63 protein-coding genes, 1 other RNA gene and 1 riboswitch (1 of these 65 only partly in view) are annotated in these 57114 nt (G+C 38.0%); of the genes, 48 read left to right on the top strand and 16 right to left on the bottom strand.

Going from position 1 to position 57114, the window contains the following annotated elements; genetic code table 11:
* The 14 genes from AC1UFB_RS07655 to AC1UFB_RS07590 form a co-directional block, all read left to right on the top strand.
* Positions 1-256, top strand: the 3' end of a protein-coding gene (locus AC1UFB_RS07655) for a CCA tRNA nucleotidyltransferase (RefSeq protein WP_100347456.1). 950 nt of this gene lie to the left of the window's left edge; 256 of the gene's 1206 nt are visible here — the last part of the coding sequence; its start codon lies off the left edge, out of view; the stop codon is at positions 254-256.
* Complete coding sequence (locus AC1UFB_RS07650) at positions 226-1212, top strand: biotin--[acetyl-CoA-carboxylase] ligase (protein ID WP_061785564.1); 987 nt, start codon at positions 226-228, stop codon at positions 1210-1212. The genes AC1UFB_RS07655 and AC1UFB_RS07650 overlap by 31 nt, the downstream gene beginning before the upstream one ends.
* 271 nt (positions 1213-1483) lie before the next feature.
* Positions 1484-2317: a 3-methyl-2-oxobutanoate hydroxymethyltransferase gene (gene panB, locus AC1UFB_RS07645; RefSeq protein WP_100348197.1), complete on the top strand. Its 834-nt coding sequence runs from the start codon at positions 1484-1486 to the stop codon at positions 2315-2317.
* 1 nt (position 2318) lies between these two features.
* Positions 2319-3164 carry a pantoate--beta-alanine ligase gene (gene panC / locus AC1UFB_RS07640; RefSeq protein ID WP_025907357.1) on the top strand — a complete coding sequence of 282 codons (846 nt, stop codon included), beginning with the start codon at positions 2319-2321 and terminating at the stop codon, positions 3162-3164.
* Positions 3165-3185: 21 nt separating this feature from the next.
* Complete coding sequence (gene panD, locus AC1UFB_RS07635) at positions 3186-3569, top strand: aspartate 1-decarboxylase (protein ID WP_076513283.1); 384 nt, start codon at positions 3186-3188, stop codon at positions 3567-3569.
* A 117-nt stretch (positions 3570-3686) separates the two neighbouring features.
* On the top strand, positions 3687-6488 hold the full coding sequence (gene dinG / locus AC1UFB_RS07630) for an ATP-dependent DNA helicase DinG (RefSeq protein ID WP_482588907.1): 2802 nt from the start codon (positions 3687-3689) through the stop codon (positions 6486-6488).
* Between the two features lie 89 nt (positions 6489-6577).
* Positions 6578-7387 carry a ComEC/Rec2 family competence protein gene (locus AC1UFB_RS07625; protein WP_025907363.1) on the top strand — a complete coding sequence of 270 codons (810 nt, stop codon included), beginning with the start codon at positions 6578-6580 and terminating at the stop codon, positions 7385-7387.
* Between the two features lie 187 nt (positions 7388-7574).
* Entirely contained in the window at positions 7575-7745 is a 171-nt protein-coding gene (locus AC1UFB_RS07620) for a YpmA family protein (RefSeq protein ID WP_064484047.1), read from the top strand.
* A gap of 11 nt (positions 7746-7756) precedes the next feature.
* On the top strand, positions 7757-8248 hold the full coding sequence (locus AC1UFB_RS07615; protein ID WP_025907365.1) for a cell wall elongation regulator TseB-like domain-containing protein: 492 nt from the start codon (positions 7757-7759) through the stop codon (positions 8246-8248).
* A gap of 128 nt (positions 8249-8376) precedes the next feature.
* Positions 8377-9561 (top strand): pyridoxal phosphate-dependent aminotransferase, encoded by a 1185-nt coding sequence (locus AC1UFB_RS07610; RefSeq protein ID WP_025907367.1) that lies wholly within the window; start codon positions 8377-8379, stop codon positions 9559-9561.
* A 151-nt stretch (positions 9562-9712) separates the two neighbouring features.
* Positions 9713-11005 (top strand): asparagine--tRNA ligase, encoded by a 1293-nt coding sequence (gene asnS / locus AC1UFB_RS07605; protein WP_061785561.1) that lies wholly within the window; start codon positions 9713-9715, stop codon positions 11003-11005.
* Between the two features lie 213 nt (positions 11006-11218).
* On the top strand, positions 11219-11923 hold the full coding sequence (locus tag AC1UFB_RS07600; protein WP_025907372.1) for a DnaD domain-containing protein: 705 nt from the start codon (positions 11219-11221) through the stop codon (positions 11921-11923).
* 157 nt (positions 11924-12080) lie between these two features.
* The gene (gene nth / locus AC1UFB_RS07595) at positions 12081-12749 is read left to right on the top strand and encodes an endonuclease III (RefSeq protein ID WP_078989970.1); all 669 of its coding nucleotides are present in this window, start codon (positions 12081-12083) and stop codon (positions 12747-12749) included.
* Positions 12733-13251, top strand: coding sequence for a YpoC family protein (locus AC1UFB_RS07590; protein ID WP_100347458.1), 519 nt, complete (start codon positions 12733-12735; stop codon positions 13249-13251). The genes nth and AC1UFB_RS07590 overlap by 17 nt, the downstream gene beginning before the upstream one ends.
* 24 nt (positions 13252-13275) lie before the next feature.
* On the opposite strand, the gene AC1UFB_RS07585 is transcribed toward AC1UFB_RS07590, so the two are convergent.
* Both AC1UFB_RS07585 and recU read right to left on the bottom strand, forming a co-directional pair.
* Complete coding sequence (locus AC1UFB_RS07585) at positions 13276-15987, bottom strand: transglycosylase domain-containing protein (protein WP_328101068.1); 2712 nt, start codon at positions 15985-15987, stop codon at positions 13276-13278.
* A gap of 63 nt (positions 15988-16050) precedes the next feature.
* The gene (gene recU, locus AC1UFB_RS07580) at positions 16051-16653 is read right to left on the bottom strand and encodes a Holliday junction resolvase RecU (protein WP_100347460.1); all 603 of its coding nucleotides are present in this window, start codon (positions 16651-16653) and stop codon (positions 16051-16053) included.
* A gap of 115 nt (positions 16654-16768) precedes the next feature.
* On the opposite strand from recU, the gene AC1UFB_RS07575 reads away from it, so the two are divergent.
* From AC1UFB_RS07575 to AC1UFB_RS07565, 3 genes are all read left to right on the top strand, one after another.
* Complete coding sequence (locus AC1UFB_RS07575) at positions 16769-17722, top strand: DUF2515 family protein (RefSeq protein WP_326046364.1); 954 nt, start codon at positions 16769-16771, stop codon at positions 17720-17722.
* A gap of 601 nt (positions 17723-18323) precedes the next feature.
* Positions 18324-18569: a hypothetical protein gene (locus AC1UFB_RS07570; RefSeq protein ID WP_100347462.1), complete on the top strand. Its 246-nt coding sequence runs from the start codon at positions 18324-18326 to the stop codon at positions 18567-18569.
* Between the two features lie 40 nt (positions 18570-18609).
* Positions 18610-18960 carry a YppE family protein gene (locus tag AC1UFB_RS07565; RefSeq protein ID WP_100347463.1) on the top strand — a complete coding sequence of 117 codons (351 nt, stop codon included), beginning with the start codon at positions 18610-18612 and terminating at the stop codon, positions 18958-18960.
* A 62-nt stretch (positions 18961-19022) separates the two neighbouring features.
* Here AC1UFB_RS07565 and AC1UFB_RS07560 read toward each other — a convergent pair whose 3' ends face one another.
* The 3 genes from AC1UFB_RS07560 to AC1UFB_RS07550 form a co-directional block, all read right to left on the bottom strand.
* Complete coding sequence (locus AC1UFB_RS07560) at positions 19023-19184, bottom strand: hypothetical protein (RefSeq protein ID WP_156413461.1); 162 nt, start codon at positions 19182-19184, stop codon at positions 19023-19025.
* Positions 19185-19316: 132 nt separating this feature from the next.
* Positions 19317-19490 (bottom strand): hypothetical protein, encoded by a 174-nt coding sequence (locus AC1UFB_RS07555; protein WP_167556155.1) that lies wholly within the window; start codon positions 19488-19490, stop codon positions 19317-19319.
* Positions 19491-19611: 121 nt separating this feature from the next.
* A complete protein-coding gene (locus AC1UFB_RS07550) occupies positions 19612-19803 on the bottom strand; it encodes a YppF family protein (RefSeq protein ID WP_025907386.1) in 192 nt (63 codons plus the stop codon).
* 248 nt (positions 19804-20051) lie between these two features.
* Here AC1UFB_RS07550 and AC1UFB_RS07545 point away from each other — a divergent pair, with 248 nt between their 5' ends.
* Complete coding sequence (locus AC1UFB_RS07545; RefSeq protein WP_100347464.1) at positions 20052-20462, top strand: YppG family protein; 411 nt, start codon at positions 20052-20054, stop codon at positions 20460-20462.
* A 74-nt stretch (positions 20463-20536) separates the two neighbouring features.
* Here the strand turns inward: AC1UFB_RS07545 and AC1UFB_RS07540 are convergent, their stop codons facing one another.
* Positions 20537-21442: a CotG/ExsB N-terminal domain-containing protein gene (locus tag AC1UFB_RS07540; RefSeq protein ID WP_482588902.1), complete on the bottom strand. Its 906-nt coding sequence runs from the start codon at positions 21440-21442 to the stop codon at positions 20537-20539.
* Positions 21443-21497: 55 nt separating this feature from the next.
* On the opposite strand from AC1UFB_RS07540, the gene AC1UFB_RS07535 reads away from it, so the two are divergent.
* From AC1UFB_RS07535 to AC1UFB_RS07525, 3 genes are all read left to right on the top strand, one after another.
* The gene (locus tag AC1UFB_RS07535) at positions 21498-22574 is read left to right on the top strand and encodes a CotH kinase family protein (protein WP_025907391.1); all 1077 of its coding nucleotides are present in this window, start codon (positions 21498-21500) and stop codon (positions 22572-22574) included.
* A gap of 94 nt (positions 22575-22668) precedes the next feature.
* Positions 22669-22807, top strand: a riboswitch (SAM riboswitch).
* A gap of 73 nt (positions 22808-22880) precedes the next feature.
* Complete coding sequence (locus tag AC1UFB_RS07530; RefSeq protein WP_100347466.1) at positions 22881-24026, top strand: trans-sulfuration enzyme family protein; 1146 nt, start codon at positions 22881-22883, stop codon at positions 24024-24026.
* A complete protein-coding gene (locus tag AC1UFB_RS07525; RefSeq protein WP_100347467.1) occupies positions 24010-25188 on the top strand; it encodes a trans-sulfuration enzyme family protein in 1179 nt (392 codons plus the stop codon). The genes AC1UFB_RS07530 and AC1UFB_RS07525 overlap by 17 nt, the downstream gene beginning before the upstream one ends.
* A 51-nt stretch (positions 25189-25239) precedes the next feature.
* On the opposite strand, the gene AC1UFB_RS07520 is transcribed toward AC1UFB_RS07525, so the two are convergent.
* From AC1UFB_RS07520 to AC1UFB_RS07505, 4 genes are all read right to left on the bottom strand, one after another.
* Positions 25240-25506: a hypothetical protein gene (locus AC1UFB_RS07520; protein ID WP_025907398.1), complete on the bottom strand. Its 267-nt coding sequence runs from the start codon at positions 25504-25506 to the stop codon at positions 25240-25242.
* A 50-nt stretch (positions 25507-25556) separates the two neighbouring features.
* A complete protein-coding gene (locus tag AC1UFB_RS07515) occupies positions 25557-26222 on the bottom strand; it encodes an SIMPL domain-containing protein (protein WP_100347468.1) in 666 nt (221 codons plus the stop codon).
* A 111-nt stretch (positions 26223-26333) separates the two neighbouring features.
* The gene (putP, locus tag AC1UFB_RS07510) at positions 26334-27815 is read right to left on the bottom strand and encodes a sodium/proline symporter PutP (RefSeq protein ID WP_100347469.1); all 1482 of its coding nucleotides are present in this window, start codon (positions 27813-27815) and stop codon (positions 26334-26336) included.
* A 344-nt stretch (positions 27816-28159) separates the two neighbouring features.
* Positions 28160-28687, bottom strand: coding sequence for a YhcN/YlaJ family sporulation lipoprotein (locus tag AC1UFB_RS07505; RefSeq protein WP_482588898.1), 528 nt, complete (start codon positions 28685-28687; stop codon positions 28160-28162).
* A 113-nt stretch (positions 28688-28800) separates the two neighbouring features.
* Here AC1UFB_RS07505 and AC1UFB_RS07500 point away from each other — a divergent pair, with 113 nt between their 5' ends.
* The 3 genes from AC1UFB_RS07500 (at position 28801) to AC1UFB_RS07490 (ending at position 30246) form a co-directional block, all read left to right on the top strand.
* Positions 28801-28971, top strand: a complete 171-nt coding sequence (locus AC1UFB_RS07500) for a hypothetical protein (protein ID WP_167556154.1) — start codon at positions 28801-28803, stop codon at positions 28969-28971.
* A gap of 338 nt (positions 28972-29309) precedes the next feature.
* Positions 29310-29513 (top strand): cold-shock protein, encoded by a 204-nt coding sequence (locus AC1UFB_RS07495; RefSeq protein ID WP_025907130.1) that lies wholly within the window; start codon positions 29310-29312, stop codon positions 29511-29513.
* Between the two features lie 118 nt (positions 29514-29631).
* Positions 29632-30246 (top strand): acetate uptake transporter, encoded by a 615-nt coding sequence (locus AC1UFB_RS07490; RefSeq protein ID WP_100347470.1) that lies wholly within the window; start codon positions 29632-29634, stop codon positions 30244-30246.
* On the opposite strand, the gene AC1UFB_RS07485 is transcribed toward AC1UFB_RS07490, so the two are convergent.
* From AC1UFB_RS07485 to AC1UFB_RS07470, 4 genes are all read right to left on the bottom strand, one after another.
* On the bottom strand, positions 30154-30459 hold the full coding sequence (locus AC1UFB_RS07485; RefSeq protein ID WP_482588896.1) for a hypothetical protein: 306 nt from the start codon (positions 30457-30459) through the stop codon (positions 30154-30156). The two genes, AC1UFB_RS07490 and AC1UFB_RS07485, sit on opposite strands and share 93 nt — an antisense overlap.
* Before the next feature lie 117 nt (positions 30460-30576).
* Positions 30577-31479, bottom strand: coding sequence for an AEC family transporter (locus AC1UFB_RS07480; RefSeq protein ID WP_076513268.1), 903 nt, complete (start codon positions 31477-31479; stop codon positions 30577-30579).
* A gap of 516 nt (positions 31480-31995) precedes the next feature.
* Complete coding sequence (locus AC1UFB_RS07475; RefSeq protein WP_100347473.1) at positions 31996-32298, bottom strand: DUF6509 family protein; 303 nt, start codon at positions 32296-32298, stop codon at positions 31996-31998.
* Positions 32299-32423: 125 nt separating this feature from the next.
* A complete protein-coding gene (locus AC1UFB_RS07470; RefSeq protein WP_100347474.1) occupies positions 32424-32717 on the bottom strand; it encodes a putative quinol monooxygenase in 294 nt (97 codons plus the stop codon).
* Positions 32718-32852: 135 nt separating this feature from the next.
* Here AC1UFB_RS07470 and AC1UFB_RS07465 point away from each other — a divergent pair, with 135 nt between their 5' ends.
* From AC1UFB_RS07465 to AC1UFB_RS07445, 5 genes are all read left to right on the top strand, one after another.
* A complete protein-coding gene (locus AC1UFB_RS07465) occupies positions 32853-33158 on the top strand; it encodes a MarR family winged helix-turn-helix transcriptional regulator (protein ID WP_482588893.1) in 306 nt (101 codons plus the stop codon).
* 395 nt (positions 33159-33553) lie between these two features.
* Entirely contained in the window at positions 33554-34504 is a 951-nt protein-coding gene (locus AC1UFB_RS07460; RefSeq protein ID WP_061785366.1) for an ABC transporter permease, read from the top strand.
* The gene (locus AC1UFB_RS07455) at positions 34497-35447 is read left to right on the top strand and encodes an iron chelate uptake ABC transporter family permease subunit (protein ID WP_061785365.1); all 951 of its coding nucleotides are present in this window, start codon (positions 34497-34499) and stop codon (positions 35445-35447) included. Before AC1UFB_RS07460 ends, AC1UFB_RS07455 begins: the two co-directional genes overlap by 8 nt.
* The gene (locus AC1UFB_RS07450) at positions 35444-36205 is read left to right on the top strand and encodes an iron ABC transporter ATP-binding protein (protein WP_061785364.1); all 762 of its coding nucleotides are present in this window, start codon (positions 35444-35446) and stop codon (positions 36203-36205) included. The genes AC1UFB_RS07455 and AC1UFB_RS07450 overlap by 4 nt, the downstream gene beginning before the upstream one ends.
* Before the next feature lie 134 nt (positions 36206-36339).
* Positions 36340-37293 carry a siderophore ABC transporter substrate-binding protein gene (locus AC1UFB_RS07445; protein WP_076513262.1) on the top strand — a complete coding sequence of 318 codons (954 nt, stop codon included), beginning with the start codon at positions 36340-36342 and terminating at the stop codon, positions 37291-37293.
* Positions 37294-37329: 36 nt separating this feature from the next.
* Here AC1UFB_RS07445 and AC1UFB_RS07440 read toward each other — a convergent pair whose 3' ends face one another.
* Positions 37330-37605 (bottom strand): DUF4282 domain-containing protein, encoded by a 276-nt coding sequence (locus tag AC1UFB_RS07440; protein WP_025907150.1) that lies wholly within the window; start codon positions 37603-37605, stop codon positions 37330-37332.
* A gap of 160 nt (positions 37606-37765) precedes the next feature.
* Between AC1UFB_RS07440 and AC1UFB_RS07435 the strand changes: the two genes are divergently transcribed.
* Together AC1UFB_RS07435 and AC1UFB_RS07430 are read left to right on the top strand one after the other, a co-directional pair.
* The gene (locus tag AC1UFB_RS07435; protein WP_025907736.1) at positions 37766-38236 is read left to right on the top strand and encodes a GNAT family N-acetyltransferase; all 471 of its coding nucleotides are present in this window, start codon (positions 37766-37768) and stop codon (positions 38234-38236) included.
* Between the two features lie 15 nt (positions 38237-38251).
* A complete protein-coding gene (locus tag AC1UFB_RS07430; protein WP_328101775.1) occupies positions 38252-40288 on the top strand; it encodes a thioredoxin domain-containing protein in 2037 nt (678 codons plus the stop codon).
* Positions 40289-40327: 39 nt separating this feature from the next.
* Here AC1UFB_RS07430 and AC1UFB_RS07425 read toward each other — a convergent pair whose 3' ends face one another.
* Entirely contained in the window at positions 40328-40579 is a 252-nt protein-coding gene (locus tag AC1UFB_RS07425) for a DNA alkylation repair protein (RefSeq protein WP_328101776.1), read from the bottom strand.
* Between the two features lie 107 nt (positions 40580-40686).
* Between AC1UFB_RS07425 and AC1UFB_RS07420 the strand changes: the two genes are divergently transcribed.
* From AC1UFB_RS07420 to AC1UFB_RS07340, 17 genes are all read left to right on the top strand, one after another.
* The gene (locus AC1UFB_RS07420; RefSeq protein WP_328101777.1) at positions 40687-42957 is read left to right on the top strand and encodes a DEAD/DEAH box helicase; all 2271 of its coding nucleotides are present in this window, start codon (positions 40687-40689) and stop codon (positions 42955-42957) included.
* A 36-nt stretch (positions 42958-42993) separates the two neighbouring features.
* Complete coding sequence (locus AC1UFB_RS07415; RefSeq protein ID WP_482588888.1) at positions 42994-44223, top strand: ribonuclease H-like domain-containing protein; 1230 nt, start codon at positions 42994-42996, stop codon at positions 44221-44223.
* A 351-nt stretch (positions 44224-44574) separates the two neighbouring features.
* Positions 44575-44961, top strand: coding sequence for a CotD family spore coat protein (locus AC1UFB_RS07410; protein ID WP_100347480.1), 387 nt, complete (start codon positions 44575-44577; stop codon positions 44959-44961).
* Between the two features lie 130 nt (positions 44962-45091).
* Positions 45092-45253, top strand: coding sequence for a hypothetical protein (locus AC1UFB_RS07405; protein WP_176031337.1), 162 nt, complete (start codon positions 45092-45094; stop codon positions 45251-45253).
* A 72-nt stretch (positions 45254-45325) separates the two neighbouring features.
* The gene (locus AC1UFB_RS07400) at positions 45326-45877 is read left to right on the top strand and encodes an SLOG family protein (protein ID WP_328100799.1); all 552 of its coding nucleotides are present in this window, start codon (positions 45326-45328) and stop codon (positions 45875-45877) included.
* A 103-nt stretch (positions 45878-45980) separates the two neighbouring features.
* Positions 45981-46316, top strand: coding sequence for a cell division regulator GpsB (gene gpsB, locus AC1UFB_RS07395; RefSeq protein WP_025909364.1), 336 nt, complete (start codon positions 45981-45983; stop codon positions 46314-46316).
* 68 nt (positions 46317-46384) lie between these two features.
* Positions 46385-46767, top strand: an RNA gene (rnpB, locus tag AC1UFB_RS07390) — RNase P RNA component class B.
* Between the two features lie 207 nt (positions 46768-46974).
* On the top strand, positions 46975-47325 hold the full coding sequence (locus AC1UFB_RS07385) for a lmo0954 family membrane protein (protein WP_328100800.1): 351 nt from the start codon (positions 46975-46977) through the stop codon (positions 47323-47325).
* A 13-nt stretch (positions 47326-47338) separates the two neighbouring features.
* Positions 47339-47962, top strand: coding sequence for a PspA/IM30 family protein (locus AC1UFB_RS07380; protein ID WP_328100802.1), 624 nt, complete (start codon positions 47339-47341; stop codon positions 47960-47962).
* A 123-nt stretch (positions 47963-48085) separates the two neighbouring features.
* Complete coding sequence (gene liaF / locus AC1UFB_RS07375) at positions 48086-48802, top strand: cell wall-active antibiotics response protein LiaF (RefSeq protein WP_061785356.1); 717 nt, start codon at positions 48086-48088, stop codon at positions 48800-48802.
* The gene (locus AC1UFB_RS07370) at positions 48799-49827 is read left to right on the top strand and encodes a sensor histidine kinase (RefSeq protein WP_328100803.1); all 1029 of its coding nucleotides are present in this window, start codon (positions 48799-48801) and stop codon (positions 49825-49827) included. Before liaF ends, AC1UFB_RS07370 begins: the two co-directional genes overlap by 4 nt.
* A gap of 22 nt (positions 49828-49849) precedes the next feature.
* Positions 49850-50476: a response regulator gene (locus AC1UFB_RS07365; protein WP_025909369.1), complete on the top strand. Its 627-nt coding sequence runs from the start codon at positions 49850-49852 to the stop codon at positions 50474-50476.
* Positions 50477-50613: 137 nt separating this feature from the next.
* Complete coding sequence (locus AC1UFB_RS07360; RefSeq protein ID WP_025909370.1) at positions 50614-52278, top strand: glycoside hydrolase family 13 protein; 1665 nt, start codon at positions 50614-50616, stop codon at positions 52276-52278.
* 165 nt (positions 52279-52443) lie between these two features.
* A complete protein-coding gene (locus tag AC1UFB_RS07355; protein ID WP_482588887.1) occupies positions 52444-53589 on the top strand; it encodes a THUMP domain-containing class I SAM-dependent RNA methyltransferase in 1146 nt (381 codons plus the stop codon).
* 99 nt (positions 53590-53688) lie between these two features.
* Entirely contained in the window at positions 53689-53874 is a 186-nt protein-coding gene (locus AC1UFB_RS07350) for a hypothetical protein (RefSeq protein WP_100347487.1), read from the top strand.
* 725 nt (positions 53875-54599) lie between these two features.
* Positions 54600-54785, top strand: coding sequence for a hypothetical protein (locus AC1UFB_RS07345; protein ID WP_025909372.1), 186 nt, complete (start codon positions 54600-54602; stop codon positions 54783-54785).
* Between the two features lie 206 nt (positions 54786-54991).
* On the top strand, positions 54992-56929 hold the full coding sequence (locus AC1UFB_RS07340; protein ID WP_328101739.1) for an ATP-dependent DNA helicase: 1938 nt from the start codon (positions 54992-54994) through the stop codon (positions 56927-56929).
* Positions 56930-57114 lie beyond the last annotated feature (185 nt).

The raw sequence follows: 57114 nt of genomic DNA, 5'->3' as shown, positions 1-57114 counted from the left end.
AGTGAGAAGTACTAATTATCTGCATACAACCTTGCTTGTTTCTCGTTATCGAGAGCTTCCTATTCACTCTATGAAAGAGCTTGCTATCACGGGGCAAGATGTTATGACGTGGCTAAATCGTAAGGGCGGTCCATGGCTTTCAGCCTTGTTACAAACCATAGAAATGAAAGTATTAAATGGTGAAATGAAAAATAGCAAAGCGTCGATAAAGGAGTGGATTCAGTCTTGCAAACAGATATTAGAAGAACGTTATTAGAGATGTTTACAAACGCAGAGGGTGAATATGTATCTGGCCAGCGCATTAGCGACTTGCTAGGCTGTTCAAGAACGGCGGTGTGGAAACATATTGAAGACTTACGAAAAGAAGGTTATGAACTGGAAGCTGTTCGAAAGAAAGGCTATCGTATTGTCACTAAGCCTAATAAAGTAAGTACAAACGAGCTGCTTCTTGGCCTGCATACGAAAAAAATTGGTCAAAACCTTCACTATGAGGAAACCGTGGAGTCAACACAAAAAATTGCGCATCGTCTTGCTCAAGAAGGAGCTGTAGAAGGAACGGTGATTGTAGCGGAAGAGCAAACAGCTGGTCGAGGTCGCCTTGCTCGCAAATGGTACTCTCCTAAATATACGGGAGTATGGATGAGCATTATTTTACGACCTGCCATTCCACCACAGCATGCACCACAGCTGACCCTATTAGCCGCTGTAGCGATTGTACAAGCGATACAAGAAGTAACGAATGTGCTACCTGATATCAAATGGCCAAATGATATTTTAGTGAACAATAAAAAGCTAGTAGGAATTTTAACTGAAATGCAAGCTGATGTTGAGCAAGTTCACTCTGTTATTATTGGGATAGGAATCAATGTCAATCAAAAGCTAGAACATTTTGATTCCGACATTCAACACTTGGCTACTTCTTTATCAATTGAAGAGCAAAAAGAAGTGAATCGCGCGGCCCTTATGCAAGCGATTTTCTTAAAGATGGAATCTTTGTATGAAGATTACTTGGAAAATGGTTTTGGATTAGTAAAGCATTTATGGGAATCTTATTCTATTAGCATTGGAAAGCGGATTATTGCACGCACTTTAAAAGCAACGATTGAAGGGCATGCAAAGGGGATTACAAACGATGGCGTCCTGCTGTTAGAGGACGATAACGGAACGGTTCATCACATTCATTCCGCTGATATTGAACTCTCTTCGAAATAAAACTAGAAAATGTAAGAATATTTCTTTATAATACGAGTATCAGGGTAGTATCGACAGAACTTCACCTGATACTCTTTTTTATAATTTATCGTTTACGAACTGCCTTGATCTAAAAAAGACTAGGACAGAGGGATGACAATATATAAGGACAAGCGTGTGCGTTTAAGCACGCTGTTTAGCTATAGACTACTTTTGTCAAAAACCTTCTTCCGCTTTAGTGTAAGAAGGTTTTTTGCGTTGTCATCTCCTCTAGTATAGGAGGAGATTTATGTTGAAAACGAAGCTGGATTTTTTAAAAATGAAACAGCAACAAGAACCAATTGTGATGCTTACTGCTTACGACTACCCGTCTGCGAAATATGCGGAAGCATCAGAAGTGGACATGATTTTAGTAGGAGACTCATTAGGAATGGTTGTGTTAGGATACGACTCAACGATTCCAGTGACGGTCGATGATATGATTCATCATACAAAAGCGGTGAAAAGAGGCGCGCCTAATACATTTATCGTAACAGATATGCCTTTTATGTCTTATCATATTTCAAGAGAAGAAACGATGAAACAAGCCGCTCGAATTATGCAAGAAAGTGGGGCGCATGCTCTAAAGGTAGAAGGCGCAGACGAAGTTATTTTTACAATTTCAGAATTAACCCAAGCAGGAATTCCGGTTATCGCTCATCTTGGCTTAACACCTCAGTCTGTTGGAGTTCTTGGGGGATATAAGGTACAAGGTAAAGAAGCGAGCGGAGCGAAAAAGTTGATTGAAGATGCCGTGAAATGTGAGCAAGCTGGTGCAATTGCAGTGGTTTTAGAGTGTGTACCTAAACAGGTGGCTAAAGATATTTCTACCAGACTAAGCGTTCCAACTATTGGAATTGGAGCAGGAAAGGAAACAGATGGTCAAGTGCTCGTCTATCACGATGTATTGACGTATGGGGTTGAGCGCTTTCCGAAATTTGTTAAGCCGTTTGGTAACATTGGGGACGTTGCAAAAAAAGGTCTGTCCCAGTATGTGCATGATGTTAAAGCTCGTGAATTTCCGGAAGAGAGTCATACATTTACCATGAATGATGAACAGCTAACGGCTTTATATGGGGGGAAGTAAGATGAAAGTAATCTCTACTGCCAAGGACATGCAGGAGCTTTCAATCAAGCTTCAGCATCAAGGAAAAACAATTGGATTTGTACCGACGATGGGGTTTCTACATGAAGGTCACCTCGCATTACTTAAGCAGGCACGTGCTGAGAATGATATTGTGGTTTTAAGTATCTTTGTTAATCCAACTCAGTTTGGACCAAACGAAGATTTTGATACGTATCCACGAGATTTTGAACGTGATGAACGCTTGGCAAAAGCGGAGGCAGCTGACTATTTGTTCTATCCAAGCGTAGCTGAAATGTATCCTGGTCAAGCTTCTGTTTCCATATCGGTTATTGATCGTGTGGATGTACTTTGTGGAGCAAAGCGTCCAGGACATTTTGACGGTGTTGCAACAGTGCTGACAAAACTATTCCATCTCGTGCAGCCAAACCGAGCATACTTTGGGAAAAAGGATGCTCAGCAAGTAGCCGTGGTGCATGGGTTGATTACTGATTTTAAGTTCCCAATTGAGCTCGTGGCAGTTGATACGGTGCGTGAAGAAGATGGCTTAGCAAAAAGTTCAAGAAACGTAAACTTGCTAGATTCTGAACGTAAAGAAGCGCCAGCCTTATATCAAAGCTTGCAAAAAGCCAAGCAGTTAATTGAAAGTGGCGAACGTGACGTTGAAATGGTTAAAACGGAAATTGAAAGAACGATTAAAAAGAATACAAGCGGTACAATAGATTACGTAGCAATTTATTCTTACCCAGAGCTAAAGCCTTTAGACAAGCTAGATGGGCAGTTTATTATTGCAATTGCTATACAATTCTCTAAAGCTCGATTAATTGATAATATTATTATGGAAATTTGACCATAGAAAGAGGGTTTCACGATGTTCCGAACAATGATGAATGCAAAAATTCATAGAGCACATGTAACAGAAGCAAATTTAAATTATGTAGGAAGTATTACGATTGACGAAGACTTAATTGAAGCTGTAGGTATCCAGCCAAATGAAAAGGTGCAAATCGTAAACAATAATAATGGTGCTCGCTTAGAGACGTATGTTATACCGGGAGAGAGAGGCAGCGGGGTTGTTTGTTTAAATGGTGCGGCAGCACGCCTTGTACAGCCTGGAGACGTTGTTATTATTATCTCTTATGTACTAGTAGCTGAAGAAAAAGTAGCTGATCACCATCCAACGGTAGCCATTATGGATGAACACAACAAAATTAAACAATTGCTTAAACAAGAGCCAGCTGGTACAATTTTATAATATTATCCCCCTTAATCGAGGGGGATTTTTTTGAGCGAATATAAGCTCTACATAAGTAGTTTCGTATAGAAGCATGTATTTTCTTTTATACTATAAGAACAGGCAGGTGAGGTCATGATGATGAATAAACGCTTTGTTGTTGTTGATTTAGAGACGACAGGACATTCTCCAAAACAAGGAGATCAAATTATTCAATTTGCAGCCGTGGTTGTTGCAAACGGTCGCATAGTTGAGCGTTTCTCAACGTTTTTGAACCCCAATATACCAATTCCTCCTTTTATTTCACAACTGACAAATATTCATCAAAAAATGGTCGAAGATGCCCCGACGTTTGAGGATATTTCCGAGAAAATTATTGAACTGTTAGAAGATGCTTATTTTGTAGCACATAACGTTGCTTTTGACCTTAATTTCTTACAGGAATCATTAGCTCAAAGCGGGTATGATAAGCTGTATCCATCCACGGTGGATACGGTCGAATTAGCGCGTATGCTTCTCCCTACAGTAGAGGGGTATAAGCTCAATCAGCTGGCTGAATATTTAAATTTAAATCATGATCAGCCTCATCAAGCTGACAGTGATGCTGAAGTGACGGCGAAGATCTTACTTCTATTAATGGAAAAATTAAATAGTCTTCCTCTTGCAACATTAAAGCAGCTATACACGCTGTCTTTGCATTTGAAAAGTGAGATTGGTGAGTTGATTCAAGGTATAATGAATGAAAAGCAAGATGATTATCATGAAGGTTATGATTTTGTTCATGGCTTAGCGCTTAGAAAGCAAAGGCCTGTTGTGAAGCCATCGGAAGTTCTTGTTACATACGAGGAGTTTCAAGAACAAAGGGAAACTTTAGCATCAGTGTTTAGCTCATTTGAAAAGAGAACGGGTCAAGAAAAAATGATGAATGCAGTCCATGAGAGCTTAATGGATAACGAACACGCACTTATTGAAGCGGGAACTGGTATTGGAAAAACGATTGCTTATCTAATTCCGTCTGCTTTTTATGCTCAACAGCATAAAAAGCCAGTAGTTGTTTCAACGCATACTGTAACGTTACAACAACAGCTAATGGAAAGAGATATACCAATGTTAAAAAAGCTTATGCCATTTGAGCTAAGCGCAGCAGTTTTAAAGGGGCGTGAACATTATCTTAGCATTCGGAAATTTAATCAGTTTTTAAAAGAGCGCAACCATAACTATGATGTTATTCTAACGAAAGCAAAGCTATTGATTTGGTTGACGGAGACGGACACAGGCGATGTTGATGAAATCAACTTACCGTCAGGTGGAAAACTATTTTGGGAACAGCTGAATGAAAGCAATCCTTCCCACTTAGACTTTAAGCATCCGTGGAACCAACATTCTTTTTATAATCGTGCACAGGAGCGTGCAGCACAAGCTCAGATTATCATTACAAATCACCGTCTTCTTTTGTTAGACGTTGTAAGTAAGCGGAACTTACTTCCAAGCTATGAACAGGTTGTAATTGATGAAGCGCATCATTTCGACACGATTGCAAGCGAAGAGCTTGGAGGGAGGTTAGATTACTTTTCCATTCATGCCTTGTTGAGCAGGATTGGCTTGTTAGACGATAAAGGTTTGTTAAACAAAGTACATAAGCTTTGTCAAAAACATGATATAAGGCTAAATACGAAAAAACTAGAAGAAATGCTAGAAAAGCTTCGCATTGAGTGTGATGACTTATTTCGTCTTGTCCATGCGTATGTAATGAAAAAAAATAAGCAAACGGATAGTGAAATTGGGCGAGTGAGCTATCGCTATAATGTTCAAGAAGAGAATACTCTTCATTGGCATACCATCCAGGAACAGGCATCTCGAGTGAGATTTTTAATGAACGATATTCTATCTCTTTTACATGCTGATTTTCAGGTGATGGATTCCTATCAGGAGCAGCTTACAAAAAGGGAACAGTCCCATATTCATGAGTTAACAAGCGCAATTGAACAATTTCATCATCTGTCGAGTGAGTTTGCGGACTTTTTCTTCCAGCCGCATCTTGAAGAGGTAACGTGGATTGAAATAGAGCCAAAAGGAGCGGCAAACGCTACTTTTTTATATCGTCAACCGCTCTCGGTAGCGGACACGTTAGCAGATACGTTTTTTGCGAAAAAGCAAAGCGTTATACTAACTTCTGCTACGCTAACGGTCAATCATTCTTTTTCATATATTATTGAACAGCTTGGTTTATATGATTTTCAACCACTTCAAATGACGATACCGTCTCCATTTGACTATCGAAGCCAGGCAAAAGTATATATCCCAAAAGATATGCCAGCTGTAAATGATGTAACGCTTGAAGAATATAGTGCGATTATGGCAGAAAGTATTTTAGATATCGCATCTATTACTAAAGGGCGCATGCTTGTACTATTTACCTCTTATGAAATGTTAAAAATGACGTATCAGTATATGAAAGAACTAAATGATTTAGAGGAATTTGTCATCCTTGGTCAAGGAGTCACAACCCGTAATCGAAATCGATTATTAAAAGACTTTGCGCAGTTTTCACAATCGATTTTATTAGGAACGAACAGCTTGTGGGAAGGCATTGATCTTCCTGGTGAATTAGTATCTAGTCTCATCATTGTTCGCTTACCTTTTGCGTCACCACGACATCCATTTCTAAAAGCAAAATTCGAGCAACTCCGAAAAGAAGGGAAAAATCCATTTATGGACTATTCACTACCTCAGGCTGTCATTCGTTTCAAGCAAGGATTCGGAAGACTAATTCGAACCAAGCAAGATAAAGGATCTATCTTTATTTTAGATAATCGTATGATTACAACGATGTACGGCTCTCATTTTCTTCATTCTTTGCCGGATGTAGATATCGTAAGTGAGTCATTTTCGGTAGCACTTCATGATTTTGAAGCATGGTGGACGTCAAAAAAGCTTTAGCATACTCAGTGCTAAAGCTTTTTTTGCATAGCTCTTCTTGTAGATGTACACGCTAAGAGTGGAAAACACAGGAAGTGAGGGTGTTTAATATGATTAAACGAAATATGTTAATATGGGCGGTATGCTTATGCTTTTTTAGCAACGGTTCTACCGTGCAAGGGGCTAGTCAAGTGGACTTTAGCCTTAAAGAAGATGAAGCAGCAATTTCTTTTTTTCCTTTATTCGATGGAGAAGCCACGCTTTTGCAAGACGGAACGGATCGAGTTATTCTCATTAATACAGGTAGTAAAAAATCGCGAAAAGAGTTGGCGTATTGGCTGGATTTTTATCATATTAAGCAAATTAACCAAGTGATTATTACAAAGCAAAGCGAGAAATACAACGGAAATGTAGACTGGGTTACAAAGAAATATCAGGTGGAAGAAGTAGTTTTGCCTAAAGGCTCAAATGATTTACAAAGTCAACATATTCGCATGTGGCAAGGTAGGGATGTGTATCAGCTATCAAAGCATATTCATGTATCTGTTCTTTATCATGAGGAAGTAAATTCACCCTCAATGGATTTGATAATAGCATTCGGCGAGCATCAAATGCTTTATATGAGTAACTCAGCATCTACTATTGAGAGGCATTTGCTTATGAAGCCATTAAAAAAAATAGACTTGATTAAACTCGCAAATTTTGGTGAAGGTGAGCCGCTGTCTGAGTCGTTTTTAAAGCAGTTAAACCCTCAGATTGGTGTTTTATTCTCAAAAGAAGACCGTACTATTCATCCTGAGCTTGTATCAAGATTAACGGATGGATGGGTTGAGTTATACGATACAAATAAAAGAGAATCGCTTTCTATTAAAATGTCACCTACCATCTATGACGTCATGAAATTTAAGAAGACTACCTAAATTTCTTTTGCAAAAGAAAGAGAGATAATTATAATGAAAATAGAGAGGCTTTAGAGGGAGCGGAACGAATTCTCTCAGTTTGATTTTATGTTTAGGTGGGGAATACAATAGCCCAAAAGCCAAGCCGTGTGTTATGATAAACAGATAATCATTTTATTTAGAGGTGTTTGGTAAGAGGAGGAATAGCATGGAAAGCAAAATTGAAGTTTTATCAACCGTTCGTATTGAGCATTCTTCTGATTTATATAAAATTGTGGACAGCTTAAATCGAACGTTAAAAAAGAAAGATTTGATGTTTGGCCTAGCGTTAGACCAAGAAGATCAAAGTAAAGCAATTTTTACGATTTATCGTACATAAGTAGGGATAAAATGAAAAAGTGGTTTATTGGAATTGTTGTTGTTGTATGTTTAGTAGCAGGGTGGCAAACCCATTCAATTTATAAAGCGGCTGTAAACGATGTACAGGCTGACGAAAAAAAAGCATCAGCCAAGGCAAAAGAAGATTTTAATCTGAAATCTGTGACGAGTACACAAGCATATTTTGGAGATCATACATTTTATGTAGTGGAAGGTACTAACAATAAAAACGAAGATGTTATCGCTTGGGTTCCAAAAAGTCAAAAGCAAAAAGCGGTGCTAAAAAAAGTAGCAGATGGAATTACAAAAGAACAAGCCATAGAGATTGTTCAGCGAGACCGAGATCCAAAAGAAATTAAATCAGTTCGACTAGGAATTGAAAATGAAAAGCCGCTATGGGAAGTTACGTATATTGATCAAGAAGAAAAACATTTAACTTACTACTATCTTGATTTTACAAGCGGGGAGTTTATGAAGCGCTATAGCTTAACAAAACCTGAATGAGTTTATTTATAACGTATGTTTACACATACGTGTTATAAAACGCTTTGCACCTTAGAGTGAAGCAAAATTGTTGCTATAATCAGCTTTACATAGCTGATTATAGCCGTAGTTCATAGGGGGAGATTTTAGTGAAATTAGCAAAACGTGTATCAGCTTTAACACCATCATCGACATTGGCTATTACAGCCAAAGCAAAAGAGCTCAAAGCCGCAGGACATGACGTCATTGGCTTAGGTGCAGGTGAACCAGATTTTAATACGCCGCAGCATATATTAGAAGCATCTGTAAAAGCAATGAATGAAGGCCAAACAAAGTATACGCCTGCAGGTGGACTTATGCCTTTAAAAGACGCAATTATTGAAAAGTTTAACCGTGATCAGAGCTTAACATACAAGCCATCTGAAGTTATTGTATGTTCAGGTGCAAAGCATGCTTTGTATACATTGTTTCAAGTAATTTTAGATGAGGGAGATGAAGTGATCATCCCAACTCCTTACTGGGTAAGTTATCCTGAACAAGTAAAGCTAGCAGAAGGTACACCGGTTTATGTTGAAGGTTCTGAAAATAATGAATTTAAAATTACGCCAGCACAGCTAGAGTCAGTGATTACTAATAAAACAAAAGCTGTGATTTTAAACTCACCAAGTAACCCAACAGGTATGATTTATACGCGTGAAGAGCTAGAAGCAATCGGTGAAGTTTGCTTAAAGCATAATGTGCTAATCGTATCAGATGAAATCTATGAAAAGTTAGTATACGATGGTGCAGAGCATGTTTCGATTGCAGAATTATCACCAGCGCTTAAAGAGCAAACGATTATTATTAACGGTGTATCTAAATCTCACTCAATGACAGGATGGCGCATTGGTTACGCAGCTGGTAATGAGACCATTATAAAAGCAATGACGAATCTAGCGAGTCACAGCACGTCTAATCCAACGTCGATTGCTCAATATGCAACAATTGCAGCTTATAACGGAACGCAAGAGCCTGTGGAAATGATGCGCAAAGCTTTTGAAGAACGTTTAAACGTAATGCATAAACAACTTAATGACATTCCTGGTTTTTCTTGTTTAAAGCCTCAAGGTGCATTCTATTTGTTCCCTAATGCAATCGAAGCTGCTAGACTAACAGGATTTGAAACAGTTGATGCTTGGGTAGAAGCGATTTTAGAAGAGGAAAAAGTAGCGCTTGTTCCAGGTTCAGGATTCGGTTCTCCTGAAAATGTTCGTTTATCTTATGCTACTTCGCTTGAGCTATTGGAAAAAGCAGTGGCGCGAATTGCGTCATTTATGGCAAGACACATGAAATAAAGTGATGGAGAGCGGCTTCTATAGAAGCCGCTCTTTTATTGGTGATGTCATAAGTTTCCCATGATTGTTACTTGTTATTGTGAGTGTCGAAATGTATAATAGGGTGGCATACATAATTAAAGGATGTAAGTTTTTTGGAGGGATTTTAATCGTGAAAATTACGATTTCTGAAGCAAGTAAGCACGTTGGAAAAGAAGTGACAATCGGTGCTTGGTTAGCAAATAAACGTTCAAGTGGTAAAATTGCATTCCTACAGCTTCGAGACGGCTCTGGATTTATTCAAGGGGTTGTTGTGAAAGCAGAAGTAGGGGAAGATATTTTCAAAAAAGCAAAAGCCTTAACGCAAGAATCTTCTTTATACGTAACAGGAACTGTTCAAGAAGACGAACGTTCACCTTTTGGATATGAATTAACAGTAACGGATGTAGAAGTTATTCATGAAGCAGTTGACTATCCAATTACGCCAAAAGAGCACGGGACAGAGTTCTTAATGGACAACCGTCACTTATGGTTACGTTCAAAGCGTCAACACGCTGTAATGAAAGTGCGTAACGAAATTATTCGTGCAACATATGAATTCTTTAATCATAATGGATTTACAAAAGTAGATCCTCCAATCTTAACGGGAAGCGCGCCAGAAGGTACAACAGAACTTTTCCATACGAAGTACTTTGATGAAGATGCATTCCTTTCACAAAGTGGCCAACTTTATATGGAAGCAGCTGCAATGGCACTTGGAAAAGTATTTTCATTTGGTCCAACTTTCCGTGCAGAAAAATCAAAAACGCGTCGTCATTTAATTGAGTTCTGGATGATTGAACCTGAAATGGCGTTCTATCAATTTGAAGATAGCTTAAAAGTACAGGAAGAATACGTATCACACGTGGTTCAGTCAGTACTAGAGAACTGTAAGCTAGAGTTAAATGTACTAGGTCGAGATACGTCTAAATTAGAGCAAATTAAAGCTCCGTTCCCACGTATTACGTATGATGATGCACTAAAATTCTTACATGAAAAAGGATTTGATGATATTCAGTGGGGAGATGACTTCGGTTCACCACACGAAACGGCTATCGCAGAAAGCTATGATAAACCTGTGTTTATCACGCACTATCCAACGTCATTAAAACCATTCTACATGCAGCCGGATCCAACAAATGCAGATGTAGTGTTATGTGCAGATTTAATTGCGCCAGAAGGTTATGGTGAAATCATTGGTGGATCAGAGCGTATTCACGACCAAGAACTACTAGCTCAGCGCGTAGCAGAACATGAGCTAGATACAGAAACATATAAATGGTACTTAGAGCTTCGTAAGTATGGATCAGTTCCACATTCTGGATTCGGATTAGGGCTTGAGCGTACGGTAGCATGGATTAGTGGTGTTGAACACGTTCGTGAAACAATTCCATTCCCACGCTTATTAAACCGTTTGTATCCTTAATAGAAGCGAAGTGACTTCGGATGTAAAATTATTTCATTAGAAAAAGGTGGCATTACGCCATCTTTTTCTAATGAATGTTGTTTCATATTAAATAAACGTCCACCCTTTTTAGAAAACGGTGGATTTTTATTTGTTTTTTGATGAAAGTTTTCGTAAACAGTTTTTCGTTTTCATCTGTCCTTCGTGATATACTAACTTTAGAGGTGTTCCAAAATGAAAAAAGATGACATGATCGCATGGTTTGAGCAAGGCTCAGTTTCTATTCCAAAGCTATTGTTTAATCACTATAGCGATTTAGGCTTAGACGAAACAGAATTTATGATGCTGATGCATCTTAATGTATTTATTGATAGTGGTGAATCCTTTCCCACTCCACATGATCTCTCTGCAAAAATGAGCGTCTCCACGACAAAGTGTATGGAAGTACTTCGAAATCTTATTCAAAAAGGTGTTCTAACGATCGAACAGCTTGATGATTCCTCTTCGGTTATTTCTGAGCAATATTCTCTTAAACCGCTTTGGAGAAAGCTAATCAATTTATTAATGCAAGAAAATCAAAATGAAGTGCAGCAAGAGCAGGAGCAAGAAGAGATAAATTTATATTCTATTTTTGAAAAGGAGTTTGGTCGTCCGCTTTCGCCGTTTGAATGTGAAACGTTGGCTATGTGGGTAGACCAAGATCATCACGACCCACTCATTATTAAAACGGCTCTTCGTGAATCCGTTATGTCCGGAAAATTAAACTTTCGATACATCGACCGCATCTTGTTTGAGTGGAAGAAAAACGGCATTAAGACTATTGATCAAGCACGAGCGCATAGTCAAAAATTTAGACAACATCAACAACCAAAAAATCAGAAGCCTTCTCAATCTCAAAATTCCTCAGCCGTTCCATTTTTCAACTGGCTTGAACAGTAAAGTAACATGCTCTATTACTTAGAGTGGTTAACGGAAGAGGAAAGCTGATTCAACATCAGGCGTGCCTGATGTTGAATCAGCTTTTTTAGCATGATAATACATACCAAAATAAAAAGGGGTGAAAAGCTAAAACAAATTAAGTTTGTTTTAGTAAGCTATGTTAAATCTAACACAAATTCGTCACTGCTTAGACGTAATGGCTGAAATGTTTCCTGATGCACACTGCGAATTAAATCATAAAAATCCATTTGAGCTTGTGATTGCAGTTGCTCTATCCGCTCAGTGTACGGATGCACTTGTCAACAGAGTAACAAAAGAATTATTTCAAAAATATCAAACACCTGAGGATTATTTAGCTGTTTCATTAGAAGAGCTTCAGCAAGATATTCGTTCAATAGGTCTTTATCGTAATAAAGCAAAAAATATTCGAAAGCTGTGTGAGCTTTTAATTCATGAGTACAACGGTGAAGTACCGCAAGATCGAGATGAGCTTACTAAGCTTCCTGGAGTGGGCCGAAAGACAGCTAATGTCGTCGTTTCCGTGGCTTTTGGTATTCCCGCTATTGCGGTTGATACGCACGTGGAACGGGTTAGTAAAAGGCTTGGTATTTGTCGGTGGAAAGATTCAGTATTAGAAGTAGAAAAAACGCTGATGCGAAAGGTTCCAAAAGAAGAGTGGGGAGTTACTCATCACCGCTTAATTTTCTTTGGTCGCTATCACTGTAAAGCTCAGTCTCCGCAATGCCCAACCTGTCCATTATTAGAGCTGTGTCGAGAAGGAAAAAAGCGAATGAAAGCGAGAGGTGAGCATGTTAGCAAAAGTTAAAGTGCCGCCTGAATTTAAGTGTGATCCATTTTTTTTCGCACAAGATGTTATTTCGTTTCAGCCGCCTCTGCTAAGGCACAAAACGCATCATCAACCAGTTTTTATCTATGATATAGTAGCGAAAGAAGAAGGGCTTTTAGAAGCACCGTGGAATTCACTAGAAGACTGTATCCCCTCGTTGTTTATAGAATGGAAAACCCAAGAGAAAATTCTCCATGAACAATTTTCTCTGCGTAAAGTGACAAACGCAAAAGAGATAGTCACTGAATGGAGTGGACGGTTTTTAAGCGCGCTGTTTTGGATAAATGGGGGACCTCTTCAAGGTCTTACAGCACTGGAAGCTAATATTCAAAAGCTAACATACAAGCCAGTTAACACGTCTGAGCGCGTATTATTTTTGTTGAAAAAGCCTGGAATGTATCACTCATTCGTTCAACTTAGTGAACTATATACAGAATTGCAAAAGCAGTATGCCATTAAGCGTATACGTTTAAAAAAATAAACCGCTCATCGTGAGCGGTTTATTTTATTCATTTTCAGTTTGTTGATCTGGAGTGGCAGGAGGCTGTTGGTTGTTTCCTTGTCCATTGCCGTTAGTGCCATTATTTCCGTTTCCATTATTGCCATTGTTTCCAGGCTGACTAGGTGGTTCACTAGAGTTCTCCGTTTCACCTTGATCAGGCTGTTGACCTTGATCAGGGTTCTGTGGACCTTCGCTATCAGGCTGATCGGTTTCTTCACCATCGTTTTCGTTTTCATCTTCAGGGCGCGTTCCTTCATCAGGATTTTGCTCTTCATCACCCGGTTCGGATTCCGAATCATCTTCTGGTTCCTCTTCAGCTGTTTGAGGTACCTTTACAGAAGCACTTGCGCTGCCGGCGTTATTTGTACTTAAGATGAAGCTATACGTCGCACCTGGAGTAGGTGATGGGATAGAGGTGCTGCCAGCACTTCCTTTATCCGCTAACGTTTGGCTCACGCCATCAGAAGAGGTCATATTGACGGTAAATTCTGTTTCGTCATCGCCACCTGACCAGTTAACATTAATGGCGTTAGAACCTTCGCTGAAGGAAGCTGTAAGTTTTGCTTTTTCTTCTTTCTCTTCTTTCTCTTCTTTTTCTTTCTCTTTTTCTACAAAGACTTGAGAAACTTTTGTTGGCTCTGTGCCGCGTACGAAGTACTCATACGTGATTGAATCTTTTGGTGTTGCACCACTTGGTTTCTTCACATCTTTACTTGAGACTTTTTCAACGGCACGTTTTACCACGCTATCAGGTTGTTTAAAGCTGCCTTTTTCTTCACCTTGAGATACGTGTGTAATGACTTGCTTGAAAATATTCTTTGCCATGGCTTTTTCGTTTTCACTATAAATATAGCCGTCGGAATTTTTCTCATATCCTGTCCAAACTGATACCGTGTATTTTGGTGTGAAGCCTGAGAACCACACATCTTTTACGCCGCCTTCTGGAATATTAAAGCTTGCTTTTTCCTTGGCACTAAAGTTAGATGTTCCGGTTTTACCTGCGATGTCTAAGCCAGGTACACGTACAGCACGTGCTGTTCCGTACGGTGCTTCAACAACGGATTTCATCATGTCCGTTACCATAAACGCCGTGTAGTCTTGCATCGCACGCTTCGGTTTTGGCGATAGGTCTAACTCTGTACCATCTGAGAATTTTACTTTTGTTACTGTATAAGGTTTTGTAAACATTCCTTCGTTAGCAAATGCGCTATAAGCGCCGGCTAGTTCCATAGGCGTAACACCTTTAGTAAATCCACCGATAGAAAACGCTTCGGCAAACTTTTCGCCGCTAGATTCTCCAAGCTCAAGACCTAAGCCTTCACCGAACTCTTGTGCTTTATCAGCTCCTACAGCTTGGAAGGCTTTTAAAGCAGGGATATTTAACGAACGTCCTAGAGCTTCACGAGCTGATACCCAGCCTTTATAGTTTCGGCTATAGTTTCGAATTTGCGTACCGTTTGAGTATTGATGTGGTTCATCCTTAATTGGTTCTGCGGTAGACCATTTTAAATACTCAACGGCTGGTCCATAGTCAAGAACAGGTTTGATTGTTGAGCCTGGTTGACGCTCGATGTCGGTAGCAAAGTTTAGGCCTCCAGCTACGCGGTTACGACCTCCACCAATTGCTTCAACTGCACCTGTCTCATTATTTAACACGACAAGACCAGCCTGGAACTTATCGTTAGGGAAGGTGACAATTTCGTTATTCATTAATTGGTCAACATAATCCTGTGCATCCACGTCAAGCGTTGTGTAGATTTCTAATCCAGAAGAAGAGACGTTAGCATCCGTTTTTTCTTGAACTTCTTCAATTACTTGGTCAATGAATACATCATACTTTGACGTTTTCTCATTTTGTTCAACCAAATTTGCCTGCACGTCAACTTGCTTTGCTTTATCTGCTTCTGCTTGTGTAATAAATCCGTTTTTAGCCATTAAATTTAATACTGTGTTACGGCGTTTTGTAGCATTCTCTGGGTTTTTATACGGATTATACGTTGATGGTGCTTTTGGTAAGCCAGCGAGCATAGCGGCTTGATCAATTGTTAAATCGTTTAGATCAGTCACGCCATAAAATGTTTCTGCTGCTTTGGCGATACCGTATACTTCTCCAGTCGAGAAGTAGATTTTGTTTAGGTACATTTCAAGAATTTGCTGTTTTGAATATTTACGTTCTAGCTGATAAGAGAGCCACATCTCTTGTACTTTACGCTTTACGGTTTTTTCAGGTGATAAAAATGAATTTTTCACAACCTGCTGCGTAATGGTACTTGCGCCTTCTGATCCAAAGCCCTCTTTGAAGTTGGCCACTACAGCGCCACCAATTCGATAAAAGTCAATTCCATGGTGTTTATAAAAGCGAACATCTTCGGTTGCAATGAACGCATTTTTAACAGTCTGAGGAATTTCATCATATTGTACGTATGTACGCTTTTCGCCTCCGACTTCTTTAAGGACCGTTTTTCCATCGTTTGCGTAAATCTTAGATGAAAACGAGTCTTTTAAAACAGAGTCGTCAACTTTAGGTGCATCGCTTATTAATGCGAAAAAGGTTCCAACACCAGCTATCAGTCCAATAATACCTAAAATGAAAACTGCAGCAACAATCTTGCGGAAAATGCCGCCTTTTTTCTTGTTTCCTTGTGGTTTGTTCGTTTGTTTGTTGTCATTCATTGCTCGTCTTCGTTCTTCACGCGAGCGATAATTATCTGACATAAAAGCTCCTACCTTTCAAACAATTGTAAGAGAATGATTTCCGTAAACATATATATCATACTCTTAAAAATACAATTTATCTATAGTTTTTATGTAATCGATTCTAGGATGGTAACCAAGTTCGATTAAATGTCCTTTTTTTTCAATATCGGCTTTTGGGATGGATTTTTGTCCATCTTTTTTCATATCTTGCCAATAGGGAAAAAGGGACGGTGCTTCAAAAAGGTATATTTCTTCCAAAGAAGTAAACATTAATATAACGAATGAGATTCCATTTTGTTTCACGATCTGGTTCATATGTTGAATTTGATGTTCGTGAAAATTACGCAAGGGAAAAGACGTTTTATTTTTTGTTTCTTTTGCTTCAAAATCAATATACTTTCCTTTGTATACGCCGTTGTAATCGGTTGTAGAAGCTTGTTTAAAATAAGCTTCTTTAATAACTGCAGCACTTCGCTTAGGATAGTCAACGTTCACAATTTGAATCGGCGTAGGTTTTTTATGAACCACTGCTATTCCTTGTGCTAAATAATACTCATTGGTTTCATTTAAATCTTCTTCCAAAGTCATACCTCGATTACTGTATACGGACTCAACTTTCGCCCGGGAAGGACTGTTGGGAGGCTTAGCAGGGTTATATGCTTTTCCGTTAGGATAACGAATCATGCACATCACTCCTTTACTTAATTTCACACACGCACACTCTATTATACCAAATTTCAGTTGAGGTAGAATGAAAACATACTTAGTGTTCATACCAAATGTAAAGGAAGAAAGCAGCATGTTGACAAGCTTTGAACAGCAAGTAGTGGAAACAATTAGGCTCAAAACAAAACAGTTGAACATTGATAATATATCAAGAACAGAAGCTTACGCAACTTTTTACAATAATCATCCTGAAGTAAAGTGGTCGTTTCTTGCTAGCATGGTTTCACGAAACGCAGGCTGGAATATGTGTGACTTGCAGGGAAAGTGGTTTCCTGAGCTACTATCTATAGAAACGCGAGATTTATTGTTTTTAACGTACGAGCGAGCGAATTGGCTGATCTTTCAAGACGCTTTTCCACAGCTGCTGCTATATGAAATATCAAAAAAACACGAGAAGTCTTATTTTCACCTTCTTGAATATTTTGATGTATCTCCGTTCATGCACGAAAAATGGACTGTCTTTTGGGAAAGGAAGAAAGAAATTGAGCTTATGCATGCTCTCATTATTAATGAACAGCATATTATTGAGCCAGCGGTGATAGCACATCCTTTCTACCAGAAGAAAGTGTTTCATCGCTTAGTATTTCACTTTCAGGACTCTTTGCATTTTAGTTCCGTTTTGTTCCCTACAATGGAAGGTGAAATTTATGGGTGCTCCGTACATAGCTTCACCAAGGTAGATGAGCGAATTAAGCTTGGTAAAAAGCTCGGTGAACTGTTGTTTTTACAAGCGTTGTATCCAAAGTTCCTTCAGTTTTCAATGTCGACTGTTCATACAGGATCACGCGTTGATTATGAACAGTATGTATTTCGGTCTAAAAGAAGAGACACACCCTATTTGCGAATGACCTTTCCAATTGTTCCACATCATGAGAAAAAAAGGGGACAGTGGAGAATTTCAAAGCGTAGAGAGAAGAAATTAATGAAGAGTCTTGATTTATCCGCACCTATGCCGATTACGGAGTGGTACCAAAATAAACAGAAGCAGCTGCATGTCTTGGTAGGAATAAAGAAGTTTTTTAGATGAGTTTGGGACATAACAAAATGATTGCTTCTAAGAGACGAACACTAGCTGTTCCAATCTCTTTAGTTTGTCTGAACACGTTCGTTCCATTGCGCTACGGCCACTCGCTTTCCGCGGGGAGGAACCTGAGCTTCCTCGCTGCGCTGCGGGATCTCCATTGTTTTCACAATCAACAAAAAACCTGAACGATTAAAAGTGAGAAACTCTCAATCGTTCAGGTTTATCATTGGCTGAATTACTTATGTCCAGCCTCATCTAGGTGGACATATTACGTAGACGGACGGTTTGGTCCGTTTAATTTTTTAGGGTCACCAAATGTTTTTGTTTCAGGCTTGTTTTTTGGCTGTTTTTGTTCATGCTTATTTGCCACTTCTTACACCTCCAAATGAATGTTGTAACAAAGTTGACTGCACATACAATACGTGTTTCTTGCACAATCTAATCATAGTGTTTTCACTCATCCTCATTTCAATTCGTGCAAATTAAAACATTTTCTGCGTAAAACATCTTTCTTTGCCGAATGGAAACTAGTTTTGTCATGTGTGAAGGTAGATTAAAAATAAAAAGAGAATAGGTAGTTAAACGAAAAGTTGGAGGGATGGCTATGAAGCTGAAAATGGTAAATACGAACGAAGTGTTAAGTTTATTCGATAATGTATTAGAGCAAATAGATGTTGTAGAAGATACATTATCTTCACAAGTTAATCAAGCGTTTACTACTTATGAAGAAGTATATAGCAATCACGTTCAGCGTATTGACGAGTCGTTACGAGAAATTGAAGCTGCAGCCTATGAAATCCCACCTCAATCAGAATGGCGGAGAAGAGAAGTACTACTACGTACAGTGTAACGATGATTTATGGTACAATGTCATCGTTGAGGTGACAAATATGAATTTAATGATAGAAGCAACAAAGGTACTACATCACTATAATGAGTTAGCTCTTACTCGTTTATCCACTATTAAAAGTAATTCAGAGTATGAGATGAATTTCTTTGGGGAGGTCAAACCATATGTTGATCAGTTTTTTTATGAGTTAGATATGTGGACGGATCTTGTTACCAAGTGGCTCAAAGAAACAAAGCCTAAATATATTCACATCAATCAAGTAGATACCCTTCGTGAAAACTTGCAAAACGTAGTGCTCCAGTCTTTTTATCAAGAGACGCGAGACAAGCGCTTTAAGCAAATGTATCAATCAAATAAGTACGTATTAGAGTCCATTTTAATGAACGGTTAAGTTTGATTAAACAGTAAAAGAGTTTGGGACATAACAAAATGATTGCTTCTAAAAGACGAACACTAGCTGTTCCCATCTCTTTGGTTTGTCTCAACACGTTCGTTCCATTGCGCTACGGTCACTCGCTTTCCGCGGGGAGGAACCTGAGCTTCCTCGCTGCGCTGCGGGATCTCCGTTTTTCCTCTCTTTCCCGCAGGAGTCGAGTGTCCTACGCTCCATTCCACCCTGTTTCCAACATTGTTTTCACAATCAACCAAAAAACCTGAACGATTAAAAGTTATGAACTCTCAATCGTTCAGGTATAGTAGAGGCTGAACTACTTATGTCTCAGTCTCTTTTGCTGTGTTGTAATTGAATTAATCGTTATCTTTTTGCACGTGGATGCTAACAGCAGGATCGTCTTCCGTACCGACTGTATTGATTACATAATCCACTTTTTGAGTGTGTTTTGGTGTAACGGGCTGCCCCGCTTGCGAAACGGTTGGTTCATGCCCTTGCTTTTTATGGTTAAAGTGTTTTCCTCGACTCATCGAAACTCCTCCTTGAAATGAAATGGACGATCTTTTTTAATATGCGTCACAGTAGCGGTGAGTATAAGTAGTTAAATATAGAAAAGCCCTCAGTCAATTAGCTGAGGGCAATGTAGTACAATTAATTCTCGTGTGCAAATTCGGGTTTTGAAGCTCCGATTTGTTCTAACTCACGAACGGCGATTTTATAATCGGATAATGTTAAACAACCTTTTAAATACTGCTGCTGCGCGAAGTCTAGCAGCTCATTACTTGAAGTTGGCTCATACTGTTTTTTAGCCATAAAAGCTTGTTGAAGCTCGTTCACATACATGTAAATTCACTCCTTATCCCCATTTTGTCCATTTTGTGTGCTTGTCTTGTTAGCATCACTTATAGTTATCGTAACATAGATTAAAATTATCTCGTTTTTTTGAAAAATTTAAACTTTCGACAGAAACTAACATTTTTCACAACGTTCTTCTAAATATAAAGTGAAAAATAAAAGGTGTAGTGCGTCACCTGAGATTGAGTACCTACATACCATATAATAAAATTTTTAAAGGGAGGTAGCGAGCCAGTATGTATAATCAACAGAATCCTTATCCATACTACATGCAGAATCAATGGGAAGAAGAACGGTTTGATTTAAGTCAGGTGTACCCATTTCCAGAATATCATCAGCACCCATGGCATCATACAGAGTTGCCGCAACAGCCTTATGCTCAAGTTCCACCCCAAATGCAATATGTAAACAACCAACAGCAATACCCTTTTTATCAAAATGGAATGCCTTTTCCAAATCCTTATCCAAAAGGTAATCAGCAAATGAAGCAACAGCCTAACCAGTTTCATTCTTTAATGTCTCAATTTAAATCTTCAGACGGAAATTATGACGTTAATAAAATGATGAATACAGCGGGACAGATGATGGGAGCAATGAATCAATTAACAAACTTAGTAAAAGGGTTTACAGGTATCTTTAAAATATAAAGAATTGTATAGCATGTAAATGGAATAAAAAGGCTCTACAAGAAGCTATAACATCTTGTAGAGCATGTAATGTTTTATCTAAAGAAGCGGTTGAATGGGTGATTACAGAAGCAAGGAGAATGGTCACATTTTTTAACTGGCTTTTTGCCTGTAATTGGATGGCTTGTTAAGTTAGGTAAGTGTGAATGCCCAATTTTTTTCTTGTGACCATATTTTTTTGAAGAGTGTTTCTCTTTTTTATGGGAATGTTTAAACGTTTGAGAAGGTTGATGCTTATTGTAAGAGTGTTTTTCTTTACAGAAACATGTTTTTTTCTTTTCAGAGCGGTGTTTTTTATGAGAGTGTTTTGTGGAATGAGAATGTTTTTTATAAGAACGGTGCTTTTTATGAGAATGCTTTGTAGAGTGAGAGTATTTTTTGCAAGAACGGTGCTTTTTATGAGAGTGCTTTGTGGAGTGAGAGTGTTTTTTGCAAGAGCGGTGCTTTTTATGAGAATGCTTTGTGGAGTGAGAGTGTTTTTTGCAAGAGCGGTGCTTTTTATAAGAGTGCTTTGTAGAGTGAGAGTGTTTTTTGCAAGAACGGTGCTTTTTATGAGAATGCTTTTCTTTACAGAAGCACGTTACTTTTTTGTGAGAACGATGCTTTTTGTGAGAACGTGAGCTTTTCGTACAGTACTTGTTTTCCGTTCTTTTCTCTGTTTTCTTTTCTGTCTTTTTCTCCGTCTTTTTGTGAGAAAGAGCTGTTTTTTTAGATGAACATTTTGAGCTATGACCTTTTGGTTCTTGATACATAAATCTGCCTAGCTCTGATTTTTGTAAAGATTCAGCAGCTTTACGAATACGCTTAGATTGAATATACAATCTAAAAACCTCCTTATGAGAATCATTTTTTTGCCTTTCACCATAAGATACGCTTAATACGCCGTACTTGCTATGAGATAAACGTGGAATTTTAAGAAATAACCAAGGAGTTTCTAGCATCTCGGTGGGAGAGGAGCTCATATAATTTAAAATGTATCCAAAAGGAGGGAAAGAGATGGGAATTGCCACCTATTCTGTTTTTGCTAATGTTCGGGACTTTAAAGAACTAAAGGCCGACATCTGGTCTGAAGATTCCATACCCGCAGTGATGAAAGTTCATAAAAAGAGGTATGAAATAGGCTTAACTCTAAGGGGATCACACATCCGAGAAATGAGAAAGAAATCGTACTATATAGAGTTTTATTCACCAAATAAATTCGGGAAGACCAACGAAATTCATCTCAATGCAGAATATAAAGATCCATCGCTAGTTCGCAATAAACTATCGCTCGATTTCTTTTCAGACCTTGGCGTACTATCACCGAAATCACAGTTTGTTCATCTCACCATTAACGGGAAAAATGAAGGTGTTTATTTACAGTTAGAATCGGTAAACGAGTACTTCTTAACAAAGCGTAGCTTGCCAAAAGGCTCTATCTTTTACGCTGTAGACGGAGATGCCAACTTCTCGTTAATGAGTGATTTGGATGAGAAGCCAAAAGAATCGCTTCAATCAGGATACGAAACAAAAGTAGCGTACGGAAAAGATGAAGAAGCGTTAGAATATTTTATTTATAACTTGAATACATGGACGAATCAAGAGTTTGAAGATAACATTGAAGAGCACTTGGAGGTAGATCGCTATTTAGCCTGGTTGGTGGGAGTAATTTGTCTTCAAAACTTTGATGGTTTTGTTCATAACTATGCTTTGTACCGGAACAGTGATACGAAGTGCTTTGAACTCCTTCCTTGGGACTATGATGCTACGTGGGGGCGCGATGTCAACGGAGATGAAATGGAAAGTAACTATGTGAGAATGGAAGGGTTTAATACGTTAACAGCACGACTTTTGGCCATATCAAAATTTAAGAAACAATATATTGAAAAAATGAATTCTGCGCTAAATCATCAGTTCACTGTTAACTATATGAAACCAAAGATTGAAGCACTCCACCAGCTGATTTTGCCTTATGTAGAGAAAGATCCGTATATACAGCACAAGTTAGCTACTTTTTATCAAGAACCTGCGTTTATTTGTGACTTTATTAAAGACAGAGCAGCCTATATAAGAAAATCAATGAAGTCTTTTTGAATAAATGAGATAATTGAAATTGTTTAGAAAATTCTATTGACATTCTTTGTTATTTTTATTAAAGTATACACAATGAATAATTAACTTAATAAAACTCTTATCCAGAGTGGCGGAGGGACTGGCCCTGCGAAGCCCGGCAACCATCAAACCATATGTTAGTCAGTGAGTTTGAACGGTGCTAATTCCTGTGAAATACGATTGTATTTTAACAATTGTATTTTAACAGATGAGAGAAGTCGTGATTAAGCGAACGCTCTTCCATCTGTGAAGAGTTTTTTTTATTTACTGCAAAGAGGAGAGGACATTATGCATATTGAAACACTACTTGTTCGTTCGGGCGTCAATCGAGACCCTGCTACAGGTTCCATTACAACACCTATTTACCAAGCATCTACGTTTGCACACCCCCGTTTAGGAGAAAGCACAGGATATGACTATGCTAGAACAGCTAATCCAACAAGAACAGCGTTAGAAGATGCAATCACTGCGTTAGAAGAAGGCGAAGTTGGAGCGGCATTTGCTTCGGGAATGGCAGGAGTTATGGCTGTACTTGCTTTGTTTAAAAACGGTGATCATTTAATCGTCTCTGAAGATTTATACGGTGGTACATACAGAGTTTTAAATGATATTTTTGCAGAACAAGGTGTAGAAGTAACGTATGTAAATACAGCTCATTTAGACCAAGTTAAAGCAGTATTAAAGCAGAATACGAAAGCGTTATTTATTGAAACACCGACAAATCCAATGATGCACGTAACGGATTTAAAAGGAATAATTGAACTTGCTAAAGAAAGTAACTTGTTAACAATTGTGGATAATACGTTTATGTCACCTTATTATCAAAGACCTCTTTCTCTTGGAGCGGATATCGTTATTCATAGCGCTAGTAAATACATTGGTGGTCACAATGACGTAGTAGCCGGGTTAGTCGTTGCACGATGTCGTGAGCTAGGTGAAAAAATTCGCTTTTATCAAAATGCAGCAGGTGCAATTTTAAGTCCGCAAGATAGCTGGTTGTTGCTGCGAGGTATTAAAACGCTTGCTTTGCGCATGGAGAAACACAATGAAAATGCGCTGAAAATTGCGAATTGGCTGACTTCACATGAGCTGGTTGAGAAAGTGTACTATCCAGGTCTTGAATCTCATCCAGGCTATCACGTAATGAAGCAACAAGCAGGAGGCTTTGGCGGAATGATTTCCTTCGCTGTAACGGACCCGCAAATTGTGCCAGTCTTACTTGAGAATATAAAGGTGATTACCTTTGCTGAAAGTCTAGGTGGTGTGGAGAGCTTAATGACGTTCCCAGCTCGTCAGACTCACGCAGATATTCCAGAAGAAATACGAAATCGAGTTGGCGTAACGAATTGCTTATTACGCTTATCTGTTGGGATTGAACATGCAGAGGATTTAATTCAAGACTTAAAGGAGGCATTTGATGCATACAACAAATAAACACTCATTTGGTACAAATTTAATTCATGCAAAAACAGGTATTGATGGACATTTTGGAGCGGTAAATGTTCCCATTTATCAAGTGTCTACTTTCAATCTAGAAGACGAAACAAACGGTGGGCGCTATGACTATTCGCGTTCAGGTAATCCAACACGAGAAGCTTTAGAAAATACGATTGCACAGCTTGAAAATGGAGCTGCTGGGTTTGCTTTTTCATCAGGAATGGCCGCTGTATCATCTGTTCTTTGTTTATTTGAAGCAGGCGATGAAATTATCGTTTCAAACGATATCTATGGTGGCACATATCGCGTATTAACAAGATTATTTTCAAAGTTTGGTATTAAAACTACATTTGTCAACATGACAAATGTAGAGGAAGTAGAGGAAGTCATTTCGAGCCAAACAAAAGCGATTTACATTGAAAGCCCATCAAATCCATTCTTACAGGTAACGGATATTAAAAGCGTTGCAGCGTTAGCTAAACGCTATGACCTGTTAACAATCGTTGATAATACGTTTATGACACCTTACTTGCAGCAACCAATTAATTTAGGGGCAAATATCGTCATTCATAGTGCGACAAAGTATATTAGTGGACATAGCGATGTAATTGGTGGATTGGTTGTTGTAAGTGATGAAAAGCTTGCTGATGAAGTAAAGTTTGTTCAAAACGCATTTGGAGCTATTTTAGGGCCACAGGATTGCTTCTTATTTCTACGAGGCATTAAAACATTAAAAGTAAGGTTAGATCAGCAACAACAAACGGCTTTAGAGCTAGCGAAATGGTTTGAAGAGCAACGTGACGTCGAAGCGGTTTATTACCCAGGGCTGAAGACACATCCTGATTATGAATTGATTACTGAGCAGGCAAACGGATACGGAGCAATTATTTCGTTTAAATTAAACAATGATGAACTCGCACAGCATATATTAAAAAACGTGCGCTTATCTTCGATTGGTGTAAGTTTAGGCGCAGTTGAATCCATCTTAACACACCCAGCAACAATGTCTCACGCTAGTATTCCAAAAGAAGTGAGAGATGAAAAAGGTATTACAGAATCGCTGTTACGCTTATCAGTTGGACTGGAAGAGTATGAGGATTTAAAAGAAGATTTTAATAATGCTCTAATTTCTTTTCAAGAAAAAGCCGTAACTAAATAATAATAGAAGAAAAGAGGTTGTTTCTAGATTTAAATAGAAACAACCTCTTTTTTAGCAATTTCTGAGTAGTTTTGTATACAGGTCGATTAAAGCCAGCTGTTCACTATGAGCAAGACTGCTATTGTTAATCCGCTGAACGGCCAGTTCATATTTTACCTCAGGAGATTTACGAACGCGAGGATGCGTCATTTCATCACGTAAATCCTTTTGAATAGCATAGGATAACTTTTCTTTAACGGAAAGATTATCTTGGTTGGAAAAAGAGCGATTTACCCAAAGTTTTTGATAGGCGCTAAACAATTGTTCATCTGATATCACGATGCATAAACTCCTTTTATTAATATACGTATTAGTTTAGCACACATACTCTAGTACCTGTATGTCACTTCTACAGCTGATACAACTGTCAGAGACTGCGTTTGAATCGGTGGAGCAGACCCAAGTGTCTTAGCTGCCACTACATAGCCACCAGGGGGCTGCTGAGTCCGTTCAGTGACTTCCAGCGGAATAGGGTTTAAGGCAACGCCTAGGGTGTCTGCAATAGCCGTTGCTTTCTCTCCAGCGTGCTGAACGGCTTGAGAAAGTGCTTGCTTTTCATAGGGTATCGGATCTTTCACAAAAAAACGAATATCTTCTGCTACGTTTCCACCGCTTGCAACAGAGATAGCGTACACTTCACCAGCTTGTTTAATATCTGCAACATGAACTTCAAATAAATGCTGTACTTCGTATCCAACTAATGTCGTTTTGCCATCAGTGTAGTCATATTTTGGGTTAATAGTAAACGATGCGGTCTCAATATCACTTTGTTCAATTCCAGCATTTTGAAAGCCATCAATCATTGTATTGGAAACGGTAGTGTTTTCTTTTAATGCTTGCTGTACGCTTAGGTTTTCTGTACGAACACCGATAATAATGGAAATGCCATCTGGAACAGCCGTAATACGGCCTTCTCCTATCACTTTTAGCTCACGCTCATTTCCTTCACGTGATGGTGGGGGCTGGTGATTATATGGAAACATGGATGGATGCATGCTATAAACCTCCTTATAAGCTCTTATCTATATACGTATGAAGAAAAAGCTTGGGCTACGTATAGAAAATAAAAAGCTCGCAAAAAGATGTTTGCGAGCTTTCGTTTGGATTTATTTAGTTTCTTCTTCTAATGTTTCTTCCATTTCAACGAAAGTACCTTGAACTTTCGTTGAAGGATCTTTCGTTAACAAGCTGACAACGACGACAGCTAAGAAGCTTAGTACGAAACCAGGAATCATTTCATAAAGTGCTTCGCTTAATCCAGGTACGTTTACCCAAATTAATACCGTAGCAGCCCCAACAATCATACCGGCAAGAGCACCCCAACGAGTCATCTTCTTCCAGTATAGACTTAGTAAAACTGCAGGGCCAAATGCTGAACCGAACCCGGCCCATGCATAACCTACAAGACCCAAAATCGTATCATTTGGATCTAATGATAAGAGAATACCAATGATTGCGACACCTAGTACAGATAGACGTCCTACTAAGACAAGTTCTTTATCTGTTGCTTTGCGACGGAAAAACGCTTTATAAAAGTCTTCCGTAATAGCACTTGATGTTACAAGTAGCTGAGACGAAATTGTACTCATGATTGCAGCAAGAATCGCTGCTAGTAAGAACCCTGTAATAAATGGATGGAACAATACTTGTGCGAATTTAATAAAGATTGTTTCTGGATCTGCTAATGTGGTTGCAGTTTGGTCAACATAAGCAATACCAATTAATCCAGTAAACATTGCACCGATAATGGAAATAATCATCCATCCCATACCGATTCGGCGAGCTGGTTTTAACTCTTTAATAGACGAAATAGCCATGAATCGAACAATAATGTGAGGTTGCCCAAAGTAGCCAAGACCCCAAGCTAAGAATGAGATAATTCCAACAACCGTTGTACCTCTAAAGAAATCTAAGTACGCTGGGTCAATGTCACGAACTACATCAAACGTTGTTCCAACACCGCCTAATTCAGTAAACGCTACAATCGGTACAAGAACAAGAGCGATAAACATAATAATACCTTGTACAAAGTCGGTTAAACTTACCGCTAAAAATCCACCGAATAGTGTATAAGCAATAACAACACCTGCTGTTACAAATAAACCAATTCGATAGTCTAAACCAAACGCAGACTCGAATAATGTACCACCGGATACCATTCCAGCAGAAGTATAAAGAGTGAAGAAGACAAAAATAACGATGGCTGATACTGTTCGAAGAACTTTGGATGTATCATTGAAGCGGTTTTCAAAATAATCTGGGATTGTAATGGAGTCATTTGCTACTTCTGTGTACGTTCGAAGACGCGGAGCAACAATTAGGTAATTTAGGTAAGCTCCGATTGTTAAACCAACGGCAATCCATAAACTAGATACTCCTGTAGCATACATAGCACCTGGTAAACCCATTAACATCCAACCACTCATGTCAGATGCACCAGCTGATAGGGCTGTTACAGCAGGACCAAGTCCACGACCACCTAGCATATAGCCTGAAATGTCATCAGTAGATTTTTTATAAGCATACCAACCGATAGCCAGCATCCCTATAAAATAAATTGCTAGTGAAATAAATAAACTAATATCCACAATATCTCTCCTTTTTCTGTTTTTATATATGACTTGTGGAAAATCGTGTCATATAAACAGCTTACGGTTTTTTAAGCTAACAAACTTTTCCCAGAGTATCAAGTTATTAAACACGAATTTTTTGAAATGAAACCCGCTTGATTACATAAATAAAGCCAATGAAACCGCTTACTAAATAAAAATAAAGTAAAAATATTATGAATATTAAAACATGTATTTATTCTTTAAAAATTAGAATAAATTACCAATAAAATTGTTGCTTTCTACTATTTAATATGGTGCCTTTTGATTAAAAATATGTACACGTTCTAAAACAAAAAAAGGCCGCATTTGGCCTTTTTTAATTAACGATTGTTCGGAAATACTCGGCGTACTACTTCATTAAATTCGTTGATAATGCCGGTAATTGGCTGTCCATCTTCCAACTTGTTAACATAACTATTCATGCGATTAACAAAATATGGGTTTGTTGAAACATATACTTCTTGAATGTTGCTGTTAGATTTTTTAACCTCATCAGCAATTTTTGTTTCCATTTCTTTTGTTAACTTGCCTTCTTTTTTATCTTCTAAAACTGCTGCAACATACGCATCACGATTCATTATAACAACGTTTGCATTTTTCACTTCACTTAATGCATTTACTCGATCGGCTGCACCGTTTGCTACTTCCATGCGTGATTCAGCATATTGATCACGCTTTTTTTCTTGCGTTACGTCATTCATATTGTTATCCATTTCATTTTCATATGAAACGTTGCGGACCGTATCGTCATTAATGAGGCCATCTTTTCCTTGGTCTGTAGTGTTACAACCAAATAATGATAAAATTGTTGCGAAACTAACTGCTACAAAAAGTGATTTTTTTATCATGTCTCATTCCTCCTTGTGAAATAATTTTCGTTCGTTAGCTTTCATTAAACGAGGTGAAAACATACATAGAAATTTGAAATAAGCTTATACTAAGCCAAAAAGGAGTGGTAAAAATGAACCGTGGAATTGAAGAAAGCTTATTGATTATACGAAGCGAAACAGGGAATGAACATGAGAAAACAACCTTTGCTTTAACAGAAGTAGAAGCACGATTGTTATTTGAAACGCTACAAAATAAGCGTAAAGAAGTCATCGATGAAGATTTAGACAATATGCTTACATAATAGAGAGGTGAGAGCCGAACCTGTTGATTCGGCTTTGTATTCTTTTTTAAATCAAGAAAAGAAGAATGTAAAAAACTACCGTTCTCTCTTGCATTTTAGAAAAAGTTATTGTAGAATGAAAACGTAAACATTTTTAATTTTTAAATAAAAAATTAAGTGCTCTCACTTATTTCAGAATGAGAGGATTTATTGCGAACTAGATGGTTGATACACAATTCACGTGTTATAAAGGAGATCTACTTCGTAGTAGAAAGTCTTTATAATATGTGAATTTTTTATTTACGGTGTAAATATAGAGTAACATATTAAATTTTTTACATTTTTTTGGAGGTTTTTTTATGGCTACTAAAGGTACAGTAAAATGGTTTAATAGTGAAAAAGGATTTGGGTTCATCGAAGTTCCAGGAGAAAATGACGTATTCGTTCATTTCTCAGCTATTCAAACAGACGGATTCAAAACATTAGAAGAAGGCCAAAGCGTAGAGTTTGAAATCGTTGAAGGTCAACGTGGTCCTCAAGCTGAAAACGTTGTAAAACTTTAATTTAAATCGTTAAAAGCTACCTTATTTAAGGTAGCTTTTTCTATTTTACAAAAATGTATTGACAGCTTCTCAATAAACAAGTACCTTATTTAAGCATGTGTATTTTAGGAGGTAAAGAATGAGTCAAGTTAAAGCACAAGAAGTAAAGATTACCACTGCTGATCCATCAGCTATTGGGTTATTCGGTTTGGCAATGGTGACGCTAGTAGCATCATCACAAAAGCTGGGCTTAACAGATGGATTAGCTTTTATTTTGCCGTGGGCTATTTTCTTAGGTGGTCTTGCGCAATTGTTCGCAGCTATTCAAGATGGCAAGCATAATAATACGTTTGGTATGACTGCATTTGGAGCATTCGGATTGTTCTGGTTCGGTGTAGCTGCTTCATGGTTAATGCAGCTAGGGGCTTTTGGAGAAGAACTCGCAGTAGTTGATGGGCGACAATTAGGTATGGCTTTTATCGGCTATTTAATTTTCAGCTTATTTATGACAGTTGGAGCAATGGAAACGAATAAAGTTCTTTTCATTATTTTTGTTCTTATCGATTTCTTATTTATTGGTTTATCATTGAGTTCGTTTAATGTTATGTACCATGTCACACATTTATTAGCTGCTTTTTCAGAGCTTTTAATTGCAATTATGTCATTCTATGGATCGGCAGCCGCAGTATTGAATACGCATTTTGGAAGAGAAGTGCTTCCGATTGGAAAACCGTTCGGGATTTTTAAAAAATGATAAAAAAAGAGTTTGGGACATAACAAAATGATGGCTTCTAAAAGACGAACACTCGCTGTTCCCATCTCTTTGATTTGTCTCAACACGTTCGTTCCATTGCGCTACGGTCACTCGCTTTCCGCGGGGAGGAACCTGAGCTTCCTCGCTGCGCTGCGGGATCTCCGTTTTCACTCCCTTTCCCGCAGGAGTCGAGTGACCTACGCTCCATTCCACCCTGTTTCCAACATTTTTTCACAATCAACCAAAAAATCTGAACGATTAAAAGTTATGAACTCTCAATCGTTCAGGTATAGTAGAGGCTGAACTACTTATGTCTCAGTCTCTTTTTATTTAGACTACAACGCTCAATACAATCGGAAGAGTAATAAGGCTCAAACAAGTGCTGATAAGCGTGGATGATGAGACAAACTCGGTGTCAGTGTTATACTCGAGCGCATACATTGTGGTATTAGCTGCTGTTGGCATGGCAGCCATAATAATGAGTATTTGCTTTGTCATTTGATCAATCGGTAAAAATTGAACAATGATAAATGCAAGAATTGGTGAAACTAATAATTTTAATGATAACGAAAAAGACAGTTTGCGAAACGCAATGTTTTTTAACTTGATATTAGCAAGCTGCATCCCTAGAACAATCATAACTGTTGGAATTGTCGCACTTGCTACTAAGCTAACTGCTTCTTCAACGGGTGGACTTAGCGTAATATGTAGAAGTTGAAAAGTCAGCCCTAAGATGGCTCCGTATACAATTGGCATTGTTGCAACAGCACGCAAAGCAGATTTGATTCCGTTCGCCTCGGGACTGCCTTTTGCAGCATAGTAAACCCCAACGGTACACATGATGAGCTGTTGAAGAACCATTAGTACAATTGCAATATCTAATCCCATCGCTCCGAATACTAATAAGACTACAGGAGTTCCGTAGTTACCGTTATTCATAAATGCAGAAGCGAGAATCATTCCACATGTTTCCGTTGTTGAATAACTCCGGATAAACCCAATTAGCCTGACAACCGCAATGATTGATAAGCAAAGAATGAGTAAAAAAGCGCCTAGGTACAAATATGTAACAGATATTAGATTCGTATAAAACGTTTGAAAGACAAGTACAGGAGACATTAGATACAATGACATTTTTGAAATGTTTTTTGCATCAAAACCAATGGTCTTTTGGCCGATAAATCCAAGAGCAAAAATGCCGAAAATAGGAAGTAGTACTTGTAGAAACTCCATCGAATCCTCCTTTCTATAAAAAAGGTAATCTACGTATAAGGTGAGAGCTGTTTTGCACTCGCGTTCTTAGAAGCATATGTTAAGTACACGCAAAGTGATAATATAATATACTTATTATACAAGAAAAGATAAGAAGAAGGGGGAAGAACCGTGCGGGATTTTCACTGTTGTGCAACCTGTCAGCATTTTAGAAGTATAAAGCTTGAAAATGGAATGAAGTATTTTTGTTCCAGGTTGGGATATGATACGAAACCATCCTACCAGTTTAACTGCTGGAAGCCTACAGAAATAGTAAAAAAACTAATGGAACATGAAGAAAAAAAGAAATAAAAAGAGGATGGAACATAACAAAACCTTTTCTCACCTCTTTACGTTGTCAGAATAAGTTCGTTCCATTCCATCTTGTCTCCAAAATTGTTTTCACAATCAAAATAACCTGAACGATTAAAAGTGAGGAACTCTCGATCGTTCAGATTTATCATTGGCTGAATTACCTATGTCCCAGCCTCTTTTTGTTTATTCTCCTGTTTTTTCAGCTTCTAGATGCTTGCTACAAAATGCTTGAACTTCAACAGCTTCGTCATCTTCTAGTTCAAAATCTAACACCTTATTAGTAGAGATTTCATAGAAATAAGGTTGAGAAATAGAAGATTTGCCATCATTAATAATATAAAGTGTTCGGAGACCTAAGTCACTGCCTGTATATAGTTCATCTTCTTCATCTACGTCGATATAAAGGTGAAACTCATAGCGTTCACCTGGTAACATTCCAAATGGATCTTGCAATTTTTCTACGGTGTATTCACGAATTGAAAACATATGTTTATCCTTTCTGTTTGAAACAAAAATTGCTCTTAGCTTAATAATATATAAGAGAAAAGCAACTAAAGAGCTTCTTCATTATAGCGTAAATAGTAAAAGAGAACAAAGGGTGATTTTTTATTTTAAGGATTTACAGGCTTTAATAAATGAACCGTACGATTTAAAGTGAGAGCTTCTGTTTGTTTCTGATAATTTTTGTAGTGAGCACTCGATAAATGTTCATCTAAAGCATGCTTGTCTCGCCATTGTTCGTAGAAAACAAAGGTGGAGGGATTGTCAATAGATCGATGCAGGTCATATCGAATACAGCCATTTTCGCTTTTTGAGGGTGCCAATACGTTTAGCAAGACATCATATAGTTTTTCCTCAGAACCTGGCTTTACTTCGAGGATTGCTGTTACTATTACAACTGACATAACAAATCTCCTTTGGCCACTGAAATTGTATTAGTAGTATTCCGAATATAAAGAGTTAATATGCATTTACGTAGATTGTACATAGACATTTATACGAAGGTACGATAAACTAAACCAAAAGGGGTGCACGGAAGCATGAACAAGGAAAGCTATAAATTAGATGATTCACTAGGATATCGATTGTTTCACGCCTCACGCTTAATGATGAACCGTTTAAATCATCATTTTAAAAATAACAATTATCCACTTACATATGAGCAGTGGCAGATTATGAGTCGACTATATGAAAAAGATGGCCAAACTCAAAATCAGCTAGCTATTCAAAATGAACGCGATCAAGCAAGCGTATCACGTCTAATTGATAACATGATTAAGCGTGAGTTAGTAAAGCGAGTTCCACATATAACGGATCGTCGAATTAACTTAATTTATCTAACATAATATGGGAAAGACATCCAGTTGGAATTAGAAAAACTAGCACAGCAAACAATTAATGATGCGTCAGAGGGGTTAACAGAAGAAGAGTTAGCTACCTGCTTGTCAACGTTAAATAAAATTCGATGTAATTTACGGTAATAAGTATTCTCCGTTTGTCATGTAAGTACAAATGGAGGTTATTTCCACTTAAAAACTTGTTTAAACAAGTTTTTAAGTGGAAATAAAGAAAAAAAATAGGGGAATCCTATTGACATATGATAATGATTTTCACTATCATATAATAAGTGAGAGGATAACAAGACCAGTGATGGAGACATCATTTTATTTTTTACCATGAACTGATAATGATTATCGTTATTGATATTTTTAAATTATACATAGTAAGGAAGAGTAGCAGCGTGAAAATTAGGTATCTTATTATTTTACTATTTTTATTATCGCTTATTTCGTTATTTATCGGCGTATCACCAGTAAATATTTATGGGGTCTTATCCTTTGATCAAGAGCAAATTCAAGTGCTACTAATTAGTCGTTTTCCACGATTGATTAGCATCATTATTGCTGGAGTAAGCTTAAGTATATGTGGATTGATTATGCAGCAGCTGACGAGAAATAAATTTGTTTCTCCGACGACCGCTGGAACCATGGATTCTGCACGCTTAGGTGTTTTGGTAGCATTGATGTTATTCACATCAGCTAGTCCAATTCAAAAAATGTTGGTTGCATTTGTTTTCGCTTTAATTGGAACCTTCATCTTTATGAAGATTTTAGATTCTATCAAAGTAAAAGATCGAATTTTTATTCCTCTTGTTGGTTTGATGTTTGGTAATGTCATTGGTTCCATAACGACATTTTTTGCTTATAAAAATGATTTGATTCAAAGCATTGGCTCTTGGTTGCAAGGTGATTTCTCTACCATTATTTCAGGACAATATGAGTTAATCTATTTAAGTGTTCCACTGATGATTATTGCCTACTTGTATGCTAATAAATTTACGATTGCAGGAATGGGAGAGGACTTTGCTACCAATCTAGGGTTACCATTTAAGCAGGTTGTGAACATTGGGTTAGTCATCGTAGCACTTGTGTCATCTATCGTACTATTAACGGTTGGAATGATTCCTTTTTTAGGATTAATCATTCCAAATATTGTGTCAATATATGCTGGAGATCATTTGAAAAACAGTCTTCCGCAAACAGCTTTGCTTGGAGCGGTTTTTGTACTGACTTGTGATATTTTAGGACGAGTTATCATTTATCCATACGAGATTTCCATTGGTATGATGGTTGGCGTCATTGGTAGTGGGATATTCTTGTACATGTTGATTAGGAGAAAGGCTTATGAGTAATCGATTAAAATTAATAGTTTTAGCAACCGTGGCAGTTGGCGTAACTTTATTATTTTTATTTTATCAATCAAATGGTAATTGGGACTATATTCTGCCAAGGCGTCTAGAGAAATTAGCAGCAATTATCCTAACAGGATTTTCCATTGCAGTTTCCACCGTGGTGTTTCAAACAATCACTAACAATCGGATTTTAACGCCAAGTATTATTGGATTAGACTCTTTGTATATGCTTATTCAGACCATTCTTATTTTTCTATTCGGTTCAATGAATATTGTGACGGTGAATAAAAATATAAACTTTGCAATTTCCATTGTAGGGATGGTTTTGTTTGCCATGCTTCTCTATCAAATGTTGTTTAAAAAAGAAGGAAAAAGTAACATTTATTTTTTACTGTTAGTTGGGTTGATTTTTGGAACGTTTTTCCAAAGTGTCTCTTCCTTCATGCAAGTATTAATTGATCCGAATGAATTTCTAATGGTACAAGATCGAATGTTTGCAAGCTTTAATAATGTTCAGACAGAACTGCTTTTTCTATCTTTCTTATTAATTATCATACTAAGCGTATATGGGTCTCGGTATGTTAAATATTTAGACGTTTTATCACTTGGGAGAGAAGAAGCCATTAACCTTGGAATTGACTATGATGCAGTGACAAAAAAGCTTCTTGTGTTAATTGCTATCTTTATTTCTATTGCAACAGCATTGGTTGGACCTATTACTTTCTTAGGCTTGCTGGTTGTTAACGTAGCGCACGAAGTATTTAAAACGTATCGCCACACGTATCTTCTAAGTGGCTCTATTATCATTAGTATTTTCTCTTTAGTAGGTGGTTTACTAGTTGTTGAACGCGTCTTCACGTTTTCAACAACGCTCAGCGTCATTATTAACTTTATTGGTGGCGTGTATTTTCTTTATCTTTTATTGAAGGGGAGTAGAACATGATTACTGTTAACGGTGTGACAAAAAAGTACGGAAACAAAAAAGTAATAGATGATGTATCTGTTCAAATTCAAAAGGGAAAGATTACGTCATTCATCGGACCGAATGGAGCAGGGAAAAGTACGCTGCTATCTATGATTAGTCGCATCTTAAAGAGAGATGAAGGTGAGATTCTATTAGAAGGTCACGATGTGATGAACTCAAAAAGCAACGAATTAGCAAAGAAAATTTCAATCTTAAAACAAACAAACCATTTAACGATGCGACTTACAATTCGAGAACTCGTATCATTTGGTAGGTTTCCTTATTCACAAGGAAAGTTAAAGAAAGAAGATATAGCTTATATAGATGAAGCGATTGCATATATGGAGCTTGAAGATATGCAGCATAAGTATATTGATGAGCTAAGCGGTGGGCAGAGGCAACGAGCATATATTGCAATGGTCTTAGCTCAAAATACGGATTATATCTTACTTGATGAACCTTTAAATAATTTAGATATGAAGCATTCTGTTCAAATCATGAAGGTTTTAAGAAGGCTTGTGGATGAGCTAGGGAAAACGATTATTATTGTCATTCACGACATTAATTTTGCCTCATGCTATTCAGATTATATTGTTGCTTTAAAGAATGGACAACTCATTAAGCATGGAGCAACTTCTGAAATTATTAAAGAAGATGTTCTTTTAGACGTCTATGATATGCATATTCCTATTCAAACAATTGATGGAAACAAGATAGGCGTTTATTTTTCAGCTTAGATCAAGGTGATTGTTATTTTAATCCATTAAGAGGTTGTTTAGCGCGGGGCCCTTTACATGAAGTGCGAAAATAGCGGCTTATGATTAGAGTAATTCACATATATTTTAAATACAGCGAAAAGGATGGAAGTTAGATGAAGAAGTTATATATGGTATTTCTAGCAGCGTTGCTTGCAGTTATAGTTGCAGCTTGCGGATCAAATGAAGGTAGCACGACTGCAGACAATGAAAAGAAAGAAACGAAAAAGGAAGAAACAATCACGGTTCAGCATGAATTAGGAGAAACAAAAGTAGATAAAAATCCAGATAAGGTAGTAGTCTTTGATTTTGGTACATTAGATTCTATGGACAAATTAGGAATCAACGTAACCGGTGTTCCGCAGGATAGCATGCCTTCTTATCTATCAAAATATGAAGATAAGAAGTATGAAAATGTAGGAGGATTAAAAGAACCTGACTTTGAAAAAATCAGCGAAATCAATCCAGATTTAATCATTATTTCAGGGCGTCAAGCTGATCAATACGACGAGTTTACAAAGATTGCACCGACAATTCATATGGGTTTAGACACAGAGAACTATATGACTTCATTTAAGAAAAATGCACAAACGTTAGGCGAAATCTTTGGCAAAGAAGCAGAGGTAGAAAAAGAGGTAGCGGCTGTTGAAAAAACAATGGCAACTGTGAAAGAAGAAGCTCAAGCTTCAAAGAAAAATGGTTTAATTGTTCTTGTTAACGAAGGAAAAGTAAGCGCATATGGACCAGGCTCACGCTTTGGTATCATTCATGATGAACTAGGAATTACGCCAGTTGATGCTGGTATCGAAGCTTCCACGCATGGTCAAGGCGTGTCGTTTGAATACATTGTAGAGAAGAATCCTGATTACTTGTTTGTAGTGGATCGTAGCGCAGTTGTAGGTGGGGAATCATCTGCTAAGCAAGCGCTAGAAAACGAGCTAATCAAAAAAACAAAAGCTTATAAAGAAGGAAACATTGTTTATTTAGATCCGAACTACTGGTACTTATCAGGTGGGGGACTACTTTCAGTAGCTGAGATGGCGAAAGAAATTGAAAAAGCAGTACAATGATGAAAAAGCGATGCGGTTTAAACCGCATCGCTTTTTTTATTCTTGATTCTTTATTTCTGCCATTTTATGAAGAGCTTCATGCATTTTAAATACAACAATTAGGGTTTCACAGTAAATGCGCGTAAATAGTGGCCCCACCACAATTAATGCTAGGCCTAAAAAGACAAGGGAACCACCACCATACATGCTATTAATTCCACTTACAATAAATCCAAAACCTAATAGAATGGTTAAGACAGAGACAATAATGAAGACAATTTTAATGATAGAAGGTGTTAACATCTTGTCGAAGTTGAAAAAGCTACTATTCATTTAATTTCTCTCCTTTGGTGTGTAGACTAGTTGTTTTGTCCTTTTATACATATCAACAAGCACGGCTATTTAGAACAGAATCACTTTATTTTTTTAACGTTAAGAACCAGATAAGTTATAATGATAGAAAAGTAAAGAAGACAAACAGATGGAGGAATAAATGATTAAAGAAAATAGTGTGCTAAATAATCAGCAAGCAAAAGCCATTTTAGCTTTACAAAAACGATCATACGAAGTTGAAGCATCAATTATTCGTAGTCGTCAGATTCCACCTTTGCAAGAAACGCTCCTCCACCTACAACAATCTAAAGAGATATTTTTGGGATACTACATAGAAGACACGTTAGCCGGCGTTATTTCGTTTAAAGTGCTGGGGAAAGAGTTAGATATTTACCGGTTGTTTATTGATCCTGCGCATTTTAAACAAGGAATTGCTCAAAAATTACTAGCCTTTGTAGAAAAAAACTATTCAGCTACTAAGATATCTGTTTCAACGGCTTCAAAGAATATGCCAGCTATTTGTCTTTATCAAAAGAAAGGCTTTTTCGTGATAAGAACTACAAAAATAAATGATGAGCTAACCCTAGTTCATTTGGAGAAAGTAATAGAAGGCGGTAAACTATCATTATAGAAAGAAGGTGTAAAGATGCAAAAATATACTAACGCACTGATTCATGAGAAATCTCCTTATCTGCTACAGCACGCACATAACCCAGTTAATTGGTATCCGTGGGGAGAAGAAGCTTTTGAAATAGCAAAACGTGAAAACAAACCTGTTTTCGTATCTATTGGATATAGCACTTGTCATTGGTGCCACGTGATGGAAAAAGAAAGCTTTGAAGATGAAGAAGTCGCAGATTTATTAAATAGACACTTTATTGCAATTAAAGTAGACCGCGAAGAGCGACCAGATATCGATTCCATTTACATGCGCGTATGCCAAATGATGACCAATCACGGAGGTTGGCCTTTAAACGTCTTTTTAACACCTGACCAAAAACCGTTTTATGCGGGTACCTATTTCCCAAAGAATAGCGCTTATAATAGACCAGGTATGATGGATGCGCTACCACAGCTCGCTGAAAAGTTTCTGCATGAGCGGTCCTTTGTTGAAAAGGTAGGAGAGCAGGTTGTAAAAGGTTTAAAAGCTTCTGTACATATTCCTTCAGACAGCACAATTGATGAAGCTACCCTTCATCAAGCATTTCAGCAGCTCGTTGGTCAATTTGATCCAGTGTATGGAGGATTTGGGCAATCACCGAAATTTCCAATGCCGCATACGCTGACATTTTTGCTTCGATATCATCGATTAACCAATAATGATACGGCGCTGTTAATGGTTGAAAAAACGCTTGATTCGTTAGCCTCAAGCGGTCTCTATGATCAAATTGGTGGTGGGTTTGCGAGGTATTCAACAGATCAACAATGGATGATTCCGCACTTTGAAAAAATGCTCTATGACCAAGGGCTGTTGCTACATGCTTATATTGAAGCATATCAAATGACGAAGAAACAGCGCTATCGTGAAATAATTGAAGAGAGTATCACATTTTTAATTCGTGAAATGAGAGATAGTCAAACGGGTGCATTCTATTCAGCGATTGACGCTGACTCAGAAGGAGCAGAAGGAACCTATTACGTATGGTCAAAAGAAGAAATAACAAACCTTTTCACTGAAGAGGAAGCCGAGTTTGTCTGCAGTGCATATAGCATTACGGAAGAAGGGAATTTTGAAAGCAAGAACCACCTTCATTTAATTCCAACGGAAATAGAAGAGCTAGCCAAGCGCAGTAAACAATCCGTTGAAGAAACGGAAACTAAGCTAAAAAAATGCAATGAAAAACTGTTAAAAGAGCGTCAAAAACGTATATACCCTCACGTTGATGATAAGATTTTAACATCTTGGAATGGCTTGATTATAAGCGCATTAGCAAAAGCGGGTCGGACATTGCAAAATGAAACATTTACAGAGCTAGCTGAGCAGGCTGCGCTTTTTATCCACGAAAATATGTACGAGACGGAGCGCTTAATGGTTCGCTATCGTGAAGGAGAAGTAAAGGAAAAAGGTTTAATTGATGACTATGCGTTTTTATTATGGGCTTATAACGATCTTTACGACGCGACACTCAAAGTAGATTATCTTACGAAGGCGAAAGCACTTGCAGAGAATATGACTTCATTATTTTGGGATGAAGACAAAGGCGGGTTTTTCTTTACTGGAAGTGATGCAGAGCAACTGCTTGTGCGTGAAAAAGAAGTGTACGATGGTGCTCTCCCATCCGGTAATAGCGTCGCCGTTTGCCAGCTTTTACGTTTAGGTCACCGAACAGGAAACGAAAAGTTATTACAAATGGTTGAAAAGATGGAGCGAACGTTTTATTCACTTATTCGAATGCAAGCCAGTAGCCATACGCAGTTTTTACAAGCGCGGCTTGAACAAGCAATCGGGATAAAAGAAATGGTTGTGTTAACTAAAGGTAAAGTAGAAGAAATACAGCTTTTGAAGACGTCATTTATACCAGAAGTTGTATGGTTGGTTGGGAATAAAAACGAACTGATGCCACATGCTGATTTCCTAGAGAGCTATGACCAAAGAGGTGAGTCGACCATTTATGTATGTAAAGATTTTGCGTGCGAGCGTCCGTCTATGGAAATAAAAAAGGCTATTGAAGCAGTTTTATAAAAGTAATAAAATACCGCCATTCCTCTATGGCGGTATTTTTTATGATAGTTGCTTGCTTTCAGCGTGTTTTACAAATGTATATTCATCTTCAATTAAACCACATGCTGCGCACTGAATGCGGCGTTCTGGGCCACGGTATGGCGCATGGAAAGCATCTAGTGAATCATTGGTATATTCTGTTACAACGTTACCAGAGCGAGGATCTAATTTGACTGCCGTAGCTTTTTGCTCAATGATATTAAAGCGCGTTCGGTTTGTTTTACAGCTTGGACATAAATAAGGATTTCCCATGTTGTCCACCTCCTAGTTGTTACGATGTCCCTTTTTTGAAAAAACATACAAAAACTAATGATTTGAAACAAGCCTTAAATTCGTTAAAATAAAGCTAGGTGATGAAGATGAAAATACGTAAAAATTTACAAGAAGTAATGAACGTGTTGCAAACGAATGAACAGTTTAAATCCAACATCGTTCATTGGCATACAATTGAAGAAAAAGAAGCAAAAACAAGTCCTTTTCCTTCACAAATTCATGAGAAAATACGTGCGGGATTAGAGAAGAGAGGAATTCTATCGCTTTATGCGCATCAAGCTACAGCTTTTACATATGCGTATGAGAAGAAAAATGTAGTTGCCGTTACGCCTACTGCTTCAGGAAAGACACTTTGTTACAACCTTCCTGTCCTTCAAAGTATCATGGAAAATGAGCAGTCCCGTGCGCTATATTTGTTTCCAACAAAAGCTCTTGCACAAGACCAAAAGACGGAGCTAAATGAACTGATTGAAGAAATGGACGTTTCAATTAACAGCTACACATACGATGGAGACACGCCAGCTAATATTCGTCAAAAGGTGCGCAAAGCGGGTCATGTTGTCATTACAAATCCTGATATGCTTCACTCTGCTATTTTGCCTCATCATACAAAATGGGTATCGTTGTTTGAGAATTTAAAGTATATCGTTATTGATGAGCTTCATACGTATCGAGGCGTATTCGGAAGCCACGTAGCAAACGTTATTCGACGCTTGAAGCGAATATGCCGCTATTATGGCAGTAACCCAGTGTTTATATGTACGTCCGCTACAATTGCCAATCCAAAAGAGCTTGCAGAGCATCTTTTAGGAGAGCAGGTGGAGCTTGTCGATAATAACGGAGCACCGAGTGGAAAAAAACATTTTATCTTTTACAACCCACCCGTCGTAAATAAGCCACTAAATATTAGGAGAAGCGCTACGCTGGAGGTTCGTAACATCGCAGGAGAGTTTTTGAAGAATAAAATCCAAACAATCGTTTTTGCTCGAAGTCGCGTTCGGGTTGAAATTATCTTAACGTATTTACAAGAACTTGTAAAAAATCAGCTGAAAGATAAATCGATTCAAGGGTACCGGGGGGGATACTTACCTAAGCAGAGACGTGAAATTGAAAAGGGACTGCGTAGAGGAGAAATTTATGGGGTCGTCAGCACAAATGCACTAGAGCTTGGAGTAGATATTGGGCAGCTGCAAGTATGTGTGATGACAGGTTATCCTGGAACAGTTGCAAGTGCTTGGCAACAAGCTGGACGTGCAGGGCGCAGACACGGAGAAGCCGTTATTGTGATGGTTGCTAGTTCGAGCCCGCTGGATCAATATATGATTCAAAACCCTGAATATTTCTTCAGTCGTAACCCTGAAACGGCACGCATTAATCCTGATAACTTAGTGATCTTAGTGGATCATTTAAAGTGTGCCTCCTATGAACTGCCCTTTAAGCAAGGAGAAACGTTTGACGGTGTGGATATTGAAGATGTATTGGAGTTTTTAGGAGAAGAGCGCGTGATTCACCTAAGCGGTGATAAGTGGTATTGGATGAACGATTCATTTCCAGCTCACAATATCAGTTTGAGATCTGCTTCACAAGAAAATGTCGTTATTATTGATCAGTCAGACGTCGCCAACGTAAAGGTCATCGGAGAGATGGACCGTTTCAGTGCCATGACGCTTTTACATAATGAAGCTATTTATTTACATCAAGGTATTCAATATCAAGTTGAGTATTTAGATTGGGATGAAAAAAAAGCATACGTACGTGAAGTCACCGCTGATTATTTTACAGACGCCAATTTAGCCGTTAACTTAAAAGTGTTGGAAGCCGATAAAGAAACGAAAGCACCTTCTTATACGATGGGATACGGAGATGTAATGGTAAGCGCGATGGCTACTATTTTTAAGAAGATTAAATTTGAGACGCATGAAAACATTGGGTCAGGTCCAATTCATTTGCCTGAGGAAGAGCTGCATACCAATGCAGTTTGGCTTAGTTTTTCAAAAGAAGTATTCCAAGAGTCAGAAGAACGATTAGAACAGGCTCTATTATCAGTTGCTACTACCATTCAGTCAATTGCACCGTTAATGGTGATGTGTGACCCTTCTGATTTACATGTTGTTCCGCAAGTGAAAGCCGTTCATAATGAAGAGCCAACCATCTTTTTATATGATCGTTACCCTGGTGGAATTGGACTGAGTGATAAAGTATACGAACAAATGAAAGAAGTGTTAGAAGAAGCGCAGCAGCTTATTGCTACTTGTCATTGTGAAAGCGGCTGTCCATCCTGTATTGGATTAGAGGGGCAAGGTGAACATGCTAAACAGGATGCGCTCTCACTGCTTCAGCTATTATTAGCAAGGTAGGTGCAAGAAATGTCGTTGAAAAATAAGCTTGATTGAATGAAAAAGCATTTGCATGTGGAAGAGAAAGTGCCTGTTTTAAAAAGTGAACCGGTTAATCATCAACGAATAGCCTATGAACAGCAGTGGAATGAAAAATTTGCTAAGCCTTATTTTAGCGAGGATAACTACTGCATGATTCGTGAAGTGCGCTATCCAATTGGCTATCGTCACGGACATTATGCATTTTCAGAACTACAGAAAGTGATAGAAGCATGGAATAAGTCTCCGCTATCACATCCACTTTCTGCAAAAGGGCATAAAATGTCGGATTTGTTTTTCTTCGATACAGAAACGACGGGGTTGAGTACGGGAACAGGAACGACTATCTTTTTACTGGGCTATGCACAGGTGATAGAAGATGAAGTGATATTTAGGCAGCATGTGTTAACCGAGCCAAGCGGTGAAGTTGCGTTTTACGAAAGCTTTTTAAAAGCCGTTGATTATACAACGCTCGTCACTTATAACGGAAAGTCTTTTGATTGGCCTCATGTAAAAACAAGACACACGTTATTAAGAGACCATTTACCGAAACTTCCTAAGTTTGGGCATTTTGATTTGCTACACGCTTCAAGAAGGCTTTGGAAACATAAAATGGATTCTGTTAAGCTTGCAAATGTTGAAAAAGAGGTGCTGGGGGTTGAACGTGTTAATGATGTCCCAGGGTTTTTAGCACCAATGATTTATTTTGATTTCATAGAAAGCAAAAATCCTCAAGGGTTATTTGAAGTAATGGATCATAATGAATCAGATATCCTCTCTTTAATTACGCTCTATATTCACCTGTCAAAGCAACTTCTCTCTGAGCATAAAGCTACGTTGAAAGAGAAATTTGAAGTCGCTCGTTGGTACGAACAGCTCGGTGAAAAACAAGAGGCGTTAGCATTGTATGAAGATGTGGCTAATGCAAAAAGTGATGAAGAGTATCAAGCGATCCGAGCTATTGCTTTTGAGCATAAGCGTAACAAGCAATTTAAAAAGGCAGAAGAGCTGTTTTTATATGTTGTTTCCAACGCGCCAATACTTCTTCAAACTGAAGCAGCCGTTGAGCTTGCTAAATTATATGAACATAAGTTTAAAAACTATGAGCGTGGGGTATTTTATGCAGAAAAAGCCTTACAGCTGACGGAAGAAAGTCAAACGTTCATTGAAAATGATAAACTAGAAGCTCTATACAAGCGGATTAATCGGGTTAGATATAAAGATAAAATGTATACATCTCACTTATAATGATTGTTAATTTATTACTGAAAATTCCAAATTGTTAAATTTTAGTTTTCTCTATTTTAAATATTGTTCTATTTTTCAGTCGTTGATAAAATAAGACATTGTATTGCTGTTTTAGCAATTTATATCAAAAATATAGAACTTTGGTGAGATGGAGAGAAGTAATATGAAAAATGTCATTTTGGTATCATTTTTCGCAATTATTTGTTTGACGGTAATTATTTTTAGTAGCATGAAAAACACGTACTTTTCTTTGATGTAGTTTTAGAAAATAGGTGTTTACATTAGTACATGTACACCCCTTATCACATACTGTAGTAATGTAATAACTAAACAGTGAAAGGGGAAAACATCATGTATCCAAGACCAGTAAAGTGCATGCCACCAATCGTGCACCCAACAAAATGTTGTACACAGTTTAACAATCAGGAGGTAGTTGTACCTCATATTCACCCAAGCCATAACACGCTAGTGAATCAAACGAATTTTAAACATGTACACTATTTTCCACAAACACAATCTGTTGTAAATCAACAAACAAGCCAACACTTCTTTGGTGGTGCACAACAATTTCCTACACAAGTAGGTGGGGCAATGTCTCCAGGAATGCCCAACCAAGTGGCTGGTGCTCAAATGCCAGGTATGATGCCAGGTATGATGCCAGGTCAAGGCAATCAAGTAGCAGGAGCGATGGAAAACGGCATGATGCCAGGATATCCAGGTGCAAAAAGAAGATTTTAATAAGAAATAAATCAATTGATGAGGCTGGGACATAAGTAATTCAGCCAATGATAAACCTGAACGATTGAGAGTTCATAACTTTTAATCGTTCAGGTTTTTTGTTGATTGTGAAAACAATGTTGGAAACAGGGTGGAATGGAGCGTAGGACACTCGACTCCTGCGGGAAAGAGAGGGAAAACGGAGATCCCGCAGCGCAGCGAGGAAGCTCAGGTTCCTCCCCGCGGAAAGCGAGTGGCCGTAGCGCAATGGAACGAACGTGTTCAGACAAACCAAAGAGATGGGAACAGCTAGTGTTCGTCTCTTAGAAGCAATCATTTTGTTATGTCCCAAACTCATTCTTATATTTAAAGGAGTGCTTACACGATGAAAGTGCTGACAATTTCAGGGTATAAACCATTTGAATTAGGGATTTTTAATGATCAGCACCCTGGTATTTCATACATAAAAAAAGCAGTAATGAAGCGTTTAGTACCGCTCATTGAAGAAGGGCTTGAATGGGTCCTAATCAGTGGCCAGCTCGGTGTAGAATTGTGGGCTGCTGAAGTGATATTTGACCTGCAGCTGGAATACCCCCAGCTACAGCTTGGTGTATTAACCCCTTTTTTAGATCAGGAAGAGAAGTGGAACGAAGCGAATAAAGAACTTTATGAATTTATCGTGAGCCAAGCTGATTTTGTGGATAGCATTACAAAAAAGGAGTATGAAAGTCCTAATCAGTTCCGCTTGAAAAATCAATTTTTAATTGAAAAAAGCGATGGGGTTTGCCTTGTATATGATGAAGAGCATGAGGGTAGCCCAAAATTTATGCTAAAAGTAGCCCGAGATAAGGCTGAAAAAAGTGAATACCCGATTATCACCATTACATCCTATGATTTACAAGATATAGTTGAAGAGGAGAAGTTTTCATCTTTTTAAACAATATTGAAAAACATTTTGCAAGATAAATTGACAAGTTGAGCTATTTCTGAAAAAATGGTTTATAATAAACAAGAGGTTTATTGTATTCGAGGTGATTGAAATGTTAGCTGATAAAATTCGTTTAACAGCAAAAGAAATTTTGGAAAAAGAGTTCAAAACAGGAATGAGAGGCTATAATCAAGAGGAAGTCGATAAATATTTAGACTCCATTATTAAAGATTATGAAGCGTTTCATGAAGAAATCGAGTTACTACAGGCAGAAAATTTACGCTTAAAAAAGCAAGTGGAAGAGTTATCAAAACGTCCACAATCTACAACGGCACCGTCTTATACGCCGCCACCAGCACAGCAGCAGGCTGGTACGACAAACTTTGATATTTTAAAACGTTTGTCTAACCTTGAAAAGCATGTATTTGGTAGCAAGCTATACGAATGATGAAGAATAAAAATAGGAGTTGCAATTAACTCCTATTTTTATTATAATTAGAAAGGTCGTAATCAATAGCGTTTGGGTAATTGCTGCATCTCTTTGAAGATGTAGAGGAAAGTCCATGCTCGCACAGGCTGAGATGCTTGTAGTGTTCGTGCCTAGTGAAGTCATAAGCTAGGGTAGCGTAACTGCTAACGGCGGGGAAAAAGCCTAAGTCTTAGGATATGGTTTGAATACTCTGAAAGTGCCACAGTGACGAAGTCTCATTAGAAATAATGAGAGTGGAACGAGGTAAACCCCACGAGCGAGAAACCCAAATAATGGTAGGGGAACTTTCCCAAAGGAATTGAACAGAGGGAAGGACAAAATGCACGCATTTTGTAGATAGATAATTACCACCGGAGTACGAGGTAGCTAGCCGCTTGTAGTACAAAGGAACAAAACATGGCTTACAGAACGCTATTGAACAGCAGTCGACATTAGTTGTTAACCAAATATATTCGCACCAGCTCTTCATATCATGAAGAGCTTTTTTTGTGTGCTTTTTTTGTTTGCTTTTTTCTGTACTAAGCCTCAGGTCTTAGATGGAAATCAAGCTTAAGCTCGTTTTGGAAAGAAAGAATTGTAGGTAAGATGAGAATAGAAAAAGAAAGGAGGCAACATGATGAAAAAATTTGGACTATTTATTCTGGGCCTAATAGCAGCGGTTGTGCTTATTGCTAATTTAGGACCGATGATGCTAATGCTGCTAGGGCTTGTCATTTTATATGGTGTATGGAAGCAGGTAGTAAAAGCAACATCTTCATTTAAGAAAGCAGCTTTTGCAGTACTTGGTGTGATTGTTATCTTGAGCATGATTGCTAACGTACCAGCATTTTTCGGTATCTTAGCAGCCATTGCGCTTTACTTTGTATACACCAAGTGGAACGATAATGACGTGAAAGAAATTAAAACAAAGGATCCATTTCAAAACTTTGAAAACCAATGGACAGAATTAAATAAACAATCTTATTAAGGGAGTGAACGTTATGAAAAATATTTTTACACGTATGAAAGAATCAATCTCATCGGACTTGCACGATATGCTTGACCAAAAGCAACAAAAAAACCCAATTGCAGCTTTGAATTACTATTTGCGCCAATGCGAAGAAGAAACAGAACGAGTTCGAAAGTTGGTGGAACGTCAGCACCTATTAAAAGAACAGCTTGTGCGTGAATATAAGCTAGCATCGGCAATGAAAGAAAAGCGCCAGCAGCAAGCGGAAGTAGCTCTGCAAGCTCAAGAAAATGAGCTGTATGAATTTGTTCAAAAGGAGCATGCTCAATATGAAGAGCGTACAGAACGCTTGAACATATCGGTTCAGCACGTCACCAAGCAGCTTGATGAATTAGAGCGTAAATATGAAGAAATGAAGCACAAGCTGAAGGATATGCATATTCGCCGAATGGAACTGATGGGGCGTGAAAACGTTGCGCGAGCAAATCATCGAATGAACACTGTTTTAAACAACGATGAATTAGCATCAAGTGAATATTCTAAGTTTTCGGATATCGAAAACTATATTGATCAATTAGAAAATCAAATTAATACCGATTATTATCGTCAAACAATTGACAGCAAAATTGCAGCTTTACAAAAAGAAGCAAAATAAGGTTAATTAGGATGAAAAAATGTAATCTCATAGACAAAACGTGATATTCTAAAAAGGGCGTAGTAGTAGCTACGCCTTTTTCATCAAGAGGAAATGCCTGCAAAGCGAAAGGAGGAGAACGGCATGAAAAGAATTGTAGACAATGGATACTTCAATCTAATAATCATTACAGCTCTATTTATTTTATTTGTTGAAGTTGTCTTTTTTCATAGCGGGTTTATTTTTGCACTCCTCGTTGCTGGTGCTTTTATCTATATAGGGCGAAAACGTCTACCAAGGCGCTCAGGTAAAATCTTATTTTGGATAGGAATCATTGGTGCGATTTTAAATTTAGTTAATACAGTCGCATTTCAGTTTTTGGTCATTGCAATTTTTTTCTATTATTTATTTCATTTTGTTAAGTCTAAAAAAGAACCGGTATATATTACGCCTTTAACAGAAAGTCGAGAATCCCTGCGAGCGCAAAGGCAGCTGTTGAAAAATTCATTTATATCGCGACAGCGAACAGACGAAACCGTTTACGAATGGAGTGACATTAATATTCAAAATGTGTGGAGCGATGTGGTAATTGATCTTAGCTACACCGTGCTTCCAAAGGGTGAATCGGTTATTTTTATTCGACAACTAGCGGGTAACGTGACCATTTTTATTCCATACGAAACAGAAATTTCGGTTAATCATTCTTCTATGGCTGGAGCAGTTACAATCTTTGATCATGCGCAATCTTTTGCGCCACTTCAAAACGTGTATATGAAAACGCCAGAATTTGATGAGGCATCACAAAAAATAAAAGTAATGATTTCAATGGGCGTTGGAAGTTTAGAGGTGAAGCGAATATGAGCGTTATTCAGCGCCAGTTACTATGGGGAATCACGATAGCCTTTACAACGTTTATTACAATGATAATTAGCGTGTTTATGACGTTTCCTATCCAACGGTTTACAGAGCTATGGGAACGAGAAGTGTTTGACGTTCCTTTTATTCTTTTCTCCATCACGAGTAGTCTAACGATAGGAGCAATTTTTGGAGGCGTTTCTGGATTGCTTTGGAGGCAACAGCTTGAAGTGATTGAGAATCGATTGCGTGAGATGAAAAACCGTCAATATCAAGATCGAAATGATAAAACAACGGTTCAAGAAGTAGAAGGTATTTTATCTAATGTAAAAGAAGTTCAACGCTTAATGAGCCAGCAGGTTGAACAATCGCAAAAAATGGTTAATGAAAAAGTGGAAGATCAGCAAAAGCGAGTTCAAGAAGTCATTGTGCAAGAGCGAAATCGATTAGCTCGTGAGCTTCATGATTCTGTGAGTCAGCAACTGTTTGCCGCATCCATGCTCATGTCAGCTTTAACAGAATCAACGGATGAAGATTCTCCGAAAAGCAAGCAGTTAAAAATGGTAGAAGAAATGATTAATCAATCGCAGTTAGAAATGAGGGCACTGCTACTACATTTGCGACCAGCTGCATTAAAAGGAAAATCGTTGCAAGAGGGCATTACAGAACTTTTATTAGAACTTGCTCAAAAAGTTCCGATGGAGCTTAAGTGGAATGTAGAAGAGTTTTTACTAGATAAAGGAGTAGAAGACCATCTATTTCGAATTGCTCAAGAATCTGTTTCCAATGCACTGAGGCATTCTAAAGCATCCATGCTGAAGGTACTGCTCGTTCAGCGTGACAGCTTAGTTATTCTACGTATTGAAGACGATGGTATCGGTTTTGATGTGAAAATGGAAAAATTAGGCTCTTATGGATTGCAAAATATGCATGAGCGAGCTGTTGAAGTAGGAGCTACCTTAAAAATTGTTAGTTTGCCAAATCACGGGACGAAGTTAGAAGTAAAGGTCCCGCTCATTCATAACGAATAGACTGAAGAAAGGAGAGTTGCTCATGATTAACGTATTGTTAGTTGATGATCATGAAATGGTACGAATAGGCGTTTCAGCGTATTTATCTGCTCAGGCAGATATTCACGTCGTCGACGAAGCTGCTAACGGTCAGCAAGCGGTAGAAAAAGCGCTAAAGCACCGTCCGGATATCATTTTAATGGATTTGGTCATGGATGGTATGGATGGTATTGAAGCAACAAAACACATTGTTGACCATTGGAGTGAAGCCAAAATCATTATTGTGACGAGCTTTTTAGATGATGAAAAAGTGTATCCAGCACTTGAGGCAGGAGCATCCAGCTACCTGTTAAAAACGTCTAAAGCAAGCAAAATTGCGGAAGCTATTCGCGCTACATATGCAGGAGAAGCTGTGCTTGAGCCGGAGGTTACCGGGAAAATGATGACGAGAATGCGTCGCCCATCTTCTCCGCACGAGCTGTTGACAGGACGTGAAATGGAAATCCTTTTGCTTATGGCACAGGGTAAAACAAATCAAGAAATTGCCGATGAGCTATTCATTGCTTTAAAAACGGTTAAAACTCATGTGAGCAATTTACTAAGCAAGCTCGATGTGCAAGATCGTACGCAAGCGGTTATCTATGCTTTTCAACATAAGTTAATTAAATAAAAGCGAAGGTCTTCTTGAAACCTTCGCTTCTTTTTTTTATAAAATAGCTGTTTTTTTATTGCATTTCAGTATAAAATGATGGTAGCGCTTTATATGCTAGCGCTTACTTGTAGGGAATGTTGTGAGGAGTTGAACAAATGGAAAAGAAATGGTGGAAGGAAGCCGTAGCGTATCAAATCTATCCACGTAGCTTTAAAGATTCAAACGGAGATGGAATTGGTGATATTCAGGGTGTCATTTCAAAGCTTGATTATTTAAAAGATCTCGGGATTGATGTTATTTGGATTTGTCCAATTTATCAATCACCAAATGACGATAATGGTTATGATATTAGTGACTATCAAGATATTATGAGTGATTTTGGTACCATGGCAGATTTTGATGAACTGTTAGAGGAAGTTCATAAACGAGATATGAAATTAATTATGGACTTAGTTATTAATCATACATCTGATGAGCATCCTTGGTTTGTTGAAGCGCGTTCTTCAAAAGATAATCCGTATCGTGACTATTACATTTGGCATGAAGGTAATGATGGCAATGAACCAAACAATTGGGAGTCCATTTTCAATGGTTCTGCTTGGGAGTTTGATGACGAGACGAAAGAATATTATTTGCACGTGTTTTCAAAGAAACAGCCCGACCTAAATTGGGAAAATAAAGCGGTTCGACAAGAGCTATATAATATGGTGAATTGGTGGTTGGATAAAGGAATTGATGGATTCCGAGTAGATGCTATTTCACATATTAAAAAAGTGCCTGGTTTTCCAGACCTACCAAATCCAGAAGGGTTAGATTATGTACCTTCGTTTGAGGGCCATATGAATCGTCCTGGTATTCAAGAGCATTTATCAGAATTAAAAGAAGAGACATTTGCTAAATACGATATTATGACAGTTGGTGAAGCAAATGGCGTTACGTGGGACGATGCTGACGAATGGGTAGGCGCTAAAAACGGTAAATTCGATATGATTTTTCAATTTGAACATATGGGACTGTGGGACAAAGGGGAAAGTGAACCTCTGGATTTAGTTGAGTTCAAAACAATTTTAACGAATTGGCAAAAAGGCTTAGCTCAAATTGGTGGTTGGAATGCACTTTATCTTGAGAACCACGACCATATTCGTTCTATTAATAAATTCGGTAGTATGAAATACCGTGAAGAAAGCGCAAAATGCTTAGCTGCACTTTATTTCTTAATGCAGGGCACACCTTTTATCTATCAGGGCCAAGAGTTAGGAATGACAAACGTAAAGTTTAACAGCATTGAAGATTATAATGATGTCGGTATGGTGAATTACTATCGTATTCAACGTGAAAAAGGTCAGAGTCATGAAGAAATCATGAAAGTGATTTGGGAAACAGGTCGTGATAATTCACGTACACCGATGCAGTGGGATCGTACGAAAAATGCTGGTTTTTCAACAGGAACACCTTGGATGAAAGTGAATCCAAACTATGTTGACATTAACGTGGAGCAGCAGCTGTCAGACGAGGAATCGATTTTAAATTTTTACAAGAAGCTTATAACGTTACGCAAACAGCATGAAGTATTTGTCTACGGAACGTATGACTTGTTGCTAGAAAATCATCCAGCAATTTATGCATATACGCGTACGCTAGATGATAAAAAAGCAATTATTATTTGCAACGTATCTTCTAAAGAGCAAGAGTTTAAGTTGCCAAAAGAAGTAAAAACTAATGAAGAAGAGCTGCTTATTCACAATTATCAAGTAGCAACAGAAGAGACGGTTCAAGAGTTTACATTACGCCCATATGAAACGCGTGTCTATTTTGTTTGATAACAAAGGTTAGTGCAAACGATTGCGCTTATTTTAAGGCTCACATATGTGAGCCTTTTTTAGTGAGTTTAAGCATTTTCTTTTTGAAAGCTTTTGACTACCGCAAGTGGATATGGTACTTTTACACGTAGTATTCATTATTAGACAGTAAAATGAGGTTGAAAAATGACAAAATATAAAATTATTGCAACCGCTGCAATGGGAATTGAATCACTTGTAGCAAAAGAGGTTCGTGCATTAGGCTATGAATGTGAAGTAGATAATGGAAAAGTAATCTTCGAAGGCGATGAGCTAGCAATTGCGAGAGCAAATCTATGGCTGCGCACAGCAGACCGCGTGAAAATTGAAGTTGGTCAATTTAAAGCGCGTACATTTGATGAATTATTTGAAAAAACAAAAGCGCTTGATTGGGGACGCTATTTACCCGTAGATGCTCAGTTCCCTGTGTCGGGTAAATCAGTGAAATCGAAGCTGTTTAGCGTATCTGATTGCCAAAGTATCGTGAAAAAAGCCATTGTTGATAAAATGAAAAAGCATCATAATATCACAACAGGCTGGCTTGAAGAAAAAGGCGCGACGTTTAAAATTGAAGTAGCGCTGTTAAAAGATATTGCAACAATCACAATCGATACGAGTGGAGCAGGTTTGCACAAGCGCGGTTACCGCGTTGGACAAGGTGAGGCACCGTTAAAAGAAACGTTAGCTGCAGCACTGGTTATGCTGACGCCTTGGAATCCTGATCGTCCGTTTGTTGATGCATTTTGTGGTTCAGGAACGATTGCGATTGAAGCAGCTCTAATTGGTCAAAATATTGCACCTGGCTTCAATCGTGACTTTATTTCAGAAGAATGGCCTTGGATGTCTCAAGAGATTTGGGATAAAGCACGTGATGAGGCAGAGGAATTAGCAAACTATGATCAAGATTTAGATATCGCTGGGCATGATATCGATCACCGTATGATAAAAGTAGCGCAGCAAAACGCATTTGAAGCTGGTCTCGGAGACTTGATCCAATTTAAGCAAATGCAGGTGCGTGACTTCACGACTCCAAAGGAATACGGGATTATTGTTGGAAACCCACCGTATGGAGAGCGTTTAAGTGATCGGCCTTCTGTTGAAGCAATGTATGCAGAAATGGGCGATGCGTTTGCTAAGCTTGATACGTGGTCTGTTTTCATGCTTACATCCTATGAGCAGTTTGAACAGTATTATGGCAAGCCCGCGACTAAAAAGCGTAAACTCTTTAACGGATTTATCAAAACCGACTATTATCAATATTGGGGACCACGTCCACCTCGCAAAACAAATTAATCTAATTAAAATGAGGCTGAGACATAAGTAATTCAGCCAACGATAAACCTGAACGATTGAGAGTTACTCGCTTTTAACCATTCAGGTTTTTTGTTGATTGTGAAAACAATGTTGGAAACAGGGGGGGAATGGAGCGTAGGACACTCGACTCCTGCGGGAAAGAGAGGGAAAACTGAGATCCCGCAGCGCAGCGAGGAAGCTCAGGTTCCTCCCCGCGGAAAGCGAGTGGCCGTAGCGCAATGGAACGAACGTGTTCAGACAAACCAAAAAGATTGGAACAGCTAGTGTTCGTCTCTTGGAAGCAATCATTTTGTTATGTCCCAAACTCATTTTTTATGGACAACCTTCAATAATCCAAATTATTCTGCGCATACTACAAAAAGAGATGGGGCAGTTGAAGATATTTAAAGAAGCAAAAATATTCTTTGGTAGTATGATTGTATTATCTTGGTTAATAGTTCCTTTTTTGGTGTGAAATACATTAAAAGATATAAATATGCAGTTGCGTTCGTTTTCGTATTTATTTTTATGGAAAGCTTTGTAGCTGAAAAATTCAAATGGTGGTCCTTTCCAATGCCTCCTTTACGCTATCTTACAGGAGAAATGGCACTTGTTTTGGGCCCTTTCATTCCAGGCTCTTTTTGGATTATGAGGCTTACATACGGACGCTTTGGCCTATATATGCTGTTGAATTTAATTACCGATTGGCTTTTTGTTTTATGACAAAGAAGCTGAAGATGTTTCGATTTGGAACGATTAAAAAGCCGCAACTTCTCAGCATTTTTCTTTTCAAAGATGTACTGATGTATGGATTTCAGTATTTTATCGTTGAAAAAGCTAATAAGGAAGATTCATCACCGTGATGGATCTTCTTTATTTTACTGCGCCAGATGTCATATTCAGTAAAGAAAGTTCATCTCTATCTGACATTTTTTCTATGAATAAATGAAACGGTTTCTGTATACAATAAGTTTATAACTATTTTTATAGAGAGAAGGAGAGTGTTGGAAATGGTCCGACCAAACGAGCATTTCTTAATAATTCGTCAAGCGTTAGAAAATAGCTATCATCATATACAGCAAGGAGGAGAACTTTCTCCAGATCTTTTGAATCAGTTTGAGCAAGCTAAAGCTGAATATGAGGCTGCTTTAAATTTTATTTCATCCACGGACTCTTGTTTTCGCCCACTTTCTTAATGCGAATAGCTCTTATATATGATACAAATACCTTATGCTCTGCTTTTGCAGAGCTTTTTATTGTTTACGACACTAGAATAGATATTGACAATCCTTTCTCAATACTAGATAATTAAGTTTTGCTTCAGTTAGTTATTTACAGAAAAAATAAATGAATTTACCTTTTGAAAGGTTTATATTTACATAGTTAAAGGAGTCATTAATCAATGATGAGAGAGCGATTGCCTTTTACAATTGGACGAGATGAGAATTTTTTTGATAAGTTAAATGAATGGATTGGGGACGTTTTTTACGATCACCTTCCGGATGCAGGGTTGGAGCTTCGAGACGAGCAAATCTTTATGGCCTTTCAAATTGAGCGCGCGTTTAAAGAGAAAAACGTTATTTTTGCAGAAGCAGGAGTAGGTACGGGTAAGACCATTGTTTATCTATTGTATGCGATTTGCTACGCACGCTATGTTGGCAAGCCTGCTATTATTGCCTGTGCGGATGAAACATTGATTGAGCAGCTCGTAAAGGCTGAGGGAGATATCGCAAAGTTATCAAAAATCCTAGCTATCAACATGGATGTTCGCCTTGCAAAATCGCAAGATCAGTACCTTTGCTTAAAGAAACTAGATGCAGTTACAAGCCGAACGGATAATGAAAACATTGAAGAAATTTACGAAACATTACCTGATTTTGTACATGATCATAGCGGTATGCAGTCGTTTTATCATTATGGAGATCGTAAAGAGTATTCACATCTAACCGATGAAGAGTGGCAGCAGATTAACTGGGATTCTTTCCAAGATTGTTCTTCTTGTGATCAGCGCCACCGATGTGGTTTAACTCTATCACGTGAACACTACCGCAAAGCGACAGACTTAATTATTTGCTCTCATGACTTTTATATGGAGCATATTTGGACTGTTGAAGCTCGTAAACGTGAGGGTCAGCTACCGCTCTTACCAGAAAGTAGCTGCGTAGTGTTTGATGAGGGACATCTGCTTGAATTTGCAGCGCAAAAGGCATTGACGTACCGTATTAAAGAAGATACGCTTGAGAACTTATTAACACGTTTATTAGAAAATGATGTGCGTGAAGAACTAGCATTAAAAATTGAGCATACAATCGATGTTTATTCGCTATTTTTTGATGCGCTTAGTGAGGCAAGTCAAGATATCGTTGGATCTAATCGAAAGCAAATTGAGCGTACAAGCCGTGTGCAAAAGGTTGGAAAAGAACTGCTTGGTCTTTTGGAGCATATTGGAAACGAACTTGTTTTTGAAAGTGAAACCTATACGGTAGATGAATACACGCTTCGCATTGTCGATGAGTATTTAGATCAAATTGACTATTCAATGCGTCTATTTATGGAGAATGAAAATGCAATTTACTGGCTTGAAGAAAAAGATTGGCAGCTAACGCTCGTTATTATGCCACAAGCTGTTAAAGATGTATTAAAAGAGCGCGTATTCTCTAAGAAGATTCCATATATTTTTACCTCAGCGACGCTTTCAGATAATTCATCATTTGATTATTTAGCATACAGTTTAGGGATTGGAAAACCTTTATCATTTTCAGTAGAGTCTCCGTTTGATTATGATGAAAAGATGGACATTACCTGTAAAATGGTAGCAGCTGGCAGTGAAGCATTTGCTGAAAAATATGGTTATACGCTGAAACAGCTTGAAAGAACAAATGGACGAGCCCTGCTACTATTTAATACACGTGAAGAGCTAGCTTTATTTAAAGAAGCATCTAAAGAGCTAAGTGAATACACGTTTTTATTTGAAGGAGATCAAGAAATTAGCAAGCTAGTTTCTCAATTTCAACGTGAAGAAGAAACGATTTTATGTGCGGTTCACCTTTGGGAAGGTCTTGATATCCCAGGTCCATCACTTTCAAATGTTATTTTATGGTCACTTCCATATCCGCCAAATGATCCGGTCTTTGAAGCAAAACGAAAGCAGGTTGCAGATGCATTTTGGGATGCGGATATGCCTTACATGCTGCTTCGTTTAAAGCAAGGCGTAGGACGATTGATTCGTTCGCATGAAGATGAAGGCCTAATTACTATTTTTATGCCGGAAAATACGGATGAGAAGGTTCAAGCCATTATTGAAAAGAATTTACCTAGAGCGATAAAAGCTCGCGTTTAAACAATATGAGGATAGCTCGTCTTATGCAGACGGCTATCCTTTTTTGTTTAAAACCTTTAAACTAAAAGCAGAGAATGTAACGATTCTCTACTATATGACATAAGTGCATAGTAAGCTATATAAGTTGAATTAAAGGATTACGATTACTCTCTGTTGAAGTATAAGGGTAACACTTACCAATGAAC

It is taken from the genome of Priestia sp. KCTC 13724 (genome assembly GCF_056820425.1).
The sequence above is the reverse complement of the archived record's forward strand: the minus strand, read 5'-3'. Positions and strand labels throughout refer to the sequence as shown.

Excerpts from the sequence above, each read along its gene's own strand:
- liaF (WP_061785356.1), top strand. The coding sequence starts at position 48,086 with ATGAAAAGAATTGTAGACAATGGATACTTCAATCTAATAATCATTACA.
- AC1UFB_RS07565 (WP_100347463.1), top strand. The coding sequence starts at position 18,610 with ATGAATTTAATGATAGAAGCAACAAAGGTACTACATCACTATAATGAG.
- AC1UFB_RS07380 (WP_328100802.1), top strand. The coding sequence starts at position 47,339 with ATGAAAAATATTTTTACACGTATGAAAGAATCAATCTCATCGGACTTG.
- AC1UFB_RS07425 (WP_328101776.1), bottom strand. The coding sequence starts at position 40,579 with ATGGGAAATCCTTATTTATGTCCAAGCTGTAAAACAAACCGAACGCGC.
- AC1UFB_RS07440 (WP_025907150.1), bottom strand. The coding sequence starts at position 37,605 with ATGAATAGTAGCTTTTTCAACTTCGACAAGATGTTAACACCTTCTATC.
- AC1UFB_RS07415 (WP_482588888.1), top strand. The coding sequence starts at position 42,994 with ATGAAAAAGCATTTGCATGTGGAAGAGAAAGTGCCTGTTTTAAAAAGT.
- AC1UFB_RS07555 (WP_167556155.1), bottom strand. The coding sequence starts at position 19,490 with ATGAGTCGAGGAAAACACTTTAACCATAAAAAGCAAGGGCATGAACCA.
- AC1UFB_RS07345 (WP_025909372.1), top strand. The coding sequence starts at position 54,600 with ATGGTCCGACCAAACGAGCATTTCTTAATAATTCGTCAAGCGTTAGAA.
- AC1UFB_RS07385 (WP_328100800.1), top strand. The coding sequence starts at position 46,975 with ATGAAAAAATTTGGACTATTTATTCTGGGCCTAATAGCAGCGGTTGTG.
- AC1UFB_RS07400 (WP_328100799.1), top strand. The coding sequence starts at position 45,326 with ATGAAAGTGCTGACAATTTCAGGGTATAAACCATTTGAATTAGGGATT.
- AC1UFB_RS07420 (WP_328101777.1), top strand. The coding sequence starts at position 40,687 with ATGAAAATACGTAAAAATTTACAAGAAGTAATGAACGTGTTGCAAACG.
- AC1UFB_RS07600 (WP_025907372.1), top strand. The coding sequence starts at position 11,219 with ATGAAAAAAGATGACATGATCGCATGGTTTGAGCAAGGCTCAGTTTCT.
- AC1UFB_RS07590 (WP_100347458.1), top strand. The coding sequence starts at position 12,733 with ATGTTAGCAAAAGTTAAAGTGCCGCCTGAATTTAAGTGTGATCCATTT.
- AC1UFB_RS07355 (WP_482588887.1), top strand. The coding sequence starts at position 52,444 with ATGACAAAATATAAAATTATTGCAACCGCTGCAATGGGAATTGAATCA.
- AC1UFB_RS07535 (WP_025907391.1), top strand. The coding sequence starts at position 21,498 with ATGGGAATTGCCACCTATTCTGTTTTTGCTAATGTTCGGGACTTTAAA.
- AC1UFB_RS07540 (WP_482588902.1), bottom strand. The coding sequence starts at position 21,442 with ATGCTAGAAACTCCTTGGTTATTTCTTAAAATTCCACGTTTATCTCAT.
- AC1UFB_RS07450 (WP_061785364.1), top strand. The coding sequence starts at position 35,444 with ATGATTACTGTTAACGGTGTGACAAAAAAGTACGGAAACAAAAAAGTA.
- AC1UFB_RS07570 (WP_100347462.1), top strand. The coding sequence starts at position 18,324 with ATGAAGCTGAAAATGGTAAATACGAACGAAGTGTTAAGTTTATTCGAT.
- AC1UFB_RS07615 (WP_025907365.1), top strand. The coding sequence starts at position 7,757 with ATGAAAAAGTGGTTTATTGGAATTGTTGTTGTTGTATGTTTAGTAGCA.
- AC1UFB_RS07625 (WP_025907363.1), top strand. The coding sequence starts at position 6,578 with ATGATTAAACGAAATATGTTAATATGGGCGGTATGCTTATGCTTTTTT.
- panC (WP_025907357.1), top strand. The coding sequence starts at position 2,319 with ATGAAAGTAATCTCTACTGCCAAGGACATGCAGGAGCTTTCAATCAAG.
- AC1UFB_RS07370 (WP_328100803.1), top strand. The coding sequence starts at position 48,799 with ATGAGCGTTATTCAGCGCCAGTTACTATGGGGAATCACGATAGCCTTT.
- AC1UFB_RS07410 (WP_100347480.1), top strand. The coding sequence starts at position 44,575 with ATGTATCCAAGACCAGTAAAGTGCATGCCACCAATCGTGCACCCAACA.
- AC1UFB_RS07475 (WP_100347473.1), bottom strand. The coding sequence starts at position 32,298 with ATGTTTTCAATTCGTGAATACACCGTAGAAAAATTGCAAGATCCATTT.
- AC1UFB_RS07530 (WP_100347466.1), top strand. The coding sequence starts at position 22,881 with ATGCATATTGAAACACTACTTGTTCGTTCGGGCGTCAATCGAGACCCT.
- gpsB (WP_025909364.1), top strand. The coding sequence starts at position 45,981 with ATGTTAGCTGATAAAATTCGTTTAACAGCAAAAGAAATTTTGGAAAAA.
- AC1UFB_RS07585 (WP_328101068.1), bottom strand. The coding sequence starts at position 15,987 with ATGTCAGATAATTATCGCTCGCGTGAAGAACGAAGACGAGCAATGAAT.
- AC1UFB_RS07620 (WP_064484047.1), top strand. The coding sequence starts at position 7,575 with ATGGAAAGCAAAATTGAAGTTTTATCAACCGTTCGTATTGAGCATTCT.
- AC1UFB_RS07465 (WP_482588893.1), top strand. The coding sequence starts at position 32,853 with ATGAACAAGGAAAGCTATAAATTAGATGATTCACTAGGATATCGATTG.
- AC1UFB_RS07500 (WP_167556154.1), top strand. The coding sequence starts at position 28,801 with ATGAACCGTGGAATTGAAGAAAGCTTATTGATTATACGAAGCGAAACA.
- AC1UFB_RS07455 (WP_061785365.1), top strand. The coding sequence starts at position 34,497 with ATGAGTAATCGATTAAAATTAATAGTTTTAGCAACCGTGGCAGTTGGC.
- AC1UFB_RS07365 (WP_025909369.1), top strand. The coding sequence starts at position 49,850 with ATGATTAACGTATTGTTAGTTGATGATCATGAAATGGTACGAATAGGC.
- AC1UFB_RS07495 (WP_025907130.1), top strand. The coding sequence starts at position 29,310 with ATGGCTACTAAAGGTACAGTAAAATGGTTTAATAGTGAAAAAGGATTT.
- AC1UFB_RS07360 (WP_025909370.1), top strand. The coding sequence starts at position 50,614 with ATGGAAAAGAAATGGTGGAAGGAAGCCGTAGCGTATCAAATCTATCCA.
- AC1UFB_RS07340 (WP_328101739.1), top strand. The coding sequence starts at position 54,992 with ATGATGAGAGAGCGATTGCCTTTTACAATTGGACGAGATGAGAATTTT.
- AC1UFB_RS07525 (WP_100347467.1), top strand. The coding sequence starts at position 24,010 with ATGCATACAACAAATAAACACTCATTTGGTACAAATTTAATTCATGCA.
- dinG (WP_482588907.1), top strand. The coding sequence starts at position 3,687 with ATGATGAATAAACGCTTTGTTGTTGTTGATTTAGAGACGACAGGACAT.
- AC1UFB_RS07505 (WP_482588898.1), bottom strand. The coding sequence starts at position 28,687 with ATGATAAAAAAATCACTTTTTGTAGCAGTTAGTTTCGCAACAATTTTA.
- AC1UFB_RS07545 (WP_100347464.1), top strand. The coding sequence starts at position 20,052 with ATGTATAATCAACAGAATCCTTATCCATACTACATGCAGAATCAATGG.
- recU (WP_100347460.1), bottom strand. The coding sequence starts at position 16,653 with ATGATTCGTTATCCTAACGGAAAAGCATATAACCCTGCTAAGCCTCCC.
- AC1UFB_RS07470 (WP_100347474.1), bottom strand. The coding sequence starts at position 32,717 with ATGTCAGTTGTAATAGTAACAGCAATCCTCGAAGTAAAGCCAGGTTCT.
- nth (WP_078989970.1), top strand. The coding sequence starts at position 12,081 with ATGTTAAATCTAACACAAATTCGTCACTGCTTAGACGTAATGGCTGAA.
- AC1UFB_RS07550 (WP_025907386.1), bottom strand. The coding sequence starts at position 19,803 with ATGTATGTGAACGAGCTTCAACAAGCTTTTATGGCTAAAAAACAGTAT.
- AC1UFB_RS07480 (WP_076513268.1), bottom strand. The coding sequence starts at position 31,479 with ATGGAGTTTCTACAAGTACTACTTCCTATTTTCGGCATTTTTGCTCTT.
- AC1UFB_RS07445 (WP_076513262.1), top strand. The coding sequence starts at position 36,340 with ATGAAGAAGTTATATATGGTATTTCTAGCAGCGTTGCTTGCAGTTATA.
- AC1UFB_RS07435 (WP_025907736.1), top strand. The coding sequence starts at position 37,766 with ATGATTAAAGAAAATAGTGTGCTAAATAATCAGCAAGCAAAAGCCATT.
- AC1UFB_RS07515 (WP_100347468.1), bottom strand. The coding sequence starts at position 26,222 with ATGCATCCATCCATGTTTCCATATAATCACCAGCCCCCACCATCACGT.
- AC1UFB_RS07430 (WP_328101775.1), top strand. The coding sequence starts at position 38,252 with ATGCAAAAATATACTAACGCACTGATTCATGAGAAATCTCCTTATCTG.
- AC1UFB_RS07490 (WP_100347470.1), top strand. The coding sequence starts at position 29,632 with ATGAGTCAAGTTAAAGCACAAGAAGTAAAGATTACCACTGCTGATCCA.
- panD (WP_076513283.1), top strand. The coding sequence starts at position 3,186 with ATGTTCCGAACAATGATGAATGCAAAAATTCATAGAGCACATGTAACA.
- AC1UFB_RS07575 (WP_326046364.1), top strand. The coding sequence starts at position 16,769 with ATGTTGACAAGCTTTGAACAGCAAGTAGTGGAAACAATTAGGCTCAAA.